Annotated in this window: 49 protein-coding genes (2 of these 49 only partly in view); all 49 read left to right on the top strand. The window is 66.6% G+C overall.

Annotation, left to right across the window (positions count from 1 at the left end):
* On the top strand, positions 1-1,018 hold the 3' portion of the coding sequence (gene flgE / locus H7A87_RS10090) for a flagellar hook protein FlgE (protein WP_104582676.1). The gene continues 206 nt to the left of window position 1, outside the view; 1,018 of the gene's 1,224 nt are visible here — the last part of the coding sequence; the start codon falls outside the window, past its left edge; it ends in the stop codon at positions 1,016-1,018.
* Positions 1,019-1,162: 144 nt separating this feature from the next.
* Positions 1,163-1,918 carry a flagellar basal-body rod protein FlgF gene (gene flgF, locus H7A87_RS10085; RefSeq protein WP_005921307.1) on the top strand — a complete coding sequence of 252 codons (756 nt, stop codon included), beginning with the start codon at positions 1,163-1,165 and terminating at the stop codon, positions 1,916-1,918.
* A 787-nt stretch (positions 1,919-2,705) separates the two neighbouring features.
* Positions 2,706-3,491: a flagellar basal-body rod protein FlgG gene (gene flgG / locus H7A87_RS10080; protein ID WP_016901723.1), complete on the top strand. Its 786-nt coding sequence runs from the start codon at positions 2,706-2,708 to the stop codon at positions 3,489-3,491.
* A gap of 38 nt (positions 3,492-3,529) precedes the next feature.
* A complete protein-coding gene (flgH, locus tag H7A87_RS10075) occupies positions 3,530-4,222 on the top strand; it encodes a flagellar basal body L-ring protein FlgH (protein ID WP_104582678.1) in 693 nt (230 codons plus the stop codon).
* A gap of 10 nt (positions 4,223-4,232) precedes the next feature.
* The gene (locus tag H7A87_RS10070) at positions 4,233-5,351 is read left to right on the top strand and encodes a flagellar basal body P-ring protein FlgI (protein WP_104582679.1); all 1,119 of its coding nucleotides are present in this window, start codon (positions 4,233-4,235) and stop codon (positions 5,349-5,351) included.
* Position 5,352: 1 nt separating this feature from the next.
* Positions 5,353-6,531, top strand: a complete 1,179-nt coding sequence (gene flgJ / locus H7A87_RS10065; RefSeq protein ID WP_119128781.1) for a flagellar assembly peptidoglycan hydrolase FlgJ — start codon at positions 5,353-5,355, stop codon at positions 6,529-6,531.
* Between the two features lie 11 nt (positions 6,532-6,542).
* Entirely contained in the window at positions 6,543-8,417 is a 1,875-nt protein-coding gene (gene flgK / locus H7A87_RS10060) for a flagellar hook-associated protein FlgK (RefSeq protein WP_119128782.1), read from the top strand.
* Positions 8,417-9,622, top strand: a complete 1,206-nt coding sequence (flgL, locus tag H7A87_RS10055; RefSeq protein ID WP_115677162.1) for a flagellar hook-associated protein FlgL — start codon at positions 8,417-8,419, stop codon at positions 9,620-9,622. The genes flgK and flgL overlap by 1 nt, the downstream gene beginning before the upstream one ends.
* A 317-nt stretch (positions 9,623-9,939) precedes the next feature.
* Positions 9,940-11,139 carry a flagellin gene (locus H7A87_RS10050; RefSeq protein WP_104582683.1) on the top strand — a complete coding sequence of 400 codons (1,200 nt, stop codon included), beginning with the start codon at positions 9,940-9,942 and terminating at the stop codon, positions 11,137-11,139.
* 270 nt (positions 11,140-11,409) lie between these two features.
* Complete coding sequence (gene fliD / locus H7A87_RS10045; protein WP_104582684.1) at positions 11,410-12,735, top strand: flagellar filament capping protein FliD; 1,326 nt, start codon at positions 11,410-11,412, stop codon at positions 12,733-12,735.
* 150 nt (positions 12,736-12,885) lie between these two features.
* Positions 12,886-13,299, top strand: a complete 414-nt coding sequence (gene fliS / locus H7A87_RS10040) for a flagellar export chaperone FliS (protein ID WP_104537438.1) — start codon at positions 12,886-12,888, stop codon at positions 13,297-13,299.
* Positions 13,300-13,307: 8 nt separating this feature from the next.
* Positions 13,308-13,601 carry a hypothetical protein gene (locus H7A87_RS10035; protein WP_115677197.1) on the top strand — a complete coding sequence of 98 codons (294 nt, stop codon included), beginning with the start codon at positions 13,308-13,310 and terminating at the stop codon, positions 13,599-13,601.
* On the top strand, positions 13,601-14,167 hold the full coding sequence (locus H7A87_RS10030; protein WP_115677163.1) for a PilZ domain-containing protein: 567 nt from the start codon (positions 13,601-13,603) through the stop codon (positions 14,165-14,167). The genes H7A87_RS10035 and H7A87_RS10030 overlap by 1 nt, the downstream gene beginning before the upstream one ends.
* A 69-nt stretch (positions 14,168-14,236) precedes the next feature.
* Positions 14,237-14,869 (top strand): response regulator transcription factor, encoded by a 633-nt coding sequence (locus H7A87_RS10025; protein ID WP_003482986.1) that lies wholly within the window; start codon positions 14,237-14,239, stop codon positions 14,867-14,869.
* A 224-nt stretch (positions 14,870-15,093) separates the two neighbouring features.
* On the top strand, positions 15,094-16,494 hold the full coding sequence (gene rpoN, locus H7A87_RS10020) for an RNA polymerase factor sigma-54 (protein WP_119128783.1): 1,401 nt from the start codon (positions 15,094-15,096) through the stop codon (positions 16,492-16,494).
* A gap of 8 nt (positions 16,495-16,502) precedes the next feature.
* On the top strand, positions 16,503-16,883 hold the full coding sequence (locus H7A87_RS10015; RefSeq protein WP_104582687.1) for a response regulator transcription factor: 381 nt from the start codon (positions 16,503-16,505) through the stop codon (positions 16,881-16,883).
* Positions 16,880-18,364: a sigma-54 dependent transcriptional regulator gene (locus tag H7A87_RS10010; RefSeq protein WP_119128784.1), complete on the top strand. Its 1,485-nt coding sequence runs from the start codon at positions 16,880-16,882 to the stop codon at positions 18,362-18,364. The genes H7A87_RS10015 and H7A87_RS10010 overlap by 4 nt, the downstream gene beginning before the upstream one ends.
* A gap of 119 nt (positions 18,365-18,483) precedes the next feature.
* Complete coding sequence (locus tag H7A87_RS10005; protein WP_104582689.1) at positions 18,484-19,593, top strand: DegT/DnrJ/EryC1/StrS family aminotransferase; 1,110 nt, start codon at positions 18,484-18,486, stop codon at positions 19,591-19,593.
* A 64-nt stretch (positions 19,594-19,657) separates the two neighbouring features.
* Positions 19,658-19,882: an acyl carrier protein gene (locus H7A87_RS10000; protein WP_104582690.1), complete on the top strand. Its 225-nt coding sequence runs from the start codon at positions 19,658-19,660 to the stop codon at positions 19,880-19,882.
* Between the two features lie 5 nt (positions 19,883-19,887).
* Positions 19,888-20,928: a ketoacyl-ACP synthase III gene (locus H7A87_RS09995; protein WP_104582691.1), complete on the top strand. Its 1,041-nt coding sequence runs from the start codon at positions 19,888-19,890 to the stop codon at positions 20,926-20,928.
* Positions 20,925-21,689: an SDR family oxidoreductase gene (locus H7A87_RS09990; protein WP_104648702.1), complete on the top strand. Its 765-nt coding sequence runs from the start codon at positions 20,925-20,927 to the stop codon at positions 21,687-21,689. The genes H7A87_RS09995 and H7A87_RS09990 overlap by 4 nt, the downstream gene beginning before the upstream one ends.
* On the top strand, positions 21,686-22,423 hold the full coding sequence (locus tag H7A87_RS09985; protein ID WP_119128785.1) for an SDR family oxidoreductase: 738 nt from the start codon (positions 21,686-21,688) through the stop codon (positions 22,421-22,423). Before H7A87_RS09990 ends, H7A87_RS09985 begins: the two co-directional genes overlap by 4 nt.
* On the top strand, positions 22,420-23,064 hold the full coding sequence (locus H7A87_RS09980; RefSeq protein ID WP_104648700.1) for a NeuD/PglB/VioB family sugar acetyltransferase: 645 nt from the start codon (positions 22,420-22,422) through the stop codon (positions 23,062-23,064). Before H7A87_RS09985 ends, H7A87_RS09980 begins: the two co-directional genes overlap by 4 nt.
* Positions 23,065-23,077: 13 nt before the next feature.
* On the top strand, positions 23,078-24,223 hold the full coding sequence (locus H7A87_RS09975) for an aromatic ring-hydroxylating dioxygenase subunit alpha (protein WP_104582695.1): 1,146 nt from the start codon (positions 23,078-23,080) through the stop codon (positions 24,221-24,223).
* Positions 24,213-24,836, top strand: a complete 624-nt coding sequence (locus H7A87_RS09970; RefSeq protein WP_119128786.1) for a UDP-3-O-(3-hydroxymyristoyl)glucosamine N-acyltransferase — start codon at positions 24,213-24,215, stop codon at positions 24,834-24,836. The genes H7A87_RS09975 and H7A87_RS09970 overlap by 11 nt, the downstream gene beginning before the upstream one ends.
* On the top strand, positions 24,833-26,356 hold the full coding sequence (locus H7A87_RS09965; protein WP_119128787.1) for an FkbM family methyltransferase: 1,524 nt from the start codon (positions 24,833-24,835) through the stop codon (positions 26,354-26,356). Before H7A87_RS09970 ends, H7A87_RS09965 begins: the two co-directional genes overlap by 4 nt.
* A gap of 277 nt (positions 26,357-26,633) precedes the next feature.
* On the top strand, positions 26,634-27,908 hold the full coding sequence (locus H7A87_RS09960) for a hypothetical protein (RefSeq protein WP_119128788.1): 1,275 nt from the start codon (positions 26,634-26,636) through the stop codon (positions 27,906-27,908).
* The gene (locus H7A87_RS09955; RefSeq protein ID WP_232087959.1) at positions 27,838-28,701 is read left to right on the top strand and encodes a 3-deoxy-manno-octulosonate cytidylyltransferase; all 864 of its coding nucleotides are present in this window, start codon (positions 27,838-27,840) and stop codon (positions 28,699-28,701) included. Before H7A87_RS09960 ends, H7A87_RS09955 begins: the two co-directional genes overlap by 71 nt.
* Entirely contained in the window at positions 28,698-29,465 is a 768-nt protein-coding gene (locus H7A87_RS09950) for an FkbM family methyltransferase (protein ID WP_119128790.1), read from the top strand. The genes H7A87_RS09955 and H7A87_RS09950 overlap by 4 nt, the downstream gene beginning before the upstream one ends.
* 211 nt (positions 29,466-29,676) lie before the next feature.
* Entirely contained in the window at positions 29,677-33,186 is a 3,510-nt protein-coding gene (locus H7A87_RS09945; RefSeq protein WP_119128879.1) for a glycosyltransferase, read from the top strand.
* A 504-nt stretch (positions 33,187-33,690) separates the two neighbouring features.
* Positions 33,691-34,062, top strand: a complete 372-nt coding sequence (gene fliE / locus H7A87_RS09940; protein WP_006449786.1) for a flagellar hook-basal body complex protein FliE — start codon at positions 33,691-33,693, stop codon at positions 34,060-34,062.
* Between the two features lie 13 nt (positions 34,063-34,075).
* The gene (fliF, locus tag H7A87_RS09935; protein WP_119128791.1) at positions 34,076-35,806 is read left to right on the top strand and encodes a flagellar basal-body MS-ring/collar protein FliF; all 1,731 of its coding nucleotides are present in this window, start codon (positions 34,076-34,078) and stop codon (positions 35,804-35,806) included.
* Positions 35,807-35,816: 10 nt separating this feature from the next.
* Complete coding sequence (fliG, locus tag H7A87_RS09930) at positions 35,817-36,806, top strand: flagellar motor switch protein FliG (RefSeq protein ID WP_016904678.1); 990 nt, start codon at positions 35,817-35,819, stop codon at positions 36,804-36,806.
* The gene (locus tag H7A87_RS09925) at positions 36,803-37,423 is read left to right on the top strand and encodes a FliH/SctL family protein (protein WP_104582702.1); all 621 of its coding nucleotides are present in this window, start codon (positions 36,803-36,805) and stop codon (positions 37,421-37,423) included. Before fliG ends, H7A87_RS09925 begins: the two co-directional genes overlap by 4 nt.
* The gene (fliI, locus tag H7A87_RS09920; protein WP_104648693.1) at positions 37,420-38,802 is read left to right on the top strand and encodes a flagellar protein export ATPase FliI; all 1,383 of its coding nucleotides are present in this window, start codon (positions 37,420-37,422) and stop codon (positions 38,800-38,802) included. The genes H7A87_RS09925 and fliI overlap by 4 nt, the downstream gene beginning before the upstream one ends.
* A 3-nt stretch (positions 38,803-38,805) precedes the next feature.
* Positions 38,806-39,261, top strand: coding sequence for a flagellar export protein FliJ (gene fliJ, locus H7A87_RS09915; RefSeq protein WP_104582704.1), 456 nt, complete (start codon positions 38,806-38,808; stop codon positions 39,259-39,261).
* Positions 39,258-40,544: a flagellar hook-length control protein FliK gene (locus H7A87_RS09910; RefSeq protein ID WP_119128792.1), complete on the top strand. Its 1,287-nt coding sequence runs from the start codon at positions 39,258-39,260 to the stop codon at positions 40,542-40,544. Before fliJ ends, H7A87_RS09910 begins: the two co-directional genes overlap by 4 nt.
* 165 nt (positions 40,545-40,709) lie before the next feature.
* Positions 40,710-41,258: a flagellar basal body-associated FliL family protein gene (locus tag H7A87_RS09905; RefSeq protein WP_180496968.1), complete on the top strand. Its 549-nt coding sequence runs from the start codon at positions 40,710-40,712 to the stop codon at positions 41,256-41,258.
* 10 nt (positions 41,259-41,268) lie between these two features.
* On the top strand, positions 41,269-42,282 hold the full coding sequence (gene fliM, locus H7A87_RS09900) for a flagellar motor switch protein FliM (protein WP_104582707.1): 1,014 nt from the start codon (positions 41,269-41,271) through the stop codon (positions 42,280-42,282).
* On the top strand, positions 42,279-42,617 hold the full coding sequence (gene fliN / locus H7A87_RS09895; protein ID WP_104582708.1) for a flagellar motor switch protein FliN: 339 nt from the start codon (positions 42,279-42,281) through the stop codon (positions 42,615-42,617). The genes fliM and fliN overlap by 4 nt, the downstream gene beginning before the upstream one ends.
* Positions 42,614-43,021: a flagellar biosynthetic protein FliO gene (gene fliO, locus H7A87_RS09890; RefSeq protein ID WP_119128793.1), complete on the top strand. Its 408-nt coding sequence runs from the start codon at positions 42,614-42,616 to the stop codon at positions 43,019-43,021. Before fliN ends, fliO begins: the two co-directional genes overlap by 4 nt.
* Before the next feature lies 1 nt (position 43,022).
* Positions 43,023-43,868, top strand: a complete 846-nt coding sequence (gene fliP, locus H7A87_RS09885) for a flagellar type III secretion system pore protein FliP (RefSeq protein ID WP_119128794.1) — start codon at positions 43,023-43,025, stop codon at positions 43,866-43,868.
* A gap of 430 nt (positions 43,869-44,298) precedes the next feature.
* A complete protein-coding gene (locus tag H7A87_RS09880) occupies positions 44,299-44,568 on the top strand; it encodes a flagellar biosynthetic protein FliQ (protein ID WP_005917968.1) in 270 nt (89 codons plus the stop codon).
* Between the two features lie 13 nt (positions 44,569-44,581).
* Positions 44,582-45,373 carry a flagellar biosynthetic protein FliR gene (fliR, locus tag H7A87_RS09875; protein ID WP_053051291.1) on the top strand — a complete coding sequence of 264 codons (792 nt, stop codon included), beginning with the start codon at positions 44,582-44,584 and terminating at the stop codon, positions 45,371-45,373.
* A gap of 119 nt (positions 45,374-45,492) precedes the next feature.
* Complete coding sequence (locus tag H7A87_RS09870; RefSeq protein ID WP_180496967.1) at positions 45,493-48,444, top strand: diguanylate cyclase; 2,952 nt, start codon at positions 45,493-45,495, stop codon at positions 48,442-48,444.
* A 404-nt stretch (positions 48,445-48,848) separates the two neighbouring features.
* Positions 48,849-51,770 (top strand): ligand-binding sensor domain-containing diguanylate cyclase, encoded by a 2,922-nt coding sequence (locus H7A87_RS09865; protein WP_180496966.1) that lies wholly within the window; start codon positions 48,849-48,851, stop codon positions 51,768-51,770.
* Between the two features lie 306 nt (positions 51,771-52,076).
* Entirely contained in the window at positions 52,077-54,164 is a 2,088-nt protein-coding gene (locus H7A87_RS09860; RefSeq protein ID WP_119128797.1) for an EAL domain-containing protein, read from the top strand.
* Positions 54,165-54,559: 395 nt separating this feature from the next.
* Positions 54,560-55,690, top strand: coding sequence for a flagellar biosynthesis protein FlhB (gene flhB / locus H7A87_RS09855; protein WP_104585136.1), 1,131 nt, complete (start codon positions 54,560-54,562; stop codon positions 55,688-55,690).
* Between the two features lie 17 nt (positions 55,691-55,707).
* Positions 55,708-57,671: the 5' portion of a flagellar biosynthesis protein FlhA gene (gene flhA, locus H7A87_RS09850; protein ID WP_024937671.1), read on the top strand. It continues 109 nt past the right edge of the window; only the first 1,964 of its 2,073 coding nucleotides appear in the window; it begins with the start codon at positions 55,708-55,710; its stop codon lies off the right edge, out of view.

Here is a 57,671-nt window from a genome sequence, read left to right as displayed (position 1 = left end):
GCAGGGCAACATCGATCCGACCGGGCGCAGCCTGGATCTGGCGGTCTCCGGCGAAGGCTTTTTCACCGTGTCCTCCAACGGCGCCAAGATGTATACCCGTGCCGGCAACTTCCAGACCGATGCCAACGGCTATGTGATCAATCCACAGGGCGCGCGCCTGCAGGTCTTCGCCCCCAACCCGAGCGGCAACGGCTTCGACGTCGGTCGCCTGTCGGACCTGCAGCTGCTGACCACCGACAGCCCGCCCAAGTCGACCTCCACGGTCAACCTGGCCTTCACCCTGCCCGGCAACGCCACCGCGCCGGTGGTGACTCCGTTCAGCCCGGCCGACGACAAGACCTACAGCCACTCCACCGGCGGCATCAACGTCTACGATTCGCTGGGCGTCAGCCATGTGCAGACCTCCTACTTCGTCAAGACCGCCAACCCGAACGAATGGCAGGTGCACAACTACGTGGACGGCGCTGCAGTCGGCGCGCCGACCACGCTGCAGTTCTCCGATACCGGCGCACTGACCACCCCGGCCAACGGCATCATCACGATGGACCCGTTCACCCCGAGCACCGGCGCCGGCGTGCTGAGCATGCAGCTCAACGTCAGCGGCTCGACCCAGTACGGCGAGGCCTTCGCGCTGCGCGACACCCGCCAGGACGGCTATGCCAGCGGCAAGCTCAACGAGATCAGCATCGACACCAGTGGTGTGGTGTTCGCCCGTTATTCCAACGGTGCCGACAAGCCGCTGGGCCAGGTCGCGCTGAGCAGCTTCGTCAATCCGCAGGGCCTGCAGTCGCAGGGCAACAACATGTGGGCCGAAAGCTACACCTCCGGCGCCGCCCGCACCGGCGCACCGGACACCTCGGACCTGGGCCAGATCGAATCCGGCTCGCTGGAATCCTCCACGGTGGACCTGACCGAGCAGCTGGTGAACATGATCGTGGCCCAGCGCAACTTCCAGGCCAACTCGCAGATGATCTCGACCCAGGATCAGGTCACCCAGACGATCATCAATATTCGTTAACGGCTGGGAATGGGGATTGGGGAATAGGGAATCGTAAGAGCTGGCATTGCGTGTATCGGATGCCCGCCTTGCCCCCTACTCCCCAGCCCCCCGCAATCCCGCTTTTGCGATTCCCGATTCTCCATTCCCGATTCCCGGTGCCTCATGGACAAAGCTCTCTACGTTGCGATGACCGGCGCCCGCGCCTCCCTGCAGGCGCAGGGCACCGTGTCGCACAATCTCGCTAACGTCGATACGGTGGGGTTCAAGGCTGCGCTGGCCAATACCGAGGCGTTCAAGATCCAGGGCAAGGGTTATCCGTCGCGGATCGATGCGCTGCATGTGGACCAGGGCTTCGACCGCAGCCAGGGCCACCAGAAGGTCACCGGCAACCCGCTGGACGTGTCGCTGCAGCAGGACCGCTGGCTGGCGGTGCAGTCGCCCGACGGCAGCGAGGCCTACACCCGCAACGGCGAGCTGGCGCTCACTGCCAATGGCCAGCTGGTCACCGCCAATGGCCATGCGGTGCTGGATGAGGGCGGCAATCCGATGACGATCCCGCCGCACCAGGCGATGGAGATCGGCAGCGACGGCAGCATCTCGATCATTCCACAGGGCGAAGGCCCGCAGACCATGGCCATCGTCGGCAAGATGAAGGTGGTCGACGCCCCCGCCGACCGTTTGACGCGGCGCCCGGACGGGCTGATGCGCAACACCAGCACCGATCCGGCGCAGGCGTTTGCGGTGGCCACCGGCAAGACCATCAACAGCGGCATGCTGGAGGGCAGCAACGTGGATGCCGCCGGCGCACTGGTGGAGATGATCCAGCTGCAGCGCCAGTTCGAAATGCAGGTCAAGATCATCAAGAACGGCGACGACAACGCGCAATCGGCCAATTCGCTGCTGCGGGTCAGCGGCTAAGCGCCACTGACGCCCACTGCCGCAGCGCCGGTCGGTTTGCCGCGCTGGCGAGCACCTGGATGGCGGCCGCCTGGGTTCGCTGCAGAGCGGCTGGTTTGTGACTTGGCTGCAGGGCCCTTGCCCGCCCACCCTCGCAGGACACGCCGCAAGTACATCCCTGTAGGCTCTTGCGCGGCATCCATGCCGCGTAAGGTCCCGCGACGGTGGGCGGGCAAGGACCAGGCGAGATAGTCGGTACGCAGGATTGCGAGCAGAGCATGCGGTGTGTTGCTTGGATCGCATCGCTTCCGATCCGCTTCCCGATTCAACCCGAGCAACAAGCAGCTTTTCACACGACCACCGACTCACTCTCTGGGGCGGTGGCCTCGCCGATTGCGGGACCGTGTGGCGGCATGGATGCCGCCACCGAGCCCCCAGGGATGGGTTCACGGCGTGTCCCGCGAGCGGTGAGGCCACCGCGCGCTCGACCAACCAGCCTGTTGACTGCGTCGCAATGCAAGCCGGCAAATCCCGAGAACCCTTCCGCACGCAGCGCCAAGGGTTCACACGTCGCCGAGCACATCGCTGACCGGCGACCGATCTAGCGCGCCTGATCTGCCGCGCAGGCTTCCACCGCTTCGGCCTAGCCGCTGCCTGTCCGCCGCCAGCCTGCCCCGCGCAGGCCGTCGCGCCCGCTTCGCGTGATCCAGCGCACAGCCGGCAAAAATCCGGCGCGGGTTTGGCACGCCTCGTGCATCTACCCAGCCGTACCCGGAACACATCCCCGGGTCTAACGAGGAATCGGGTCATGAATCAGGCTTTGTGGGTCGCCAAAACCGGACTGGATGCGCAGCAGACGCGCATGTCGGTCATTTCCAACAACCTGGCCAATACCAATACCACCGGCTTCAAGCGCGATCGTGCGGCGTTCGAAGACCTGTTGTATCAACAGGTGCGTGCGCCGGGCGGCTCCACCTCCGCGCAGACGCAGCTGCCGACCGGCCTGCAGCTGGGTACCGGCGTGCGGGTGGTCTCCACCTTCAAGGGCTTCGACCAGGGCAGCCAGCAGCAGACCGGCCGCGCGCTCGACGTGATGGTCAACGGCCGCGGCTTCTTCGAAGTGCAGATGCCTGACGGCACCTCGGCCTATACCCGCGACGGCACCTTCCAGATCAATGCGCAGGGCGAGCTGGTCACCAACAGCGGCTACCCGCTGCAGCCGGGCATCCAGATCCCCGAAGGCGCGCAGTCGCTGACCATCGGCAACGACGGCACCATCAGCGTGACGCTGGCCGGCCAGGCCGCCGCGCAGGAAATCGGTGCGTTGACGCTGACAGACTTCATCAATCCCTCGGGCCTGCAGTCCAAGGGCGAGAACCTGTTCGTCGAGACCACCGCCTCCGGCCCCGCGCAGAACGGCACCCCTGGCCTCAACGGCCTGGGCAACACCGTGCAGGGCGCGCTGGAAGGCAGCAACGTCAATACGGTGGAAGAGCTGGTGAGCATGATCGAGACCCAGCGCGCCTATGAAATGAATGCCAAGGCGATCTCCACCACCGACTCGATGCTCGGCTACTTGAACAACAACGTCTGATCGGCCCGCCGGTCGCTGCCCTCTCAGGAATCCACGCCATGTCACGCCTGCCTTCCCTTTCCTCCCTGTGCCTCGCCATCGCCTGCAGCGCGCTGCTGGGCGGCTGCGTGGCGGCCGGCGATGTGCGGCCGTTCGCCGAACTGGCGCCGATCGTGCCGGTGGTCGCGCCGGTGGCGCAGCCCACCGCCGGAGCGATCTATGCCGCCGGCCCGAGCCTGAATCTGTACGGTGACCGCCGCGCCCGCGATGTCGGCGATCTGCTGACGGTGAACCTGGTGGAAAGCACCACTGCCTCGTCCACCGCCAACACCAGCGTCAGCAAGGCCGACACCGTGGACATGAGCACGCCCACGCTGCTCGGCGTTCCGCTCACCGTCAACGGCACCGATGTGCTGCGCAACTCCACCAGCGGCGACCGCACGTTTGCCGGCAAGGGCAACACCGCGCAGAGCAACCGCATGCAGGGCAGCGTGACCGTCACCGTGATGCAGCGCCTGCCCAACGGCAATCTGGTGATCCAGGGGCAGAAGAACCTGCGCCTGACCCAGGGCGACGAACTGGTGCAGGTACAGGGCATCGTGCGCGCCGCCGACATCGGCCCGGACAACACCGTGCCTTCGAGCAAGGTGGCCGACGCCCGCATCGCCTACGGCGGCCGCGGCGCGATCGCGCAGTCCAACGCGATGGGCTGGCTGAGCCGCTTCTTCAATTCCCGTCTGTCGCCCTACTGAGCCTGCGACCATGAATCTGTCTTCCCTGCCCTTCCGTCTGCTGGCTGCCGCTGTGGCGGTCTGCGCGATCGCCGCGCCGGCCTCGGCCGAGCGCATCAAGGATCTTGCCCAGGTCGGCGGCGTGCGCGGCAACGCGCTGGTCGGTTACGGCCTGGTGGTCGGCCTGGACGGCAGCGGCGACCGCACCAGCCAGGCGCCCTTCACCGTGCAGAGCCTGAAGAACCTGCTCGGCGAGCTGGGCGTCAATGTTCCGGCGAACGTCAATCCGCAGCTGAAGAACGTCGCCGCCGTGGCCATCCATGCCGAACTGCCGCCGTTCGCCAAGCCCGGCCAGCCGATCGACATCACCGTGTCCTCGATCGCCAACGCGGTGTCGCTGCGTGGCGGCTCGCTGCTGATGGCACCGCTGAAAGGCGCCGACGGCCAGGTCTACGCGATGGCGCAGGGCAACCTGGTGGTCGGTGGCTTCGGCGCGCAGGGCAAGGACGGCTCGCGGGTGTCGGTCAACATTCCCAGCGTCGGTCGCATCCCCAACGGCGCCACCGTCGAACGCGCCTTGCCGGATGTGTTTGCCGGCAGCGGCGAGATCACCCTCAACCTGCACCAGAACGATTTCACCACCGTCTCGCGCATGGTCGCGGCGATCGACAGCAGCTTCGGTGCCGGGACCGCACGTGCGGTGGACGGCGTGACCGTGGCAGTGCGCTCGCCGACCGATCCCGGCGCGCGTATCGGCCTGCTGGCGCGGCTGGAAAATGTCGAACTCTCTCCGGGCGATGCACCAGCCAAGGTGGTGGTCAACGCACGCACCGGCACGGTGGTGATCGGCCAGCTGGTGCGGGTGATGCCGGCGGCGATCGCGCATGGCTCGCTCACCGTGACCATCAGCGAGAACACCAATGTCAGCCAGCCGGGCGCCTTCAGCGGCGGCCGCACCGCGGTGACCCCGCAATCGACGATCACGGCCACCTCCGAAGGCAGCCGCATGTTCAAGTTCGAAGGCGGCACCACGCTCGATCAGATCGTACGCGCGGTCAACGAAGTGGGCGCCGCTCCCGGCGACCTGGTGGCCATCCTGGAAGCGCTCAAGCAAGCCGGTGCGCTCACGGCGGAGCTGGAGGTGATCTGACATGCGTATCGCAGCCTCGCCCATTGATCTCAACCCGAGCACCAAGGCCGATCCCGCCAAGATCGACAAGGTCTCACGTCAGCTCGAAGGACAGTTCGCGCAGATGCTGGTCAAGAGCATGCGCGATGCGAGCTCCGGCGACCCGATGTTTCCGGGCGAAAACCAGATGTTCCGCGAGATGTACGACCAGCAGATGGCCAAGTCGCTGACCGACGGCAAGGGGCTGGGCCTGTCGGCGATGATCTCCAAGCAGCTGAGCGGCGACACCGGTGGCCCGGCGTTGAATACCTCGCTCAGCACCGCCGATGCCGCCAAGGCCTATGCGCTGGTGGCCGGCAAGCGCGACGCCTCGTTGCCGCTGCCGGCCCGTGATGGGGCTGCGGGCAGCGTCGGTGCAGGCATTGGCAGCGCGGCAGGCATCGGCGCAGGCGGCCTGGGCGGCATCGGCATGAGCCAGGTGCTGGATCTGATCGCCGGGCGTACCGGCAGCAGCGAAGCCGGCAGCGACGATGCGGCCGCACTGAGCTGGCCCTCGGCCAACGATCGCTGGGCCGACGTGGCCGCCAGCGACGCCGCCGATGCCAACGCCGCGGTCAATGCGAGCGCGGCGAGCAGCGCCGCTGCCAGCCTGGGCGAGCGCACCCCGGAAGGCTTCGTGGCCAAGATCTGGACGCATGCGCAGAAGGCCGCGCGCGAACTAGGCGTGGATCCGCGTGCACTGGTGGCGCAGGCAGCGCTGGAAACCGGCTGGGGCCGGCGCGGTATCGGCAATGCCGGCAGCTCCAACAACCTGTTCGGCATCAAGGCCACCGGCTGGAGCGGCGACAAGGTCACCACCGGCACCCACGAATACGTCAATGGCGTCAAAACCACCGAAACCGCCGATTTCCGTGCCTACGGCTCGGCCGAGGAAAGCTTTGCCGACTACGTGCGGCTGCTGAAGAACAACAGTCGTTACCAGCCCGCGCTGCAGGCTGGCACCGATATCAAGGGTTTTGCACGCGGCTTGCAACAGGCTGGATACGCCACCGATCCGGGCTACGCAGCCAAGATCGCGGCGATCGCCAACGGTCCGACCATCGACCGTGCGGTAGCCGCGATCGGCAACGCGGCGGCCGACCTGTCCAACCGCTATGCCAGCACCGCCGAGCCTGCCGGGCTCGGCACCATCCGTCGTTGAGGTAAACGCCCATGTCCATCATGTCCACCGGGACCAGTGCGCTGATCGCCTTCCAACGGGCGTTGTCGACCGTTAGCCATAACGTCGCCAACATCAATACCGAAGGCTACAGCCGCCAACGTGTGGAATTTGCAACGCGCACGCCTACCGACATGGGCTACGCGTTCGTGGGCAATGGCGCCAAGATCACCGACGTCAGCCGGGTGGCCGACCAGCTGGCCACCTCGCGCCTGCTGGACAGCGGCGGCGAGCTCTCGCGGCTGCAGCAGCTGTCCTCGCTGTCCAACCGCGTCGACAGCCTGTACTCCAACACCGCCACCAATGTGGCCGGGCTGTGGTCGAACTTCTTCGATTCCACCAGCGCGGTGTCGTCCAATGCCTCGTCCACGGCCGAGCGGCAGAGCATGCTCGACAGCGGCAACTCACTGGCCACGCGTTTCAAGCAGCTCAACGGGCAGATGGACAGCCTCAGCAACGAGGTCAACAGCGGCCTGACCTCCTCGGTGGACGAAGTCAATCGCCTGACCCAGCAGATCGCCAAGATCAACGGCACCATCGGCAGCAGCATCGACAGCGCCTCGCCCGACATGCTCGACCAGCGCGATGCGCTGGTGTCCAAGCTGGTCGGCTACACCGGCGGCACCGCGGTGATGCAGGACGGCGGCTTCATGAACGTTTTCACCGCCGGCGGCCAGGCCCTGGTGGTGGGAACCACCTCGTCCAAGCTGACCACCGTCGCCGACCCGTATCAGCCGACCAAGCTGCAGGTGGCGATGCAGACCCAGGGCCAGAATGTCAGCCTCAGCACCAGCTCGCTGGGCGGGCAGATCGGCGGCCTGCTGGAGTTCCGGACCAGCGTGCTGGAACCGACCCAGGCCGAACTCGGTCGCCTGGCCGTGGGCATGGCCAGCACCTTCAACGCCGGTCACGCGCAAGGCATGGACCTGTACGGCGCGATGGGCGGCAACTTCTTCAACATCGGCACGCCCACCACTGCCGCCAATCCCAGCAATACCGGCAGCGCGTCGCTGAGCGCCAGCTTCAGCAACATGTCGGCGGTGGATGGGCAGAACGTCACGCTCAGCTTCGACGGCAGTGCATGGAAGGCCACCAATGCCAGCACCGGGTCGGCGGTGCCGATCAGCGGCGCCGGCACCCCGGCCAATCCGCTGGTGCTCAATGGCGTCAGCCTGGTGGTGGGCGGCACGCCGGCCAACGGCGACAAGTTCCTGCTGCAGCCCACCGCGGGGCTGGCCGGCAGCCTGTCGGTGGCCATCACCGACCCCTCGCGGATTGCCGCGGCCACCCCGGTCAAGGCGACCGCCACGCTCGCCAACCTGGGCACCGGCAAGATCAGCGACGTCAAGGTCACCAACGCGCAGAACCCGGCGCTGCTGACCCCGGCCTCGGTGGAGTTCATCGACGCCAACCAGTACACCATCGATGGCAGCGGCCCGTTCGCCTACACCGCCGGCCAGACCATCAGCGCCAATGGCTGGAGCTTTGCCCTGGACGGCGCGCCCAAGGCCGGCGACACCTTCGGGGTCGGCCCCACCGGCGCCGGTTCCAGCGACAACGGCAACGTCAAGCTGCTGGCCAAGATCGACGACGCCAAGGCGCTCAGCGGCGGCACGGTCACGCTCAACGGCGCGCTGTCGGGCCTGACCACCTCGGTCGGCTCGGCTGCGCGCGCGGCCAGCTACGCCTCGGATGCGCAGAAGGTCATCAACGACCAGGCGCAGGCCAGCCGCGACTCGATTTCCGGCGTCAACCTCGATGAGGAAGCCGCCAACATGCTGAAGCTGCAGCAGGCCTACCAGGCCGCCGCACAGATGATTTCCACCGCCGACACCATCTTCCAAGCCATCCTGGGCGCCGTACGCTGATGACCGACCGTATCTCCACCAGCATGATGTACAGCCAGTCGGTGTCGTCGATGACGGCCAAGCAGTCCCGGCTGAGCCAGATCCAGGCCCAGCTCGCCAGCGGGCAGCGCCTGGTCACCGCCAAGGACGACCCGGTCGCCGCCGGCACCGCGGTCGGCCTGGATCGCGCGCTGGCGGCGATCACGCGCTTTGGCGAAAACGCCAACAACGTGCAGAACCGGCTCGGCCTGCAGGAAAACGCCCTGTCGCAGGCCGGCGACAAAATGGCGCGCGTCACCGAATTGGCGGTGCAGGCCAACAATTCCTCGCTCAGCCCCGACGACCGCAAGGCGATCGCCTCGGAACTGACCGCGCTGCGCGACAGCATGGTCAGCCTGGCCAACAGCACCGACGGCACCGGGCGCTATCTGTTCGGCGGCAGCGCCGATGGCAGCGCACCGTTCATCAAGAGCAATGGCGGCGTCACCTACAACGGCGACCAGACCCAGAAACAGGTCGAGGTGGCGCCGGACACCTTTGTCAGCGACACCCTGCCCGGCAGCGAAATCTTCATGCGTATCCGCACCGGCGACGGCACCGTGGATGCGCACCCCGACAACGCCAATACCGGCACCGGCCTGCTGCTGGATTTCAGCCGTGATGCCAGCACCGGCAGCTGGAACGGCGGCAGCTACAGCGTGCAGTTCACCGCCGCAGACACCTACGAGGTGCGCGACAGCACCAATACGGTGGTCGGGACCGGCACCTACAAGGATGGCGAAGACATCAACGCGGCCGGTGTGCGCATGCGCATCAGCGGTGCACCGGCGGTGGGCGACAGTTTCCAGATCGGCGCCTCCACCACCAAGGACGTGTTCTCCACCATCGACGACCTGGTCGGCGCGCTCAATTCCGACACCCAGACCCCGCCGCAGAAGGCGGCGATGATCAACACGCTGCAGTCGTCGATGCGCGACATCGCACAGGCCTCGTCGAAGATGATCGATGCGCGCGCCTCCGGCGGCGCGCAGCTGTCGGCGATCGATAACGCCAACTCGCTGCTCGAATCCAACGAGGTCACCCTCAAGACCACCCTGTCGTCGATCCGCGACCTGGATTTCGCCTCGGCGCTCGGGCAATACGAACTGGAGAAGGCCTCGTTGCAGGCCGCCCAAACGATTTTTCAGCAGATGCAGTCGTCGTCGTTGTTTAACCTGATCCGCTGATTTTCCGCAGAAAACCCACATTTTCTGCACGCCTGCGCGCGCGCACCTGCGCAGGCCGACGGAGTTTATTCGTCAAAAGTTATACCAACGCTAAAGATCGACGGGGTGCTGCCGAATAAACCAAACCCCTTGCTACACAACGCTTCCGTATTTCGTCCTGCAGCAGAAAGACAGCAAAAAAACACTGGATTTCGCTAAAGGTTCCCGACGCAACGCCGTTATTCATCTCAGCAGCGGCAACGGCCAACTTGATGGCCCCCCTGCGGAGGCTCCGGGCAAGTCCCCCTTGCCGGAAAAATCGCTTAGGAGAAATCAAAATGGCACAGGTAATCAACACCAACGTAATGTCGCTGAACGCTCAGCGTAACCTCAACACCAGCAGCGCGAGCATGTCGACGAGCATCCAGCGTCTGTCCTCGGGTCTGCGCATCAACAGCGCCAAGGACGACGCCGCAGGTCTGGCGATCTCCGAGCGCTTCACCACGCAGATCCGCGGCCTAGACGTTGCCTCGCGCAACGCCAACGACGGTATCTCGCTGGCCCAGACCGCCGAAGGCGCGATGGTCGAAATCGGCAGCAACCTGCAGCGTATCCGCGAGCTGTCGGTGCAGTCGTCCAACGCCACCAACTCGCCGACCGACCGTGACGCGCTGAACTCCGAAGTCAAGCAGCTCACCGCCGAAATCGACCGCGTCGCCAACCAGACCAACTTCAACGGCACCAAGCTGTTGAACGGCGACTTCTCCGGCGCGCTGTTCCAGGTCGGCGCCGACGCCGGCCAGACCATCGGCATCAACAGCATCGTCGACGCCAACGTCGATTCGCTGGGCAAGGCCAACTTCGCTGCCGCCGTTTCCGGCGCTGGCGTGACCGGCACCTCCACCGCATCGGGCTCGATCAGCGGCATGAGCCTGTCGTTCAAGGACGCCAGCGGTGCAGCCAAGAGCGTCACCATCGCGGACGTCAAGGTCGGCGTCGGCGAGAGCGCTGCCGACGTCAACAAGAAGGTGGCTGCCGCGATCAACGACAAGCTCGACCAGACCGGCATGTACGCCTCGATCAAGACCGACGGTACGGTGCAGATCGAATCGCTGAAGGCTGGCCAGGACTTCACCTCGCTGACCGCCGGTACCTCCAGCGCCGCAGGCATCACCGTCGGCGCCGGCATCACCACCGCCTCGGCCGCTTCCGGCTCCACCGCTTCGACCCTGAGCACCCTGGACATCTCCACGTTCTCCGGCGCACAGAAGGCCCTGGAAATCGTCGACAAGGCGCTGACCGCGGTCAACTCCTCGCGCGCCGACATGGGTGCGGTGCAGAACCGCTTCACCTCCACCATCGCCAACCTGAGCGCAACCTCGGAAAACCTGTCGGCCTCGCGTAGCCGTATCCGCGACACCGACTACGCCAAGGAAACCGCCGAGCTGACCCGCACGCAGATCCTGCAGCAGGCCGGTACCGCGATGCTGGCCCAGGCCAAGTCGGTTCCGCAGAACGTGCTGAGCCTGCTGCAGTAATCGGCAGCGCGTCGCAGCAAGTCCAAAGCCCCTCTCCGGAGGGGCTTTTTTGTGGTCGCAGATATTTACAGCCGCAGGGATTCGACACGATCGCGCAGCACGGGTTTCTGGCGCGGGTTTCTTGACGCATCGCCGGCATGGAAATTGCATCACCCAACCTCGTGAGCGAGACGGGCTCGCCGCCGCTAAAGTCCTCGCCGAGGCGGCCGATACCCGTCTCGTAATCCCATGCGTCCATCCTTGCTTGGACGCCCAGACGAGGAATGCAACATGGCATCGGTGATCAGCACTTCCGGCTCCGGTCTGGACATCCCCACCGTGGTGTCCACCTTGGTTTCCCGGCAGAAAGACCCGGAGCAGGCGCGCATCAACAAGGCCGGAGCCGCTGCGACGACGCAGCTGTCGGCGATCAGCCAGATCAAGAGCAGCATGACCACGCTCAAGTCTGCGCTGGACAAGGTCATCAGCAGCGCCGACACCAATGCCTACAAGGCAACGGTGCCCACCGATGCCGGCTTCACCGCCACCACCACCAGCTCGGCCGCGCCGGGCAACTATTCGGTGGAAGTGGTCTCGCTGGCCAGCGCGCAGAAGCTCGCCTCTGGCGCGTTCGTCGCCGATGCCACTGTCGGCAGCGGCACGCTGACGATCGGGTATGGCGACAAGAAGATCACCGTTGACATCAGCGGCACCGACAAGCTCACCGACATCGCTGCGGCCATCAACAAGGCGGCCGGCGGCAAGGGCGTCAACGCCAGCGTGGTGACCGCCAACGACGGCCAGCACCTGGTGTTCAACGCGGTCGACTCCGGGACCAAGGGCGCGCTGACCGTCAGTGCCAGCGACCCGAGCCTGAGCAGCCTCACCTACGGCCCCGGCGTCAGCGGCGGCCTGACCCAGTCCGTGGCCGCAACCGATGCGCTGGTGCGCGTGGACGGCTTCGAACGCACCTCCAGCTCCAACACCGTCACCGACATCGTGCCGGGGGTGGTGCTCAACCTCACCAAGGCCGCCGAAGGCACCAAGGTCACGTTGGGCGTTGCGGCCGACACCAGCAGCCTCAAGGCCAATCTGACTGCGTACGCCGCCGCCTACAACACCGCCAACACCTTGCTGGCCAAGAGCAGCGCCTACGACGCCACCACCAAGACGGCCGCGGCACTCACCGGCGACTCGCTGGTGCGCGGCCTGCAGCAGCAGCTGCGCGGCCAGGTCAGCGGCAACCTCATCGAACTCAAGGGGCTCGGCCTGACCATCGACAAGGATGGCGTGATGAGCTTCGATGGCGGCAAGTTCGATACCGCCATCGCCGAGGACGGTGGTGCCGCCGCCGAGGTGTTCGGCAAGGACAGCAAGTTCGGCTCGGCCATGACCAAGCTGCTCGACAGCAACGTCAACGCCAACGACGGTACCCTGACCATGCGCTCGGACAGCCTGAACAAGCAGATCAAGGGCTACGAGTCTGACCTGGACGACCTCGACGCGCGCATGACCAAGCTCAGCGATCGCTACACCGCCCAGTTCACCGCGATGGAAACCATGATCAGCAAGCTGCAGAGCAGCACCAGTTCGCTCAGCAGCCTGCTGACAGGCTGATTTTCGTGATCACGATCCTCAAGTCCCGCAATGGTCTTGCCGATACAAGAAGGGCCTATCGTGATATCGGCCTTGCCTTCCGGCAGGAGCGTCGTCGCCCGAGCGCAGCGCTCCGGGACCCGCGAAGGTCAGCCCATTGAGGAGTCATCCATGTACGGTTCCAATCGTCAGTATGCCGAGCAATACCGCAAGGTCGGCGTGTCCACCAGCGTGACCGAAGCCGACCCGCACAAGCTGGTGTCGCTGCTGTTCGCCGGCGCCTGCCAGCGCATCCGCCTGGCCCAGGCCTGCCTGGCGCAGGGCGACCAGGCGCGCAAGGGCAAGGCCATCGGCGAAGCCTGCGCGATCGTCGGTCACTTGAACGGTTCGCTCGATCACGAAGCCGGTGGCGAGATCGCTGGTAACCTGTCGGCGCTCTACGACTACGTGATGCAGCGGCTGACTGCCGCCAACCTGCACAACGACGAAACCGCGTTGACCGAAGCGCTGGAGTTGCTCAGCGAAATCGACTCGGCGTGGAATTCCATCCCCCTCGATCAACGCGGCCTTTCTGCCGTTTCGTGAGCCAGACCATGCATAGCGCGCAGAGCCTTCAAGCCGAAATCGCCGACATCCGCCTGGCCATGGCGCAGGAGGAATTCGAGGTGATGCCGTTCATGCTGGACACCCACGATCTGCACCTGCGCGAGTACGCGCAACAGGCGGACCTAGACCAGGACCGCGAAGCACTGCAGGCGCTGCAGGCCATGCAGCAGGATCTGATGCGGATGATGCTCGAGCGCCGACGCAAGTTGCTGGACCTGATCCGCGCGCAGCGGACGTCCTCCTCGGCCAGCCGCGCCTACGCCCGGGTCGGGCGGATCTGATGCCCCCGCTCGGCACACTCGCGCCATCGGCCGATGCCGCGCTGTTCGCCGACACGCTCAGCTGCGAAGTGCGTCTGCCGGCCGGCTTCCGCGCCGGCAGCGATGCCGGCCCGCACGGCGCTGCGGAAACCCTGCTGCGCAGCCTGGGCCAGGTGGAAGACCTGCGCAGCGAAGACACCAGCGAAGACCGTGGCGAGCTGCCGCTGCTGGTGCAGCGCATGGACGCCAAGCTCGACCTGATGCTGGCCCTGATCGGCCGTCTGGTGCAGCAGGGCGACAGCGGACTGATCCAGGCGAACGTGCAGTGGTCGGTGCGCGGAATCCGCCTGAGCTGCGCAAGCAGCCATCCGCCGGGCACGTTGGGGAGTGTTTGCCTGCAACCGTCCGACTGGCTTCCTGAACTGGTACAGCTTCCTGCCGAGGTGCTGGCAAGCGCAAGTGATGGTCACGACCATTGGCTTTGGCTGCGGTTTGCGCCGCTTTCGCCAGGCTTGCAGGAGGCGCTGGAACGTCATCTGTTCCGTCTGCATCGCCGTCAGATCGCCGACGCCCGCCGCCAGCGCTGATACCACCTGTTGGCGCGGGGCGCCGGGTCGGCTAAGGTGCCCTTTACTGAAAAAGGTCTCTTCTGCGCCGTGCGAGTCATCATCGTCGACGATCACACCCTTGTCCGTGCCGGCTTGTCCAGGCTGCTGCAAACCTTCGCCGGCATCGATGTCGTGGGTGAGGCCAGCAACGCACAGCAAGCCCTGGACATGACATCCCTGCACCGGCCTGATCTGGTGTTGATGGATCTGTCCCTGCCCGGCCGCAGCGGCCTGGATGCCATGACCGATGTGTTGCGCGCTGCGCCGCGTACGCACGTGGTGATGATGTCGATGCACGACGACCCGGTGCACGTGCGCGATGCGCTGGATCGCGGCGCGGTCGGCTTCGTGGTCAAGGATGCCGCGCCACTGGAGCTGGAGCTGGCACTGCGTGCAGCGGCGGCCGGCCAGGTGTTCCTGAGCCCGCAGATTTCGTCCAAGATGATCGCGCCGATGCTGGGCCGCGAAAAACCGGTCGGCATTGCCGCCTTGTCGCCGCGCCAGCGCGAGATCCTGCGCGAGATCGGCCGCGGCCAGAGCAACAAGGAAATCGCCGCCGACCTCGGCATCAGCGTCAAGACGGTGGAGACCCACCGCGCGCGCATGATGGAATCGCTCGGTTGCCGGCGTGCCAACGATCTGGTGTTGCTGGCGGCCAAGCATCACAACGAACTGGTCTGAGGGCCGGCAGCCGGGCGATGACCGGAAACGGCCGCCAGCGACCAAAACAGTGACGGGATTCCGGCGAGCACGCTTGAGTCCGTCTTGTACGTCGGGGAATTCCCCACGCGCTGTCAGGAAAATCACGAATTGCCTCACGCGATTCCCTGATTAGAAACCCGTCACCTTGTCCTGCAAGATGCGTTCCATCGCTGCCACGTGCGGCGCCTTCCGGAAGCGCTTCGATGAAGACGACCATTTCCGCCCAGCTTGGCCAGCAACTGCACCTGACCCCGCAGTTGCTGCAGTCGATCCGTCTGTTGCAGTTGGACGGCATGCAGTTGGAACTGGAAATCCGTCGCGCGCTGGAAACCAATCCACTGCTGGAGCTGGAAGAGCTGGCCGACAGCGACGCCGTCGCGAGCAGCGACGATGGCGCCTCCGATGTCGCCGCCTTCGACGAACTGCCGGAAAGCACGATGTGGGACGTGCCGAGCAGCAGCTGGAACGATGGCGACGACGACCGCATGCAGCGCGTGGCAGCCGGTGAATCCACCGACCCGCACGTGCGCATCCTGCGCGAGCTGGCGCTGGACCTGGACGAGGCCGCATTGGGGGCCGCCGCGTTCTGGCTGGAGCAGACCGACGACGCCGGCTACCTGACCGAAGCCCTGGCGACGCTGCAGCAGCTCGGCGCGACCCGTCTCGGTATGACCGTGCAGGCAGTGGAAGCGGTCCGCCAGCGCCTGCTGCACGGCGACCCGGCCGGCCTGGCCGCCTGCGACCTGCGCGAGTGCCTGCAGGCCCAGCTGACCGCCCTGCCCGGCCGTGTGCCGGCGCGTCATCTGGCCGCGCGCATCCTTGCCGGCGACCTGGACCTGCTGGCCAGCCACGACTATCCGCTGCTGGCGCGCGCGCACGATGCCGAAGTGGACGATGCACGCGAGGCGGTCCGGCTGATCCTGTCGCTGCAACCGCGCCCCGGCGATGACCTGCTGCAGGAAAGCAACGCCAGCGTGATTCCGGACGTGCTCGCCTGGCATGCCGACGGCAGCTGGCGGGTGGCATTGAACCCGGCCACCACCCATCGGGTGAGCATCAATCCCGTGCATGAGCGTGCACTGGCCGAGGCCGGAGACGCCGCCCAGCCGCTGCGCGACATGCTGCAGGAAGCGCGCTGGCTGACCCGCGGCCTGTCGATGCGCTACGAGACCCTGCTGCGTGCCACGCGCGCCATCGTCGAACGCCAGGCCACGTTCCTGGTGCGCGGCGAGGAAGCGATGGCACCGCTGACGCTGAAGGAAATCGCCGATGAGATCGGCATGCACGAATCGACGATTTCGCGCATTACCACCGGCAAATACATCCAGACCCCGCGCGGCACCTTCGAGCTCAAGCACTTCTTTGCGGTGCGCCTGGAAGGCGCCAGCGTTTCCGGCCAGGCGGTCAAGGCGATGGTGCGCCGACTGATCGAAAGCGAGCCGGCCGGCCGGCCGCTGGCCGACGAAGCCATCGCCGGGCTGTTGTCGCGCCAGGGCGTTAACATTGCCCGTCGCACTGTGGCCAAGTACCGCGAACAACTCGACATCGCCCCGGCACGCGAGCGCCGCCGCACCAACAAACCGCCGCTTGCCCGGGCAGGATAAGGATTACTATGAGCAAACTCACCGTGCTGCTGGTCGACGACCACGAGGGCTTCATCAACGCTGCGATGCGTCATTTTCGCAAAGTGGAGTGGCTCGATATCGTGGGCAGTGCCGCCAATGGACTGGAAGCGATCGAGCGCTCTGAGTCGCTGCGCCCCAATGTCGTGCTGATGGACCTGGCCATGCCGGAGATGGGCGGGCTGCAGGCAACGCGTCTGATCAAGACGCAGGACGATCCGCCGTATATTGTCATCGCGAGCCACTTCGACGATGCAGAGCATCGTGAACACGCTCTTCGCGCGGGTGCTGACAATTTTGTTAGCAAGCTGTCCTATATCCAGGAAGTCATGCCAATCCTGGAGGGCCTGACGGTAAGGAGCCAGGAATGAGTGAGTCCCGCATTCTGTTGATTGACAGCGATGCCGTGCGCGCCGAGCGCACCGTCTCGTTGCTCGAGTTCATGGACTTCAATCCACGCTGGGTCACCGACGGCGCCGACATCAATCCTGGCCGCCATCGCCATGACGAGTGGATGGCGGTGATGGTGGGCTCGGCGCAGGATGCCGCACAGGCCGACAAGTTCTTCGACTGGCTGGCCGATGCCAAGCTGCCGCCACCGGTGTTGCTGATGGAAGGCAGCCCGAGCGCGTTTGCGCAGGCCCACGGCCTGCACGAAGCCAATGTCTGGACGCTGGACACGCCGCTGCGGCATACACAGCTGGAAGCCTTGCTGCGCCGTGCCAGCCTCAAGCGCCTGGATGCCGAGCACCAGGCCGGCGTGCAGCAGGACACCGGCCCGACCGGCAACAGCGAGGCGGTGACCCGCTTGCGCCGCCTGATCGACCAGGTGGCCGCCTTCGACACCACGGTGTTGGTGCTGGGCGAATCGGGGACCGGCAAGGAGGTCGTGGCACGCGCCATCCACCAGCATTCGCCACGGCGCGACGGACCGTTCGTGGCGATCAACTGCGGTGCGATCCCGCCGGACCTGCTGGAAAGCGAGCTGTTCGGCCACGAAAAAGGCGCCTTCACCGGCGCGCTGAGCACCCGCAAGGGCCGCTTCGAAATGGCCGAGGGCGGCACCCTGCTGCTGGACGAGATCGGCGACATGAGCCTGCCGATGCAGGTCAAGCTGCTGCGCGTGCTGCAGGAGCGCAGCTTCGAGCGCGTCGGCGGGGGCCAGACCATCCGTTGCAACGTGCGCGTGATCGCCGCGACCCACCGCAACCTGGAAACCCGCATCAGCGACGGCCAGTTCCGCGAGGACCTGTTCTATCGCCTCAACGTGTTCCCGATCGAGATGCCGGCGCTGCGGGAACGCGTCGACGACCTGGCCATGCTGGTGCAGACCATCGCCGGGCAACTGGCACGCACCGGACGCGGCGAAGTGCGCTTTGCCGACGAGGCCCTGCAGGCGCTGCGCAGCTACGACTGGCCGGGCAACGTACGCGAGCTGACCAATCTGGTCGAGCGCCTGGCGGTGCTGCATCCAGGCGGTTTGGTACGCGTGCAGGATTTGCCGGCACGCTACCGCGGTGATTTTGCCTCGGCCGTTGCGGTCGAGCCCGTGCCGGAGCCGGCACTGGTTGCCGCCCCCGTCGAAGCCGTCGCGCTGCCGGGCAATGTCGTGACCCTGCAGCCTGCGACCGCCGATGCCGAGCCGGCGACCAGCTCCAGCCTGCCCGACGACGGCATCGACCTGCGGGGCCACATGGCCAACATCGAGCTGGCGCTGATCAACGAGGCGCTGGAACGCACCCAGGGCGTGGTGGCGCATGCAGCGCAGCTGCTCGGCCTGCGCCGCACCACGCTGGTGGAAAAGCTGCGCAAGTACGGCATCGATCGCGAGCAGACCGAGCTGGCGAACTGAGCGGGGGCGCATTCCTGGCCCCGCTTGCTGGCACGGCACTTGCTTCAGCAGGATCACACCGTCCGCAGCCGTCGGCTGCGGCGCAATCCCGACATTCACCAGCACCTGCCGAGGCATTGATGCCCATCCCCGTCACCAGTCCGCTGCTGCCGCCGCTGGAAGAATTTCTGCCCTACCTGGAGCAGATCTGGGACAGCCGCATTGTCAGCAATGGGGGTGACATGCATCGCGCCTTCGAACGCGCGTTGTGCGAGTACCTGGGCGTGCCGCACCTGGCCCTGCTGACCAACGGTACCACCGCGTTGATCACCGCCCTGCAGGCGCTGCGCATCACCGGGGAGGTGATCACCACGCCCTACTCGTTCGTGGCCACTGCGCATTCGCTGTTGTGGAAAGGCATCACGCCGGTGTTCGTGGATATCGACCCGGTGACGCTCAACATGGATCCGTCCAAGATCGAGGCGGCCATCACCCCCCAGACCACCGCCATCATGCCGGTGCACTGCTACGGCACTGCCTGCGACACCACCGCCATCACCCGCATCGCCGACATCTACAACCTCAAGGTGATCTACGACGCGGCGCATGCGTTCGGGGTGCGCGACGAGGGGGGCTCGATCCTGCGTCACGGCGACCTGAGCGCGTTGAGCTTCCACGCCACCAAGGTATTCAATACCTTCGAAGGTGGCGCCATCGTCTGCCCCGACGAACGCACCTACCAGCGCATCGGGCATCTGAAGAATTTCGGCTTCGTCGATGAAACCACGGTGGTGGCACCCGGCATCAACGGCAAGATGAATGAGATCAGCGCGGCCTTCGGCCTGCTGCAGCTCAAGCACATCGACCATGCCATTGCCCAGCGCAGCGCCATCGACGCGCAGTATCGGCAGCGCCTGAGCGATATCCGCGGCGTGCGCTGCGTGGCGCGGCCAGATCATGCCAGTGCCAACTACGCGTACTTTCCGATCCTGGTGCAGGACGACTACCCGTTGTCGCGCGATGCGCTGTATCAGTTGATGCGCGAGCACGGCATCCTGGTACGGCGCTATTTCTATCCGTTGATCAGCGATTTTCCGATGTATCGCGCCCTGCCCTCCTCGGCGCCGGCACGGCTGCCGGTCGCGCGCTCGGTGGCCGCACAGGTACTGTGCCTGCCGATCTTTCCTGGCCTGACCCGCGACCAGGTCGATACCATTGCCGATCTGATCGCCAGGCAACAGGCGACATGACGGCAACCCGCTGCACGCTTTTTTCAGACTCCCGCATCTTCAACAGGCAACCAGGCGAGATCGCATGACCCAGGCAACGTTTATCGAGAACTTCATCGCCGCCACCGACTTCCAGGAGCCGGTCGAGGTCACCGCCGACACCGTGCTACTCGAACTCCCGGAATGGGATTCGCTGGCCGCACTGGGCGTGATCGTGATGTTCGACATGGAGTACGGCAAGACCATCACCGGCGAGGACCTGACCGCCGCCGTCACCGTCGGCGATCTCTACAAACTGACCGAGGCGTAAGCAGCATGCCGACCTCCACGCTGCACAACGTCCGCTTCGCCGGCATGGCGACCTGCGTGCCGAAGCGGGTCGTGTCCAATCTCACCGATTGCCGGCCGCAGATCCGCTCCGAGCGCGAGCGGCTGGTGCGCAACATCGGCATCGAGACGCGCCGCATGGCGTCGGAGTGGCAGTGCTTTTCCGACATGGCCTTCGATGCGACGCAGGTGCTGCTGGAAAAGCTGCAGTGGAAGCGCGAAGAGATCGATGCGTTGATCGTGGTGACCCAGTCGCCGGATTATCCGATCCCGGCCACCGCGATCATCCTGCAGGACCGGCTGGGGCTGTCGCACGCCACGGTTGCCTTCGACGTCAACCTGGGCTGCTCGGCCTACCCGTTCGGCATCAACCTGCTCGGCTCGATGATCGCCGCCGGCGGCGTCAAGAAGGGCCTGCTGCTGGTCGGTGACCGCAGTGCCACGCTGGAAGATCCAATCTTCTCGGATTCCGGCACCGCCACCGCGCTGGAGTTCAGCGCCGACGCGCCGCCGATGCATTTCGACCTCAACAGCGATGGGAGCGGCTACAGGGCGATCATCCTGCCGGTGGGCGGCCACCGTGAACCGGTCGGCATCCAGCACTTGGTGCCGTACCGCGACGAGGCGGATGGTGCCTGGAAGCGTGGCGTGGACCTGATCCTGGACGGCGTGGCAGTGCTGAGCTTCTCCACCCAGCGCATCCCGCCGGCAGTGCAGAAGCTGCTTGAATATGCGGGCGTGTCCAAGGAGGAGATCGACTATTTCGTCTTCCACCAGGCCAACCGCATGATCAATGAGACCATCCGCAAGAAGCTCGGCCTGCCGGTGGAAAAGGTGCCCTCGACGTTGCGCGACTTCGGCAATACCAGTGGCGCCTCGCTGCCGGTGACCATGACCGCACGCATCAACAAGGACCTGGAATCAGGGCGCAAGCGCGTGCTGCTATGCGGCTTCGGCATCGGGCTGTCGTGGGGCACCTGCCTGCTCGACATCGAAGGGGCCACTTTTCCAGATCTCATCGAATCGTGAGCATTGCTCCCGACCCCTTCGCGCTTGCCGGCAAACGCATCCTCGTCACCGGCGCTTCCTCGGGTATCGGCCGCCAGATCGCGATTTCCTGCGCCGAGCTGGGTGCCCAGCTGGTGATCAGCGGACGTGACCGTGTGCGGTTGACGTCGACCCTGGAGGCGTTGCCAGGCGACGGCCACATGGCAATCGCGGCAGACCTGGACCGGCAGGAGGACATCGACCGTCTGGTCGCCGAGGTCGGCGTGTTGGACGGGATGGCACATGCGGCCGGGATCTCCCGGCTGGTGCCGCTGCGCCTGGTCAACCGGGCGCATCTGGACACCATCTTCTCCAGTAACACGTTCGCACCGATGCTGCTGACACGCGGCCTGCTGGCAAAGAAGCGCATCGCCGCAAATGGCTCGCTGGTGTTCGTCGCCTCGGTCGCTTCGCACATCGGGCCAATGGCGAGCAGCGCGTACGCGGCCAGCAAGAGTGCCCTGCTCGGCATGGTGAGATCGCTGGCGCAGGAAGTTGCCAAGAACGGAATCCGTGCCAACTGTATCGCCCCGGGCTACGTGCGCACACCGCTGCTGGACGGCCTGCAGGGCAGCGGCGGCAACATGGAAGGGCTGTTCGAACTGACACCGCTGGGTATGGGCGAGCCGGAGGATGTCGCTTACGCCGCCACGTTCCTGCTGGCCGATGCGAGCCGCTGGATCACGCGTACCTATTTCGTGGTGGACGGCGGCCTCACGGTGCCGATGGATATCTACGCATGACTACACCGGCACGCACTGCGTTCTCGCTCGAGGGCAAGACGGTCCTGGTGACGGGAGCGTCGTCGGGGCTCGGCCGGCAGATCGCCATTGCCTGCGCACAGCGAGGCGCCCGCATCATCCTGGCCGGCCGCGACACGGACCGCCTCGCGCAGACCCAGGCGCAGTTGCAGGGCACGGGCCATGTCGGCGTGCTCGGCGACCTGACCAGCGCCGCCGACCGCGAGGCGCTGGTTGTCTCGGCAGGCGCGGCGGTGCATGGCGTGGTGCACTGCGCGGGCATGCAGAAGCATTGCCCGATCCGGCAGCTGACCGAGGCGGCGATGACCGAGATGTACACGGTCAATTTCCTCGCTCCGGTAATGCTGACGCAGCGCCTGCTGCAGGCAAACGCCATCGCCCCGCAGGGCTCGATCGTGTTCATGCTGTCCACTGCCGCGCACCTTGGCACGCGCGGCGTGGGGCCGTATTCGGCGATGAAGGCCGGCCTGATCGGCATCATCAAGTGCCTGGCGCTCGAACAGGCAAAGCGCAGGATCCGGGTCAACGGCATTTCCCCCTCGGCCGTGGTCACGCCGATGTGGGGCGCCGCCCAACTCGAGGCGCAGAAGGCGCGGCATCCGCTGGGCCTGGGCGAGCCGCAGGACGTCGCCAACGCCGCGATCTACCTGCTGGCCGACGCCAGCCGCTGGGTCACCGGGACCAGTCTGGTCATGGACGGCGGCTCGATCCTATGACCCATCCGGTCTTGATCATCGGTGCCGGCGGATGGGGTCGCGAGGTCTTGGCGCAGATGCAGGGCGATCCGGCGTGCGGAACGCAGTGGCGTCCGGTGGGCTTTCTCGACACGCGCCCGCAGATGCTGGACGGCCACGGCTGCGATCTGGCCATCGTCGGCAGCCCGCTCGCGTACCAGCCGCGGGACGAAGAGCGCTTCGTCTGCGCGATCGGCGATCCGCATGCGCGCCAGCGCTATGCGCAGCCGCTGCTGGCGCAAGGTGCGCAATTCATTCCGATCCTCACCGGTGCGTTCCTGAGCCCGCGCGTGCGCATCGGCCAGGGCTGCTTCCTGTGCCATCGCGTACAGCTCAGCCCCGACGTGTGGCTGGGCGACTTCGCCAATGTGCACGCCAACACCATGCTTGGACACGACGTCCATGTCGGTGACTACGCGCAGATCGGTGCGATGACCTTCATCGGCGGCGGCGCGCGGATCGGTGAGCGCGCCATCGTGCACCCGCACGCCACCATCCTGCCCGGCATCCACATTGGCGTCGGCGCCGTGGTCGGTGCCGGCGCGGTCGTGGTCAAGGACGTGCCGGCCGGCGCCAGCGTGTTCGGCAACCCGGCCCGGATCATCTACCACAAGGATTCCTGAGGAAGCCGCGCCGATGCGATCGCGAATGCACCCAAGCTACTACCTGTCGACGGACATCTTCGCCCGCGAACAGCGCAAGATCTTTCGCAAGGCCTGGTTGTTTGCCGGGCTGAAGACGCTGCTGCCCGACAACAACTGCTTCATCACCCGCAGGCTCGCTGGCATTCCGGTGCTGATCCAGAACTTCCAGGGCCGCCTGCGCGCGTTCGAGAACGTCTGCCTGCACCGCAGCGCGCTGCTGCAGACCACTGCGGTGGGAAAGCGCCCGTTGGTCTGTCCCTACCATGCATGGAAGTACGACGCAGACGGTCGGGTTGAGAACATCCCCGAATGCGCGGCTGTGTATGGCTTCGACGAGGAAGAAAGACGCGGCCTGAAATTGCGGGAGTTCGCCCTGCGCGAGGTGGGCAACCTGCTGTTCGTCAACCTCGATCCCGACCCGATGCCGATCGAGGAACAGTTTTCGGCAGACTTCATCGCCTTGCTGGAAAGCAGTTCCAATGCCTATGACACCGAGGTCATGGTGACCACGTGGCGTGGCCGGTACAACTGGAAACTCGCTTACGAAAATCTTCGCGATGCCAATCACCCGCGCTTCGTCCACCCCAAGACACTGTCCAAGAGCGTCAGCTTCACTCCCGAGGTAAACGAGGAACAAGCCAGGGAGTCCATGGAAGCGTTGCGAGACAGCTCGCCCGCTGCCTTGAGGCGTGAGATGCGCCGCTTCAGTTTCGGCGGCCCGGAAGCCGCCATCCCCAGCCTTCAGCATTTTGGCTGGCACGAGAAAGTGGAACGCTGGGGCAAGCAGGACGCCTACTTCAACTGGCTTGCCTTCCCAAACCTGCATATCGCCAGTGCTAACGGCGGCTATTCCTTCACCCTGGAACACCACATTCCCGTCGCGCCGGACCAGACCGACCTGGAAATCTACTGGTTTAGCGCACGCAGGAAACAGCCTTACGGTTCCTCCAGCCAAGTGCTACTGGCACAGATGCACGGCAGCAAGGTGGTGGTAGGTGAAGACGTGGACATCATGGAGCGGGTGCAGGCGGCCTTGCACACAGACGCTCCGCTACCTACCCAGGGAGCCTATGAATCCATGAATCGCCTGGTCGAACGCTGGTACACGACGCTGATGGAGACCGAACATGAAATCTAGGTGGATCATCGGCAGCAGCGACTACCTCGACCTGGCCTTTCATGCCTGGAAGCAGACGCGGCAGGACGAGACGGTCATCAGGGTCGACGTGCCACAAGACGCGGGACACGAGTTCGATCTTGGCGTGCTGGATGGGCTGAATCCGACCGAAGGGGCCATGTTTGTGGCTTTCGACGAACGCTTCGGCAACTTCAAGCGCATGGAATTGATGCAGGCAGCAATGGAACGTGGCTTCAAGCTGGAGCCCTTCATCCACCCCAGCGCAACCATCGGCGCTGACACGGTCATCGGACTCAACGCATTCGTGGGTGCCCATGCCGTCGTCGGGCACGGGTGCAGGATCGACTACAACACCGTCATCCATGCCGGCGCGCACCTCGGACCGGCATGCCGCGTCAAATCGTCATGCTGGATAGAGAACGGTGTGCACGTCGGCGCGGGCGTCGAGATCGGCGGCAATAGCATCCTGCGGACTGGCGCCATCGTGCGCGGTGGCGTCAAGGTGGGACGAAGCTGCGAACTTGGCTGGCCGCGCGTCTACTGCGAGGACGTACCTGCCAAGACCTATTTCGACGCCCGCTACGACGCCCCTATTCACACCTACGAGAGATGACGTTCATGAGCTCAAGAAATGAGCAGCTTCGCCAACAGATTCTCCGAATTGCGGAGCAGGAGCGCCCCGTACTCGAAGATGTCATCGCGCGCCTGCCCGCGATTGCCGGCCGCCCTGCATTCCTCATCGCTCCCGAGTCCTATGCTGGCGTGGTGCATGGCCCCAGCGTCGTTGCCGACCTGCGCCATGTGGTTGCCGCGATTGATGACCAAAGCATCCACCTGGACCGCATTCACGGCGCACCGCGCTGGAGTAGTCAGGAATTCCTTGCCAAGGCAGGGCAGTACGCCGATGCGATCGCTATCGATTTCTCTTGCAGCCCGCGCGGTCGGGCGTTTGCAAATGACCTCTGTACCAGCGCGGGCATCGAGCAACTGAGCATTGCGCCTTGCCTGGATCCGCTGATCCCACGCTTCGAGCAACGCCCCCTCTTTCTGCTCCATCCGCGCTCGGGCATTGGCGAGATTTATGGCCCAAAAATCGTCCAGCGCTCCAGCCATGTCATTGCCGCCGTCGATGACCAGCCAAGCGACAGCGACACCGTTCATGGCGTGCCGCGTTGGAGCTCGCGCCAGTTCATTGAACAAGCGGCCCAGCATCCCCAGGCATTGGCCATCGACTTTTCCTACAGCCCTGCAGAATCGGGCCTTGCCCGCAAGCTCTGCGAACAAGCAGGCATTGAAAGGGTGGATGCCTGCCTGGCCGTTGCGCACTGTGGGCTGCCCGCCGTATACGAGCCTGCCCGGGTATACCGTCAGCGGACGCTTGCGCGCCTGGACGAATTCCTGCGTCTTGCCGATCGACTGGACGACGATCTCAGCGTCTTTACCCTCTACAGCAACCTGTTGTTCCGCCTGACCTACAACTCCAGCCTCCTGTTGGATTGCTGGGCGACACCGATCAACGAGTACTTTTCAACATACGCCGATAGCAGCACATTCCAGCTGGGTCGGCGTGAACATTTCTGCGATGGCGGTGCCTTCCAGGGCCCTATCGTGCACAAGTTTCTAGAAGCATCCCGCCATCATTATGAAAGCATCACCGCCTTTGAACCCGATAGCATCAACTTCCAGAAATTGGAGGGCATCGCCAGCGCCCTCCCCCTTCCCCCGCACAACTTCAGGGCCATAAAAAAAGCCATCTCCAACGAACATACGACGCTGCGCTTCGAGCAGACCGGCACCGTTTCCAGCCATGTATCGCCAAATGGCGGAATCTCCGTGGCTACGACACGCCTGGACGACGAGCTGGAAAAGCTGACGCTACTGAAGTTGGACATCGAAGGGTTCGAGGCCAGGGCACTGGAAGGCGCATCTCACCTCATCCGTACCCAGCGCCCCCGCATGGCCATTTGTGTATACCACTACGCCCAGGATCTGCTGGATATCGTGGAGCAACTGGACAAACTGGTCGATGGCTATCACTTCCGTCTACGCCAGCACTCTCCCGGCCACTACTACGACCTCGTTTTGTATGCATCGCCCGTGGCCGGTGCCGCACCGCCGCCCTGGGCGGAGTAAGCCGGGGAAACTCACGACTTGAGAGATGGAGCGATGACTGACGCCCGCAACGCGGGGGGCTTAAAAAATCGTCGCGATGTGCGCGGCCCGCTTTGTCCGACGATGACCGCCTACGCCGCATCCGTCAGGCGCCCAGCGCCATGTCGCCGACTCGATCGTGACATGGCGCTGGATAATCGCAATCGCAATCGGCGCGATGCTGCTCGACGAAGAACAACAGCATCTCCGAATTCAATGACACTGATAAGACCAGCAAAGTACATAAGGAAGCCCTGTCATGGCGTTAGCAGTCGGCTCGATCGAGCGAGCCACGATCAAATATCCAGGACTGAATCTGCGCAACACCAAGTTGATCGGCTGGGGGGCAGGACAGTTCTTCCGTGATTTCTATCCAGCCATCGCCCAGCAGTTGAACTTGCAGTACACCATCTGTCCGCGGCCGGAGAATCAGGGCACAACTGTCCATGGCCTGCCGGTCAGACCACCTTCGGCACTGGAGGAGGAATCGGTCGACGATGTGCTGATCGTCATCTTCTCCAATCACGCCGCAGAGGTGATGAACCAGATTGCAAAGGCACATGGCCGTTTCCGCACGGTACGTGCCGTCGAATACGGCCAGGGCAGCGTTGCACTGTTGCAGGAATTGCAGGATTTCTCGCGCCTGTTGCCCGAGCTGCAACTGTCCCGACAACTGACCAAGCCGGATACCGGCATCTTCGTGCAGGGGCTAGCGTTCGACTTTACGCCCCTGGTGCTGGCCTGGAATCGTCTGCGTTTCCCTTGGGCGTACCAGTGCATGGTGACCTGGGACCACCAACCAAGTGCGCTACTGGACCGCTGCAGGCCCTGGCTGGATAAGCTGATTCTGGTGCCTCAGCCGGACAATCTGGGCCTGCACTACCGCAATGCGGTGCTGCGTTCCGCACGTCTGGGCGTGGAGCATTTGGCCGAGCAAGGCATCGCGTTTGCGGTGCGTTGCCGTAGCGACAACGTGCTGACCGGCTCAACGCACGACGCCATCAATGTCCATTTCAGAGGCAAACGCAATCAAGGAAAAATCGCAATTTCTTTGGGAGCAGGGTTTCGAAACATCCCGTTCCTTTTCACCGAGAAAGCCATGCTTGGCAGGACGCAGGACATGCTGGCATTGTGGTCGACGCCAGAGGATCCGCGACCGGCGAATTATGCGGACGACGAATTTTCTCCAATGAACGAACTTGCACCCGATCGGCATTTTCAACAGCTGAGCCAATACGCCTTCGAATCGTCGTTGTGGAAGAGCTACGCACGCCAGCTCGGATTTCCGGCCGAGACCCTGGTCGATAGCTACCGTTTTGCAAAGTCCCGTCTGCTGGCATTGGAGCCACAGATGAGCTGGACGTCATTGAAGCTCGTGTCGTTGTTCAATGTAGCGCGCGACAATAGCTACGGTTTCTCGACGGACTTGTGGAACCGGCTGTTCACTGACACCGATGCGGTACTTGAGGCTGCCGAGGCAGTCAGCCGGCTGGAGCTCAACTCCACCGATTTTTGGCAAGGCAGAGTTGGCTGAGCCGCCCTCGCCACTCAACGCCATCGGTTGCCAGGAGGCTTCTATGACTTACGCCATCATCATCCCCGCGCGACGCGACTCTTCGCGCCTGCCCGGAAAACCGTTGATCGAGCTGGGCGGTGTGCCCATGATCGTGCGCACCTATCAACAGTGCGCCAAGGCGGCGCCGGCCGAGCAGATTCTGGTCGCCACCGACTGCGATGTGATTCAACGTACCTGCGAGCAGGCCGGCATCCGCACCCTGCTGACCTCCAGTGCCTGCCTGACCGGCACCGATCGCGTTGCCGAAGTTGCACAACAGCTCGACGTGGACACCTACATCAATGTGCAGGGTGACGATCCGCTATTCAATCCACAAGACCTACGCCTGCTGATAGACGCTGCGGCAGCAGCGCCGAGTGATGTGATCAACGGTTACTGCCCGGTCGCCAACATCGACGAGTTCCGCAATCCGAGCGTGCCCAAAGTGGTCGTTCGCCCGGATGGGCGTTTGCTGTACATGTCGCGCGCGGCAATCCCGGTCACCAAGCAAGGCGAGTTCCGGCACGCCTGGCGGCAGGTCTGCGCCTATGCGTTTCCCAGGCAGGCATTGCAGGCGTTTGCATCGGTGCCTTGCAAGACCCCCCTGGAAGAAATCGAGGATATCGAGATCCTGCGCTTTCTCGAACTCGGCTTCGAAGTGCGCATGGTGCAGATGAGCAACCAGTCGATCGCGGTGGATACGCCGGCTGATGTAGTGCGGGTGGAAGCGGCACTGCGCATGATGCAGCTCGGCGAGCAGAACGCGCCATGAGCCAGGATGAGACGTCCGACACGCAGCCCGGCATGCATTCGCCCATCTGCGGCACATCCGATCTCAGAAACCAGGCGCATGCCCAGGCGTATTCCCCACGTCGCTTCTTCGACCAGTTACTGAAGACCGACGCGCCGGTGGTGCTGGACGTGGGTGCGCATCGCGGCGAGTCGATCCAGCACTTCAAGTCGATCTATCCGGATTGCCAGATGTATTCGTTCGAGCCAGATCCGCAGAATTTTGCCGAGCTGGAAAAAGTGGCTGCACAGTTCGGCACGACCACCAGGTGCGTTGCATTGGGCGAGAAGGAAGAAGTCGGTCATTACTACCGGCAGAGCATCTCGCACCTGGGCGGGTTGCTGCCGATCAACGCGGATTCCACCGACTCGCTCGGCTATGCGCGGCAGGCGACGAATGAGGAAATTGTGGTCAGCAAAACCACCCTCGACAATGCCTGCCTCTTGCTGGGGATCGCCCAGGTACACATTCTCAAGATCGATGTGCAGGGGTTCGAGCGACAGGTGCTGGAGGGTGCAACTGCGATCCTGCAGCACACCGACTGCGCAGTGATCGAGATCGGCCTTTACGATTTCTACGGCAAGACCAACAGCTTCGTCGAGGTGGTCAACCTGATGCAGGCGGCCGGCTTTTCGTTGTGGGACATCGCCAAACTGTCGAAGAACCCAAAGAGCTTGCGTACCGATTGGATCGAGGCGGTGTATCGCAAAGACTCAGCACAACCGCGAGATCGTCCTCAGCCCTAAGGGCGACTGCGTGCCGCTGCCGGTCAGGTTGCCATCGCACCACCGACGGCACGCTTATTGCATGACCGGCCAGGTTGAATCCCACCCAGGTGCGCTATCTACTGGCGCACGATGGGGCGCTCCGCCCTCCCCGTTCCACGCCTTGGATCCACCTGTGACTGTTCAAGCCAATCGATCGCCGATGACGCCCAACGCCCTGGTGAGCATCGTCATGCCCGCCTACAAGCCGCGCTATGTCGCGCAGGCGCTGGACAGCGTGCTGGCGCAGACCTACACGGCGTTGGAGCTGGTGATCTGCGACGACAATGGCGATGGCGCGATTGAGGCTGTGCTGGCGCCGCGCCTGGCGAGCGCTCCCTTCCCGATCCGCTACCACCGCAATCCGGCGCGACTGGGCGAACTCGGCAGCACCATCAAGGGCATTGGCCTGGCGCAAGGCGAGTACGTCAAGTTCCTGCATGACGACGATGTGCTGCAGCCGGACTGCATTGCGCAATTGGTGTCGGCGATGGAACGCAACCCCGGCACCGCGCTGGCATCCTCGCGCCGGCTGCGGATCGACGATGACGGCGCCCCGTTGCCCGACATCCTGGCCACCAGCTTTTCGTTCGGCGAGGACGTGCTGATCGACGGGCCGGAGCTGGTGTCGCTCCTGGCCGACCATGCCATCAACTTCATCGGCGAGCCGAGTTGCGTGCTTGCACGGCGCGCCGACCTGGTGGCGCTGGGCAATGAGCTGATGATGTTGAACGGCAAGGCCATCCACTGGGTCGGCGACCTGGCGATCTACGTCAAGCTGCTGCGTCACGGTAACCTGGCCTTGCTGTCCAGCCCGCTCACGCACTTTCGCGTGTCCAGCGTGCAGTTCAGTCAGGCCGGCCGCGATCAGGTCGGGGTCGGCGACCAGGGTCACGAAGACCTGCGCCAGGGCATCCGCCAGTTGGGCTGGCGGCGCGAGAGCGGAGACAACCGCCAGGTGCGCGTCGCCCCGCTCAGCCCGCACAAGGCACGCGTGTTCAAGTCGGTGGATCTGGTCAACGCGTTGATGCAGAGCGCAGGAATGGCCGAGCGCGTGTCGCCGGCCACCTGGTTGGGGGTGCGTCATCCCAGCACCGTGCAGCGCGCCTTGATCGATGCGCGTTTGCAGGCGCATGCGGGCGGCCCGCAGATCGCAGTGATCGTGGTCGACAGCGACGGCGACGCGGCAGCGGTGGCCGCAACCCAGGCCAGCCTGGCAGCGGTGGCGTGTTATCCGAATCAGCAGACCTGGGTGCTCAGCAGCTCCCCGCAGCAGGCCGCCGAGCACGGCGAGCGCGGTGTGCTGGTCGGCCCGGACGGGCTGGTGTCCACGCTCAACCGGACCATCGCCGCACAACAGTCCATCGACTGGGTACTGCTGGTCGAGGCCGGCAGCCTGTTCACCGCCAGCGGCCTGCTGGTCGTGGCGCTGGAGATGCTTGCGCTGCCGGACGCGTGTCAGGCCATCTACGCCGATGAAGTGGTCGCGCTGGACGGTGGCCAGCTGGGGCTGGCGATGCGGCCGGCGCTGTATCTGGACATGTTGCTGAGTGCGCCGTCGACGATGTCGCGGCACTGGCTGTTCCGGCACCCCACGCTGGTTGCCGATGGCGGTTTTCCGGCTGGAGCGGGCGACGCCTTCGAACTGGATTACCAGCTGGGGCTGGTCGAACGCTACGGCCTGGCCTGCGTCCAGCACATCGCCGAACCCTTGCTGGTGGCATCGGCCAGCACGCGGCATGGCGACGAAGACCAGCAGCGCGCCATCAGCCGCCATCTTGCCGCGCGCGGATACGTGGACGCGGTGGTGAGCAGCAATGGCCCCGGCCGGCACGCGGTGGATTACCGCCATGCACAGCAGCCGCTGGTCAGCATTCTGGTGCTGGTGGATGGCCGCCTGGCGCAGCTGCAACGCTGCCTGGAAAGCGTGCTCGCCAACACCGGCTACCCGCATTACGAGCTGCTGTTGCTGGATCGCGGCGACAGCGCCGGGCCGGCGCTGCGCGACTGGCTGGCGGGCATCGACAACCTTGGCCTGCAGCAGATCCGCGTGCTGCGCTTCGACGGTGCGCCCTCGCGCGAGGCGGCCTGCAATGCGGCGGCCGGGCAGGCGCGCGGGGAGCTGCTGGTGTGGCTGGCAGCGGGCGCCGCGGCGATCAAGTCCGATTGGCTGGCGCAGCTGCTCAACCACGCGCTGCGCCCGGAGGTCGGCGCGGTGGCCGGCAAGCTGCTGCGCGGTGACGGCACCGTGCATCACGCCGGCTTGCTGCTGGGCCTGGGGGCACCGGCAGCACGCGCGTTCGAAGGTGCCGCGTTCGACGACTCCGGCTATCTGCAACGCCTGCAGCTGGATCAGAACTACAGCGCGCTCAGTGGCGAATGCCTGATGCTGCCGCGCCAGCTGTTCCTGGACGCCGGCGGCTTTGCGCAGGAGCCGGCGCTGGCGCAATGGAGCGATGTCGATCTGTGCCTGCGCCTGCAGCAGGCCGGCTATCTCAATGTCTACGCCGCGCGCGCGCAGCTGCTGATCGATCCTCCCGACGCAACGCCCGCCACCGCACTCGAAGAAGAAGCGATGTATGCGCGCTGGCTACCGGTGATGGCCAACGACCCGGCCTACAACCCGGGCTTCTCGCTGGATCCCGGCGCCGGCTTCCAGCTGGCCGACCCGCGCGCCAGTTGGCGGCCATTGCAGTCGTGGCGACCGCTGCCGACGATGATCGCGCTGCCCGCCGATGTCGAAGGCTGCGGCCACTACCGGGTGATCCAGCCGCTGCGCGCCCTGCGCGAGGCCGGCATGGTCGAAGGCGTGCTGTTCAACGGCTATCTGGAGATCAGCGAGCTGGCGCGTCAGGATCCCGACGTGGTGATCCTGCAACGCCAGGTCGGCGAGCCGCGACTGGAAGCGATGCGGCGGATGCAGGCGCTGTCGCGCGCGTTCAAGGTCTATGAGCTGGACGACTATCTGCCCAACCTGCCGCTGAAGAATGCGCATCGCGAGCACATGCCCAAGGACATCCTCAAGACAGTGCGGCGTGGGCTGGGCATGGTGGACCGCTTCGTGGTGTCCACCCAGGCGCTGGCCGAGGCATTCGCCGGGTTGCACAGCGACATCCGCGTGGCCGAGAACCGCCTGCCGCCGCATTGGTGGGAACACCTGCCCGCGCGGTCCGACCGTAAGGAACGCCAGGGCGGCAAGCCGCGCATCGGCTGGGCCGGCGGCGCCAGCCACACCGGCGACCTGGAACTGATCGCCGATGTGGTGCGCGAGCTGGCCGACGAGGTCGAATGGGTGTTCATGGGGATGTACCCGTTCGCGCTGCGCCAGCACATCCATCAGTTCCAGCCCGGCGTGCCGATCGACCACTACCCGGCCGCACTGGCGGCGCTGGATCTGGACCTGGCGCTGGCGCCGGTGGAACAAAACCTGTTCAACGAGTGCAAGAGCAATCTGCGCCTGCTGGAGTACGGCGCCTGCGGCTACCCGGTCATCGCCAGCGACGTGCGCTGCTACCAGGGCAGCCTGCCGGTGACCCTGGTAAAGAACCGCTACCGCGACTGGATCGGCGCGATCCGTGAGCATTTGGCCGACCCGGCCGCTTCGGCGGCAAAAGGCGCGGCATTGCGTGACGTGGTGCGCCGCGACTGGATGTTGCGCGGCAGCAACCTGGATACCTGGCGGGCGGCTTGGTTGCCCGACTAGCCTGGCACGCCGCTTCAGCGTTCTCCCGCTTGCGGTAGAACGGATGCCTGGCTGCGCGTAACCTCTCGGTCGCCCTGCCGCTGGTCGCCTGCCGGCTCCCTTTCCCCGCGTGCGGGGGAAGGTGCCCGAAGGGCGGATGGGGCATGCGACCACACGCCAGTCCGCGCGTTGCCATGCATGCAGCGGCGTGGCAATTGACAGTGCCGCCCTCATCCGGCGCTACGCGCCACCTTCTCCCGCCCGCGGGAGAAGGGAAAGCATTGGCTGCGCGCGACGGGGGAAGGGAAAACCTTGGCTGCGCGTGATCTGTGGGTGCACTGCAGCTGACCACCATCGGCTCCCTTCCCCCGCGTGCGGGGGAAGGTGCCCGAAGGGCGGATGGGGGCCGGAATCGCTGCGACGTGCTCGTGACAGGCGCCCCAGGAACGTCCCGCGCCGGAATCCCGGCGCAGTTTCGGCACGCCGCTTGCATTGGTGTGGATGCCTCCCTGGCTGACCGCACCCATGAGCGACTCCGTTACCTCCATCCTCTCGCAGATCCGCAGCTACCAGACGCAGATGGGCCAAGGCCCGATGGGCGCGGTGGGCGATGCGGCGCGCGGCAATCAGATCCAGGGGCTGGCCGGCACGCAGGGAACACCGGCCACCCAGGCACCGAGCTTCAGCGAGACCTTGCGCGGCGCCATCGGCGGCGTCAACGAGGCCCAGCAGAAGTCCGGCGCGCTGGCCAAGGCCTTTGAAATGGGCGACCCCAGTGCCGATCTGGCACGGGTCATGGTCGCCTCCCAGCAGTCCCAGGTGGCTTTCCGCGCCACCGTGGAAGTCCGCAACCGTCTCGTCCAGGCTTATCAGGACGTCATGAACATGCCGCTGTAAGGGTTGACGACACATGGCTCTCGCGATCACCAAAGAAAACATGAACCAGAACGCCGAAAAGGCGGGGCAATGGTTCGACCGTGTCCGCAGCCTGCAGATCACCCGCAAGCTGACCATGATGGCGATGATCGCCGTGGCGGTGGCGGCCGGTCTGGCAGTGTTCTTCTGGTCGCAGAAGCCCGGTTACCAGTCGCTGTACACCGGCCTGGACGACAAGGGCAATGCCGAAGCGGCCGACCTGCTGCGCACCGCGCAGATCCCGTTCAAGATCGACCAGGACACCGGCGCCATCTCGGTGCCGCAGGACCGTCTGTACGACGCCCGCCTGAAGCTGGCCGGCTCCGGCCTGACCGGCAAGGAAACCGGCGGCGGCTTCGAGCTGATGGAAAAGGACCCCGGCTTCGGCGTCAGCCAGTTTGTCGAAAACGCCCGCTACCAGCACGCCCTGGAGACCGAGTTGTCGCGCACCATCGGCACCCTGCGCCCGGTGCGCGAAGCCCGCGTGCACCTGGCCATTCCCAAGCCCAGCGCCTTCACCCGCCAGCGTGATGTGGCCAGCGCCTCGGTGGTGCTGGAGCTGCGCGGCGGCCAGGGCCTGGAACGCAACCAGGTCGACGCCATCGTCAATCTGGTCGCCTCCAGCATCCCGGACATGACCCCCGAGCGCGTCACCGTGGTCGACCAGAGCGGCCGCATGCTCTCCATCGCCGATCCCAACAGCGACGCCGCCCAGCACGCCGCCCAGTTCGAACAGGTGCGTCGCCAGGAAAGCTCCTACAATCAGCGTATCCGCGAGCTGCTCGAGCCGATGACCGGCCCGGGCCGGGTCAACCCGGAAGTCAGCGTGGACATGGACTTCTCGGTGGTCGAGGAAGCCCGCGAACTCTACAACGGCGAGCCGGCCAAGCTGCGCAGCGAGCAGGTCAGCGACACCAGCACCAGCGCCACCGGCCCGCAAGGCCCGCCGGGCGCCACCAGCAACAGCCCCGGCCAGCCACCGGCGCCGGCCGCAAACGCCACTGCCGGCGCACCCGGCACCCCGGCCGCTGCCAATGGCCAGGCCGCCGCACCGGCCGCGCCGACCGAAAGTTCCAAGAGCGCCACCCGCAATTACGAATTGGACCGGACCTTGCAACACACCCGTCAGCCGGCCGGCCGCATCAAGCGGGTGTCGGTGGCGGTGCTGCTGGACAACGTCCCGCGCCCCGGTGCCAAGGGCAAGATGGTCGAGCAGCCGCTGACGGCCGCCGAGCTCACCCGCATCGAGGGCCTGGTCAAGCAGGCGGTGGGCTTCGACGCGGCCCGTGGCGACACGGTGTCGGTGATGAACGCCCCGTTCGTGCGCGAAGCGGTGGCCGGCGAGGAAGGTCCGAAGTGGTGGGAAGACCCGCGCGTGCAGAACGGTCTGCGCCTGCTGGTCGGTGCGGTGGTGGTGCTGGCGCTGCTGTTCGGCGTGGTGCGCCCCACCCTGCGCCAGCTCACCGGCGTGACCGCGATCAAGGAAAAGCAGGCCAAGGGCGGCAACGATGGCACTCCGCAGAGCGCCGACGTGCGGATGGTCGACGATGACGACCTGATGCCGCGCCTGGAAGAGGACACCGCCCAGCTCGGTCAGGACCGCAAGACCCCGATCGCGCTGCCGGACGCCTACGAAGAACGCATGCGCCTCGCACGCGAAGCAGTCAAAGCCGATTCAAAACGTGTCGCACAAGTCGTGAAGGGATGGGTCGCCAGTGAAGCCTGATACACCACCGATGACCGGCGTACAGCGCGCCGCCGTGCTGTTGCTGTCGCTTGGGGAAAGCGACGCCGCCGAAGTGCTCAAGCACATGGACCCCAAGGAGGTGCAGAAGATCGGCATCGCCATGGCCACCATGACCGGCATCTCGCGCGACCAGGTCGAGAAGGTCATGGACGAGTTCAACGGCGAACTGGCCGGCAAGACCTCGCTGGGCGTGGGCGCCGACGACTACATCCGCAACGTGCTGATCCAGGCACTGGGCGCCGACAAGGCCGGTGGCCTGATCGACCGCATCCTGCTCGGCCGCAACACCACCGGCCTGGACACCCTGAAGTGGATGGACCCGCGCGCGGTGGCCGACCTGGTGCGCAACGAGCACCCGCAGATCATCGCCATCGTCATGGCGCATCTGGACAGCGACCAGGCCGCCGAGGCCCTGAAGCTGCTGCCCGAGCGCACCCGCGCCGACGTGCTGCTGCGCATCGCCACCCTGGACGGCATCCCGCCCAATGCGCTGAGCGAGCTCAACGACATCATGGAACGCCAGTTTTCCGGCAACCAGAACCTCAAGTCGTCCAACGTGGGCGGCATCAAGGTGGCCGCCAACATCCTCAACTTCCTGGACACCGGCGCCGACCAGGGCGTGCTGGGCGAGATCGGCAAGATCGACGCCGACCTGGCCGGCAAGATCCAGGACCTGATGTTCGTGTTCGACAACCTGGTGGACCTGGACGACCGCGGCCTGCAGACGCTGCTGCGCGAAGTCTCCGGCGAGCGCCTGGGGCTGGCCCTGCGCGGCGCCGACGTCAAGGTGCGCGAGAAGATCACCCGCAACATGTCCCAGCGCGCGGCCGAGATCCTGCTCGAGGACATGGAAGCGCGCGGCCCGGTGCGCCTGGCCGACGTGGAAGCGGCGCAGAAGGAAATCCTCACCATCGTCCGCCGCCTGGCTGACGAAGGCGCCATCAGCCTGGGCGGCGCCGGCGCGGAGGCGATGGTATGACCGACATCGTCACCCGCTGGCTGGCCCCCGACCTGCACCTGGAGCCGGCCCCGCCGGAGCCGGAATTCGACGAACCAGCGGTGTACGAGCCGGTGCTGCGTCCGCCGACCCTGGAAGAGATCCAGGCCATCGAAGACGCCGCCCAGCAGGAAGGCTTTGCGCGTGGACATGCCGACGGCTTTGCCCAGGGCCAGTCGGAGGTGCGCCGCCTGACCGCGCAGATCGACGGCATCCTGGACAACTTCACCCGCCCGCTGGCGCGGCTGGAGAACGAAGTGGTCGGCGCGCTCGGCGAGCTGGCCGTGCGCATCGCCGGTTCGCTGGTCGGGCGTGCCTATCAGGCCGACCCGCAGTTGCTGGCCGAGCTGGTGCACGAGGCCATCGACGCAGTCGGCGGGGCCGGCCGCGAGGTGGAAGTGCGCCTGCACCCGGACGACATCACCGCGCTGCTGCCGCATCTGGCGCCCAGCAGCACCACCCGCGTGGCCCCGGACCTGAGCCTGAGCCGCGGCGACCTGCGCGTGCACGCCGAGAGCGTGCGCGTGGACGGCACCTTGGATGCGCGCCTGCGGGCCGCGCTGGAGACGGTCATGCGCAAATCCGGAGCGGGCCTGTGAGCGACCTGTTGGGCACCACCCCGGCCCCGGCCGACTGGCTGGACGCGCGCAACCTGCGCCTGGCCACCCGCCTGGGCGGCCTCGGGCTGGAACCCACGGCCGGGCGCACCCTGATCCGCGAAGGCATCCTGCGTCGCGCGGTCGGCCTGACCCTGGAAGCCACCGGCTGCGAGGCGCCGATGGGTGCCACCTGCAAGGTCGAGGTCGACGGCGGCTGGGTCGATGCCGAAGTGGTCGGCTTTGCCGGCGAACGCACCTACCTGATGCCCAGCGCCGAACTGCATGGCCTGCTGCCGAACGCCCGCGTGGTGCCCTCGCGGCGCCGCGGCGGCGTGGAAGTGGGCGAAGGCCTGCTCGGCCGCGTCATCGACAGCGACGGCACCCCGCTGGACGGCAAGGGCCCGATCCGCGGCGAAGGCAGCGTCAGCATGGCCGGCGTGTCGATCAACCCGCTGGCGCGCGAGCCGATCACCACCTCGCTGGATGTCGGCGTGCGCGCGATCAACGCACTGCTGCCGATCGGCCGTGGCCAGCGTGTGGGCCTGTTCGCCGGCTCCGGCGTCGGTAAATCGACGCTGCTCGGCATGATGACCCGCTTTACCTCGGCCGACGTCATCGTGGTCGGGCTGATCGGCGAACGTGGCCGCGAAGTGCGCGACTTCGTCGAAACCACGCTGGGCGAAGAAGGCCTGCGCCGCGCCGTGGTCGTGGCCGCCCCGGCCGACCGCCCGCCGTTGGCGCGCCTGCATGGCGCCTACCGCGCCACCGCCATCGCCGAATGGTTCCGCGACCAGGGCCTGAACGTGCTGCTGCTGATGGACTCGCTGACCCGTTTCGCCCAGGCGCAGCGCGAGATCGGCCTGTCAGTCGGCGAGCCGCCGACCACCCGCGGCTACCCGCCGTCGGTGTTCGCCAAATTGCCGGCGCTGGTCGAACGGGCCGGCAACGGCGCCAAGGGGCGCGGCTCGATCACCGCCTTCTACACCGTGCTGACCGAAGGCGACGACCCGCAGGACCCGATCGCCGACGCCGCGCGCGCCATTCTCGACGGCCACATTCTGCTCTCGCGCCGGGTTGCCGACAGCGGCCTGTACCCGGCCATCGACGTCGAATCCTCGGTCAGCCGTGTGGTGCAGGACATCGCCGACGACACCTGGCGCCTGCGCATCCGCAAGCTCAAGCGCCTGCTGTCGGCCTACACCGCCAACCGCGACCTGATCGCCATTGGCGCCTACCAGCGCGGCAGCGATCCGGCCACCGACGAAGCATTGGCGCGCTGGCCGGAGATCGTCGAATTCCTCGGCCAGGACGTCCACCGGGCCGCCGACCTGCCCGACAGCCTGTCCGCGTTGCAGCGGCTGGTCGAACCCGAGAACTAATCCATGATGCAATCCAAACGGATCGACCCGCTGCTGCGCCGCGCCCAGGAACAGGAAGACAAGGTGGCGCGCGACCTGGCCGAGCGTCAGCGCGCCCTGGACACCCACCAGTCGCGCCTGGAAGAGCTGCGCCGCTATGCCGAGGAATACGCCAACAGCCACATGGCCGGCACCAGCGCCGCTGCACTGAGCAACCGCCGCGCCTTCCTGGACCGGCTCGACAGCGCCGTGCTGCAACAGGCGCAGACGGTGGAAAACAACCGCAACAAGGTGGAAGCCGAGCGCACCCGGCTGCTGCTGGCCAGCCGCGAGAAGCAGGTGCTGGAACAGCTGGCCGCCAGCTACCGCGCGCAGGAGAACAAGGTGATCGAACGCCGCGACCAGCGTGAGATGGACGACCTCGGCGCGCGTCGTTCGCGCCTGGCCCGCAGCGAAGATACCCACGGAGAATCCGCATGAACCCCTTGTCCGCCTTTGCAGCCGGCCTCGGCGCCCTCGCTAGCACCGGTAAGAAATCCAGCTACAGCGATCCCTCGTCCGAGCCGGACGCCGGCCAGGACCAGTTCGCGCGCATGCTCAACCCGGCCAACACGCCGAACCAGGCCCCGCCGCAGGCGCCCGAGCGCGTGCCGGCCAAGCAGGCCGCGCCCAAGCCCAACCAGCCCGACAGGCAACGCAGCGACGACGACCACGGCGACGATGCGCCCGGCGATGCCACCGCACGCCCGCGCGCGCAGGATGGCGATGCCAAGGCCGCCAAGGCCGGCGCCAAGGAACCGGCTGCCGCCGACGGCAGCAGCGCCGCCGGCTCCGCCAAGACCGGCAAGCCCACAACCAACGACGAAGACGCGCCGGCCGACGCGGCCACCGCCACCGACCCCAGCTGGCCACCGCCGGGCCTGGGCGGTTTCGGCATGGGCCTGCTGACGCAGGCGCTGCCCGGTGGCGATGTACTCGCCGCCGCGGCCGCGGCACTGGCGGCCGGCGTGACCGCTGCCGCCGGCACCACGCCGACCGCAACCGCGCTGCCGACCGACGCGGCCGCCCCCGCTGCACCCTCGACCGCCGGCACCGCCCTGCCCGCGTTGGGCGCGCTGGCACCGGCTGCCGCCACCGGGGCCAAGCCCACGTCCGTCACCGCCTTGAGCGGCGACGCCCAGGCGGCTGCGCTGATGAGCATGGCGTCCAAGGCCCTGGAGCCGGGCACCGACGACAGCGCCGGCCCGGCAGCGCCGGACGCCCCGGCGTTCGTGCTGCAGACCACCACCGCGACCGCGCTCGGCCGCCTGCAGGACCCGGCGCCGGTGTTCAGCGCCTCGCCCACCCCGACCCCGACCCCGGACATGGGCAGCGACAGCTTCGACGACGCCATCGGCGCGCGCATGAGCTGGCTGGCCGACCAGAAGATCGGCCATGCGCATATCAAGGTGACCCCGAACGAGATGGGCCCGGTCGAGGTGCGGCTGCATCTGGACGGCGACAAGGTCAATGCCAGCTTCAGCTCCGCCAATGCCGACGTGCGCCAGGCGCTGGAGCAGAGCCTGCCGCGCCTGCGCGAAATGCTCGGGCAGAACGGTTTCCAGCTCGGCCAGGCCGATGTCGGCCAGCAACAGCAGAGCCAGTCCGGCAACCGCAACGGTGGCGGCAGCGACGGCAACGGCCTCAGCCTGGACGACAGCCCGCCCGTCGGAATTCCGTCGGTGGTGCTACGCCAGCGTGGATTGCTGGACGCCTACGCCTGAGCCCGCGCGCCGGGAACGTCCCGGCGCGGCCGAAAACCGCGTGTCGGCACGTGCCGGCACCGCCCACCCACCCTCGCAGCGCAAGGCTTGCGGGGGTTTTGCCGTTGAACCTGCACGTGCGCCAGGAAACCGTCGCGCAATTGGCATGCCAATTGCATCCATTGGGTGAGCATTCCCCTGGAGCAGACTGTGGCAGCCGCTGAAAAACCCAAGAAGACCGAAGACAAAGACGACAAGGGCGACAAGAAGAAGGGCGGCAAGAAACTTCTCCTGATCGCCGTCGGGGTCGTGGTGCTGGCCGCGGCCGGCGGCGGCGCCTGGTTCTTCTTCGGCCACAAGGGCGAGGAGAAAGGCGGCAAGCACGACGCGCCCAAGGTGGCCGAGGTGCCCAAGCCGGCGCAGTACTTCCCGATGGACCCGGCGATCGTGGTCAACCTGGCCGACCCCGGCGACGGCCCGCAGTACCTGCAGGTCGAAGTGCAGCTGGTCACCCGCGATCCGGAAGACCTCAAGCTGATCACCGAAAACGCCCCGGCCATCCGCGCGCATCTGCTGATGCTGCTGTCGCAGGTCAAGGCCGCCGATGTGGCCGACCTGGTCGGCAAGCAGAAGCTGCAGAAGGCGGCCCTGGCCGAAGCGCAGAAGGTCATGACCGGCGAGACCGGCAAGAAGTGCGTCGAAGAACTGCTGTTCACCAGTTTCGTCACCCAGTAAGGCCTGCCCCATGAGCGTCAGCGATCTGCTTTCCCAGGACGAAATCGATGCCCTGCTGCATGGCGTGGATTCGGGTGCGGTCAACACCGAGCCGGAGCCGCTGCCCGGCGAGGCGCGCCAGTACGACCTGTCCAGCCAGGACCGCATCATCCGTGGCCGCATGCCGACCCTGGAGATGGTCAACGAGCGCTTCGCTCGGCTGTGGCGCATCGGCCTGTTCAACCTGATCCGGCGCTCGGCCGACCTGTCGGTGCGCGGCATCGACCTGGTCAAGTTCAACGAGTACATGCACTCGCTGTATGTGCCCACCAACCTCAACCTGATCCGCTTCAAGCCGCTGCGCGGCACCGGCCTGATCGTGTTCGAACCCACGCTGGTGTTCACCGTGGTGGACAACTTCTTCGGCGGCGACGGCCGTTACCACACCCGTATCGAAGGCCGTGAATTCACCGCCACCGAGATGCGCGTGGTGCAGCTGATGCTCAAGCAGACCTTCGCCGACCTGAAGGAAGCCTGGGCGCCGGTGATGGAAGTGGACTTCGAGTACATCAACTCGGAGATCAACCCGCATTTCGCCAACATCGTCACCCCGCGCGAGTACGTGGTGGTGTGCCGTTTCCATGTCGAACTGGAAGGCGGCGGCGGCGAGATCCACATCACCCTGCCGTATTCGATGCTGGAGCCGATCCGCGAACTGCTCGATGCCGGCATCCAGAGCGACCGCAACGACCGCGACGACTCCTGGAACGTGATGCTGCGCGAGCAGCTGGACACCGCCGAGGTGACCCTGTCCAGCGTGCTGGCCAGCAAGCGCATGAGCCTGCGCCAGCTCACCGGCCTGAAGGTCGGCGACATCCTGCCGATCGACCTGCCCGCACAGGTGCCGCTGTGCGTGGAAGACATCCCGTTGTTCACCGGCGAATTCGGCGTTTCCAATGGCAACAACGCCGTCAAGATCACCGCCGTACGCCCGCCCGGCGTGCAAGCCCCACGCGCCGTTCCCTCCCAGGACTCCAGCAAATGATCAACTCCGACACCCTCGACGCCGCGCCCGCCACCTTCGACAGCCTGCAGGCGGAGCACGACCAGAACGCCACCGACCTCAACCTGGACGTCATCCTGGACGTGCCGGTGACGCTGTCGCTGGAAGTGGGCCGCGCGCGCATCCCGATCCGCAACCTGCTGCAGCTCAACCAGGGCTCGGTGGTGGAACTGGAGCGCGGCGCCGGCGAGCCGCTGGACGTGTACGTCAACGGCACCCTGATCGCGCATGGCGAAGTGGTGGTCATCAACGACCGCTTCGGCATCCGCCTGACCGACGTGGTCAGCCCCAGCGAACGGATCCGGAGGCTGCGGTGATCGGCCTGCTGGCCGCTGCCGCGCCGGTCGCGGCCAAGGCCACCCAGGTCGGCGCGCAGGCGCCGTCCTCGCCCAGCCTGTTTGGCGCGGTCTTTGCATTGCTGCTGGTGCTCGCGCTGATCGTCGGCCTGGGCTGGTTGCTCAAGCGCATGCCCGGCAGCGGTTTCCGCAATACCGAGGGCCTGCGGTTGGTGACCAGCCTGGCGGTGGGTGCCAAGGAACGCGTGGTGGTGGTGGAGGTCAACGGCCAGCAATTGCTGCTGGGCGTCACCGCCGGCGGCATCAACACCTTGCACACCCTGTCCGAACCGCTGCCGTCCGCGCCCGCCCCCACCCTGCCCAACTTCAAGCAACTTCCCAATTTCGCCCAGCTGCTGGCACAGAAGCTGCGCAAGGACCCGTGACATGTTGAGTCGTTGGAATCGCTGGGGGCGTAGCCTCCGCCTGGTGCTGATCCTGCTGGTGATGAGCTGCCCGCTGCTGGCCGCTGCCGCGCCTGCCGCATTGCCGGCCATGGCCCAGGCCGCCGCTCCCGCCGCAGCGCCGGCGGCCGCGCCCGCCGGTGCCAATCAGCTGCCGTCGTTGCCCAATGTCAGCGTCGGCCGCATCGGCGACCAGCCGGTGAGCCTGCCGCTGCAGACCTTGCTGCTGATGACGGCAATCACCCTGCTGCCGTCGATGCTGCTGGTGCTGACCGCCTTCACCCGCATCACCATCGTGCTGGGCCTGCTGCGCCAGGCGCTGGGTACCGGCCAGACCCCGTCCAACCAGGTGCTGCTGGGGCTGTCGATGTTCCTGACCGCGCTGGTGATGATGCCGGTGTGGCAGAAGATGTGGGGTGCAGGCTTGTCGCCGTACCTCAACAACCAGATCGATTTCCAGACCGCCTGGACGCTGACCACCCAGCCGCTGCGCGCCTTCATGCTGGCGCAGATCCGCGAGACCGACCTGATGACCTTCGCCGGCATGGCCGGCGACGGCAAGTACGCCGGCCCGGACGCGGTGCCGTTCCCGGTGCTGGTGGCCTCGTTCGTGACCAGCGAGCTGAAGACCGCGTTCGAGATCGGCTTTCTGATCTTCATTCCGTTCGTGATCATCGATCTGGTGGTCGCCAGCGTGCTGATGTCGATGGGCATGATGATGCTGTCGCCGATGCTGATCTCGGCACCGTTCAAGATCCTGCTGTTCATCCTGGTCGACGGCTGGGTGCTGGTGGTCGGCACGTTGGCGGCGAGCTTCAACGCGTCGTAGCCGCGCGGTTGCACACGCGCCGCCTGCCGGCGTGTCCACCCGGTTTGCCGGCGTCGGTGTGCGGTCCCGAGGCCGAGCAGCAAACGCCGACGCTACCGCAGAGCAAACAACGACCGCGGTAGCCAGTGCAGCGGCCGAAGCGCACAGCTGCGCAATGCGCCAGCCGAACCACCCAACACGCGTGGCTTCGCCTCGCACCCTCACTCCCCCCCTCTCCCGCTGGAGAGGGGCGAGCTTCTGCAGACCGCACCTTCGTCAGCCCATACCCGTCGCACAGCTCAAATCTCCTCCCGCCTCCCGCCTCCCGCCTCCCGATTCCCGATTCCCGATTCCCGATTCCCGATTCCCGATTCCCGACTCCCGACTCCCGACTCCCCAATCCCCAATCCCCAATCCCATCCTTTGGCACCCCACTTGCATCACCACACCCATGAGCCCTGAAATCGCCCTGACCGAATTGCGTGGTGGCCTGGTCACCGTCCTGTGGATTGCCGGACCGATGTTGCTGGCGGTGCTGGTCGTCGGTGTCGTGATCGGTGTGGTGCAGGCCGCCACCCAGTTGAACGAGCCGACCATCGCCTTCGTGGCCAAGGCGGTCGCGCTGACGGCCACCTTGTTCGCCACCGGCAGCATGCTGCTGGGGCATCTGGTGGAGTTCACCATTGCGCTGTTCCAGCGCATTCCGCATCTGATCGGTTAGCGGACCGGCGCGGATGGATGCTGCCACCCAGATGGTGATCGACGGCCAGCGCGCGTTCGCGATGGTCGGGGCGATCATGTGGACGATGCTGCGCACCGGTGCGTTGCTGACCGCGATGCCGCTGATCGGCACGCGCGCGGTACCGGGACGGGTGCGGGTGATGCTGGCCGGCACCTTGTCGATGGTGCTGGCGCCGCTGCTGCCGCCGGTGCCGGACTGGGACGGATTCACCGCGCAGGCGGTGCTCAGCGTCGCCCGTGAGCTGGCGGTGGGCGCCAGCATGGGCTTCATGCTCAAGCTGATCTTCGAGGCCGGCGCGATGGCCGGCGAGCTGGTGTCGCAGTCCACCGGCCTGTCGTTCGCGCAGATGTCCGACCCGCTGCGCGGGGTGACCTCCGGGGTGATCGCGCAGTGGTTCTACCTGGGATTCGGCTTGCTGTTCTTCGCGGCCAACGGCCATCTTGCGGTGATCGCGCTGCTGGTGGACAGCTACAAGGCCCTGCCGATCGGCACCGCCATCCCCGACGCCGCCGCATTCGCGGAAGTGGCGCCCACCCTGTTCCTGCAGATCCTGCGCGGCGGGCTCACCCTGGCATTGCCGATGATGGTGGCGATGCTGGCGGTCAACCTGGCCTTCGGGGCGCTGGCCAAGGCCGCGCCGGCGTTGAACCCGATGCAGCTGGGCCTGCCGTTGACGGTGTTGCTGGGGCTGTTCCTGCTGTCCAGCTTCGCCAGCGAATTTGCCCCGCCCGTGCAGCGCATGTTCGATACCGCCTTCGACGCCGCCAGGGAATTGACCGCCTAGCGGGCACATCCGTAACTGTGAACTGCCTCAAGTTTCGCCCTGGCCAGCCGTCAACGCCACAGGACGATTGATACCGCCAGTCGCCATCACTCACCCCACGCCAACGCCCGCGGGAACCGATGCCCAACGTGTCTGCGCTGTTCGCTCCGATTGCGCCACGAGGCGGCCACTGGTGGGCCCGGGCCTGCGTCTGGATGCTGGGGATCGTGGTGTGCGGGCACGCCCAGGCACAGACCTACAGCTTCCGCGACTACGCCCAGGCCGATGGCCTGCAGGGCATGACCGTCAACAGCCTGCTCGAAGACCGCCAGGGCGTGGTCTGGGTGGGCACCGAGCTGGCCCTGCACCGCTTCGAGCGTGAGAGCTTCATACCGGTCGGCCAGGAAAGCGGCCTGGATGCGCGCTACATCCGTGCACTGGCGCTGGATGCGGCAGGACGGCTCTGGGTGGCCAGTGCCAACGGCGTGTTCGTCCGCGACGGTGGCGCATTCGTGCAACTCCTGCATGACGGCAAACCGATCCGCGCCGACAGCGGCAACGTGCTGGCCGCCTACGCCGACGGCATGGTGGTGGTCAGCGAGAACGCCTTGCTGCGCCTGTCGCCGGAGCGCACGGGCGGCTGGTCGGTGCGCCCGCTGCCGTTGCAGCTGGCCGATGGCACCTCCCTGCCCGCCGGCAAGGCACTGCTGGCCGATGGCACGGCGCTATGGACCAGCTGCGGACAGCACGTCTGCCGGATCGACGCGAACGGGCGCAGCGAGCTGCTCGGGCAAGCCGACGGTGTGCCGGAGCGGCAGTGGCGGGCGATCTTCCGCGACCACCAGGGCACCGTGTGGCTGCGTGGCGGTGGGCTGGTGCTGGCGCGCGCGCCGGGCGAGCGCGTATTCCGCAGTCATGCGCCGCCGGCAGGCACCAGCTTCGACACGCTCTCGGCGGCCACCACCCTGTCCGAAGACGCACAGGGCCGCCTGCTGACGCGGTCCGATCGCGGCCTGGTGCGCTGGGAAGGCGATCACTGGCGTTATTTCGGCCATGACCAGGGGCTGCCGATCAGCCCGATGGTCGGCCCGCTGATGATGCAAAGCACCGGCCAGCTGTGGATCGGCACCCGCGGCCTGGGCGTACAGCGCTGGCTGGGCTACGGCAACATCGAGCACTGGGACGAGCAGCAGGGGCTGGCAGAAGCGCCGACCTGGATGATCCAGCGCCTGCCCAGCGGGGAACTGCTGGTCGGCGGCGATGCCGGCTCCAACGTGCTGGATCCGCGCAGCGGCCGCATGCAACCCTGGACGCTGGACGACGGGCAGCCGCTGCTGCAGTCGATCTCCATGGCGCTCTCGCCGGCAGACGGCGCGGCCTGGGTGGCGCGCTCGTCCGGCGCACTGGCGCGGCGCGATCCGCACAGCGGCAGGACCGTCGACGTGCTGCAGCTGGGCCTGCCGATCAACAAGCTGCTGTTCGACGCCACCGGCACCTTGTGGATCACCACGCCGCGCGGCCTGTATCACATGCCGCCGGGCGCGCCGTATCAGGCCACCCGCGATGCGGGCGTGCCGGCCGCGTTCATAGGCGATGTCGATCTCGATCCCCGGGGCCGGCTCTGGGCCAGTACCCGCGAGGGGCTGTACAACCGGCGGGCGGACGGCACCTGGCAACGCGTGCAGGTGCGTGGCGCGCTGCCCAGCCAGGATTTCTTCCTGATCGATTTTGCCCCCGATGGCGAGCTGTGGATCTCGCTGCGCGATACCGGGCTGTGGCATGGCCGCCTGCAGGCCGATGGCGTGCTGGCGCTGCGCGCGGTCGACGACCCGCTGGTGGCGCGGGTGATGCCGTTCATCCTGCGCCACGACCGCAAGGGCCGGCTGTGGCTGGGCAGCAGCCAGGGCCTGGACATGCTGGAAAACGGCCACTGGTCGCGGGCTACGCGCACCGAGGGCCTGTTGTGGGACGACATGTCGGCCAATGCATTCTTCGAGGACGTGGATGGCAGCATCTGGCTCGGCAGCAGTCGCGGCGCCACCCATCTGATCGATCCGTTGCGCGTGTTCGCCGCACCGCCATTGCGCGCGGACATCCTGCGCGTGCGGCGTGGCAACCAGGCGATCACCGCAGGGACACAGGTCGATTGGTCGCAGGTGCCGCTGGATGTGGACATCAGCGCACCCGGCGCCGAAGGCGGCCCGGACCGCATCGGCTTCCGCTACCGGGTGGAGGGCCACCAGGCGCGCTGGACCACGACCTCGCTCAGCCACCTCACCTATCCCCTGTTGCCACCCGGCACCTACACGCTGGAAGTACAGGCGCTGGACGCCTACCAGCGCAGCGCCAGCCCGGTGGCGCGGCTGCCTTTCGTGCTGCGCCCACCGTGGTGGCGCGGCGCCCCGGCAATGGCCGGCTACGTGCTGCTGGGCATTGCGGCGGTGATTGCGTTGCTGCGCTGGCGCACGCGCAAGCTGCTGCGACGCAAGCGCGAGCTGGAGCAGCTGGTGGCCGAGCGCACCGCCGAGCTGGAGCAGGACAAGCGCGAGCTGGAAGCGGCGCGCGCCGAACTCGCGCTCAAGGCCACCCATGACGAATTGACCGGCCTGCTCAACCGCGCCGGCATCCTGCACGCGCTGCGCGGCATGCTGGCCCATGCCGATACCAGCGCGCAGCCGCTGGCGGTGGCGCTGATCGACCTGGACCACTTCAAGCTGGTCAACGACCTGCATGGCCATCTGGCCGGGGATGCGGTGCTGGCCGAGGTCGGCCGGCGCCTGGATACGCTGGTGCGCGGCGACGACCGCATCGGCCGCTACGGCGGCGAGGAATTGCTGGCGCTGCTGCCGGGGCTCGGTGCCGAGGCCAGCCATCGCCTGCAGGCGCTGCATCGCGGCATCTGCGGCGACTACCCCATCGATGGTGGCGTCTTGCCGGTGACCTGTTCGGTGGGCGTGGCCTGGTTCCAGCCGGGCGAAACCCTGGAACAACTGCTGGCCCGGGCCGACGCCGCGCTCTATCGCGCCAAGCGCAGTGGACGCAACCGCATCGATTACGACCAGGTGACCTACCACGCGGCGGCCAACGGCTGAACCTGCATTGCCACGCAAGCTGAAAAGCAGTGCCAATGCTGGGATCTGCAAACCGGCCGGGGCACGCAGCGCGCCTTACCGACGCATCGCCGACAACGCCATGTCTGCTGCCGAATGGAGGCCTGGGCGCGAGCAGCACGCAGCCGTTGCGCAACCGGCATCAAGCAATCTGCGTGATGGCGCCTGCAGCGACAGTGCGCGGTTCGGGAACAACAGGCCACTTATATGGCGGTGCCCGCTGCGCAATCACGCCACCATGCCTGCTCACGCATTAAAGAAACACACGTGAACAGCCGCTAGTCGGTTTACTGCGGCCTACGATGGGGGCCGCCCATGGCAAGCGTGAGACACCCGCGCGAAGGGCGCGGAGCACGCAGGCCGACGCGTGGGAGAGTGCAACGCCCGTGGGGTCTGAGTACCGCCAATGCAGGTCGTCACACCGGTGTGCACCGTTGCTGGCGGTGCTGCTGCTGGGATTGCTGTTGCTGGCCGATCTGGCTGCCGCGCAGAGCGCGAGCATTCGTCGCTATGCCCACGACCAGGGCCTGCTCGGGCTTGCCGGCACCTGTCTGCTGCAGACCCGCACCACGCTGTTGTGGGTGTGCACCGAAAGCGGCCTGTATCGCTACAACGGGCGCAGCTTCCAGCAGGTCGAGCTGGATGGCCTGCGCAACGAACCGATTGCCTCGATGAGCGAAGCCGCCGACGGGCGGCTGTGGGTGGCCGGCTTCCAGGCGCTGTTTGTCGGCGACGAGCACGGCTTCCGCAAGCTGGCCCCCGATGAGGCCGAACATCTGCAGGAAGACATGCTGCTGGCCAGTCCCTCCTGGGGCACGGTGCTGGCCAATGGCGGCACGCTGGAGCGGTTGAGCGCACGCGGCAATGGCCGCTGGCATAGCGAACCGTTGCTGGACACCGCCACCCGGGTGCGCGTGCCCGAACTGGCCAAGGTGCTGAGCCTGTCGGTGGAGGGCGACACCTTGTGGGCCGGCTGCGCCAGGCGGCTGTGCGCCATCGATGCGCAGCGCAAGGTGCAGGTCTACGGGCCGGACCAGGGCGTGCCGGAAGATCGCTGGTACAGCGTGTTGCGCGACCATGACGGCGCACTGTGGGTGCGTGGCACCGGCAACCTGCTGTATCGCGCGCCGGGCGCAAGCAGATTCAGTGTGCGGCCGCTGCCATTGCTCGATGGCAGCACCATCGGGCGACAGGCGCCGTTGGTGCTGGACCGCGAAGGGCGCGTGCTGGTCCGCCGCAACGACGGTCTGGCGCGCTGGGAAAACGGCCGCTGGCGCAGCTTCGGTGCCGGCAACGGGCTGCCGCCCGGCAGCAGCGATGCGATCCTGGTGGACCGCGATGGCGATGTCTGGATGACCGTCGATGGCGAAGGCCTGGTGCGCTGGGCCGGCTACGAATGGATCGAGAACTGGGACGCCTCGCAAGGCATGCCGGCCGCCCCCACCTGGTCGATCGCCCGCGACGCGCAGGGGGCGCTGCTGGTGGGCAACGAACACGGTGCCGGCCGCCAGGCCGATCCCGGGGGGCGGTTCGTTCCGGCCTTGCCTGCCTCCGGGATCCAGATCATTGGCATGCAACGCAGTGCCGACGGCAGCCTGTGGACGCTTAATTCGGCCGGTTTCCTGCGCCGCACCTGGCCGGATGGCCGCAGTGCCCAGGTCGCCAAGCTGCCGCGTACCGCGCGCCGCCTGCTGATCGACCGGCAGGGGCGGATGTGGATGCTCAGCGCGGGCGGGCTGTTCGTGATCCGGCGCCCGCTGGAAGGCGGCACGATGGAAGCGGTCGCCGACATGCCCACGATCGCCTATACCGACATCCAGCAGACCGCCAACGGCACGCTGTGGGTATCCACCGCCAACGGCCTGTTCCGCCTGCAGGGCGCGCGCTGGTCCAGGGTCGAGGTGCTGGTCAACGGCGGCACGTCCGACCCGTGGATCAGCAAGTTCCACATCAGCGATGGCGGCGAGGTGTGGCTGGCGTTCTATCGGCCCGGTCTCTGGCACGGCATGCTGCTGGGCGACCGGCTGGACCTGCAGGCGATCAGCGACGAAGCGCTGCGCGAGGTCGGCGTCTACCTGATGCGTGGCGACAGCATCGGCAGGGTCTGGGTGGGACACGCACGCGGCGTGGAGGTCTACGACGGGGAGCGTTGGGCGCATCTGTCGCAGTCGCAGGGCCTGCTGTGGGACGACATCTCCGAAGCGGCCTTCGCCGAGGATCCGGATGGATCGGTCTGGATCGGCACCTCGCGCGGCGTGAGTCATCTGCTGGATCCGGCGCAGCTGTTCGATGCGCGCCAGCCCAGCGTGCGCATCGACAGCGTCAGCCGCGGCGGCGTACCGGTGCAGCAAGGCCAGTTGCTGGGCTGGAGCGACAAGCCGCTGCATATCGAGCTGTCCACGATGGAGGTGTACGACGACCCGAGCCGCCTGACGGTGCGTTACCGCCTGCGCGGCCTGCACGACGCATGGATCCAGAGCGAGGACCTGTCGATCGACCAACCGCCGCTGCCCTCCGGGCATTTCCGCCTGCAGGTGCAGGTCCTGGACCGCTACCGCCGCACGGCCTCGCCGATCGCCGAGCTGGCGTTTGCGGTGGCGCCGCTGTGGTGGCGTAGCCCGCCGGCGATCGCGTTGTACGTGCTGATCGGCAGCGCATTGCTGGCCGGCCTGTGGCGCTGGCGGCATCGCCATCTGGTTGCACGCGAGCGCATGCTCGCCGAACTGGTGGCCGAGCGCACCTACCAGCTGGAACACGAAAAACGCGACCTGGAAAGCGCGCGCGCAGCGCTGGCCCTGAAGGCCAGCCACGATGCCCTGACCGGCCTGCTCAACCGCTCCGGCGTGCTCGACGCCATGGCCGAAGAACTGCAGGCCTGCGCGCACGGCGGCCATCCGCTGGCGGTGGTGCTGATCGATCTGGACCACTTCAAGCTGGTCAACGACCAGCACGGGCACCTGGTCGGTGATGCGGTGCTGGCCAAGGTGGGTGCGCGCCTGAGCGGCTGCCTGCGTGACTCGGACAGGGTGGGCCGTTATGGCGGCGAGGAACTGCTGTTGCTGCTGCCGGGCATGTCGCGGCACAGCCAGCACCGGCTGCGCGCCATCCACGAAAAGCTCAGCCTGGCACCGTACGAGGTCGGCACCACCCGGCCGCTGCAGGTGACCTGTTCGGTGGGCGTGGCCTGGTTCCGGAGCGGCGACAACGCCGCCACGCTGCTGGCGCGTGCCGACGAAGCGCTGTACCGAGCCAAGCGGCATGGCCGCAATCGCATCGAACCGGAAGAGCCCGAATCGTCGGTGGCATGAGCATGCGCGTTGCCGCTCGGGCGTAGGTCGGTTCGACACCCACGTACGGATCCTGCTTCCGATATACGGCACCCACGCGTGCGGTGACGCCGGCCCGCCTGCCGATCCCAGGTGCGGCAGCATCGTCGCCTTGCGCAGAAACTGCATGGCTGACGCGCCACATCACCGCATCGCCTGCCGCCCGCTCCAGGCCGATCAGCGCATGCGCGTTGGATCGCCGCTGGCTGCCCGCAGGCGCTCAAGAACTGGCGCCCGGGGTCGCTACGTGCTTGAGCAAGCGCGTCCTTCGGCGCTGGAAGTGGATGGGTGGTCGGAACCTACAACCCTGGCATGGTGATGCTGTCGCTGGTGGTGGCCGTGCTGGCCTCCTATACCGCGCTGCATCTGGCCGCACGTGTGACGGCCAGTCGTGGCAGCGATGCCGTGGCCTGGCTGATGGGCGGCGCGGTGGCGATGGGCATCGGCATCTGGTCGATGCACTTCGTCGGCATGCTGGCGTTTCGCCTGCCGATTCCGCTGGGCTACGACCTGGCGCTGACCACCTGGTCGATGCTGGCGGCGATTCTGGCCGCGGCCCTGGCGCTGTGGTTGACCTCGCGTGCGAACCTGCCGTGGCCGCGGCTGGGCCTGGGTGCGGTGCTGATGGGGCTGGGCATTGCGTTGATGCACTACATGGGCATGGGCGCGCTGCGCATGTCCCCGGCCATCAGCTACGACCCGCTGCTGTTCGGGCTGTCCATCCTCATCGCCATCGGCGCCTCGGCAGCGGCGTTGTGGATCGCCTTCCGGCTGCGCCACGGCGGCCGCCGCTACAGCCTGCGGCTGATCGCGGCGATGATCATGGGCGTGGCGATCGTGGGCATGCATTACACCGGCATGGCGGCCGCGCGGTTCGCGCCCGGCAGCCTCTGCGGTGCGGCGGCCGGTGCGCACCTGCCGCTGCCCTGGCTGGCGGCCGTGGTGGTGCTGGTCACGCTGGCGCTGCTGGCGCTGGCGTTGGTGATCTCGGTACTGTCGCGGCGGTTCCAGCAACGCACCGACGTGCTCTCTGCATCGTTGGCACAGGCCAATGCCGAGCTGGTGCAGGCGGCCCTGTACGACCCGCTCACCCGCCTGCCCAACCGCGTGCTGCTGCACGAGCACGTGCTGCAGGGCATCGACCGCGCACAACGCGACGGGCAACGCTTTGCGGTGATGCTGATCAACCTGGATGGATTCAAGGCGATCAACGATGGCTACGGCCACCCGTTCGGCGACCAGTTGCTGGTGGCGGTGGCCGAGCGCATGCGTGCACACCGGCGCGCCCATGGCAGCCTGGCGCGGCTGGGTGCCGACGAGTTCGTGCTGGTGTCGGCCATCGCCGACCCCGAGGATGCCGCCGCGATCGCCGCGCATCTGCTGCAGGCACTGGCGGTGCCGTTCCTGGTCGCCAACCAGGAATTGCGCCTCAGCAGCAGTGTCGGCATTGCGCTGTATCCGGAGGATGCCGGCAGCGAGCATCAGTTGATGACCCATGCCGATGCGGCGATGCGTCACGCCAAGCAGGCCGGCCGCAACCGTTACAGCTTTTTCGAGCGCTCGATGACCGGCACCACCCGCGAACGCCTGCAGCTGCTGCAGGATCTGCCGCGTGCGCTGGAACTGGGCCAGTTCGTGCTGCATTACCAGCCCAAGTACTGCGCCGACGACGGCCGCCCGATCGGTGCCGAGGCGCTGATCCGCTGGCAGCACCCCGAGCGCGGCCTGGTGCCGCCGGACAGCTTCATCCCGCTGGCCGAGCGCAGCGGCATGATCGGCCCGCTCGGCAGCTGGGTCCTGCAGCAGGCCTGCCGGCAGATGCGTGACTGGCGCGAGGCCGGACATGGGCACTGGCGCGTGGCGGTCAACCTGTCGGCCACGCAACTGGCCTCGCCCAGCCTGCTGGACGAGGTGGCCACGACCCTGGCCGACTACGCGATCCCGCCGGCCCAGCTCACCCTGGAAATCACCGAGAGCATGGCCATGCGCGATGCCGAAGCCTGCCTGCGCACGCTCGGCCAGCTCAACACGCTGGGCGTGCGCATCGCCATCGACGACTTCGGCACCGGCTATTCCAACCTGATGTACCTGCGCAAGCTGCCCGCGCACGAACTCAAGATCGACCGCAGCTTCGTGCAGGCCCTGGACAACGGCCCGGAAGACATCGCCATCGTCGCCGCGGTGGTGGCGCTGGCCCACACCATGCGCCTGCAGGTGGTGGCCGAGGGCGTGGAGACCGCCGCCCAGCGCAACACCCTGGAACGGCTGGGCTGCGACCAGCTGCAGGGCTATCTGCTGGGCCGGCCGATGGACGCCGAGCACTTCATCGCGGTGGTGGTCGCCCAACGCGACGGCGCAATTCGCCCGACCGGTTAAGCGAAAGGCGTCAAAACGATCGCTGCCCCGGCATCTGCCATCAATCTCTGAACCGCCAACCAAGCCAAGCACCAGCCTGCACTTGGTCCGCCGCCCCCATTTCCTGCCTGCGGCCCTCCCCCGCGCACGCGGCGACCTGCGCGCCTTCCAACTGCAACAGCCGTCGCAGGCGCGCAGGCGGGGCGATCTATCGCGATAGCAGCGCCATCCACAGAGCCCGGCGTGCGCTTGCTCACCACCAGCCACAACACCCCGCCAGCGGCTCCACGCGATCACCGCTCTCCGATTCCCCAACCCGATTCCCCAACCCGATTCCCCAATCCCGATTCCCGATTCCCGGTCCCAACTGGAACGCAGCTTGCATGAGACCAGGCTGATCCCCCACCGGCATCTCCATGTCCGAGTCCGAAGACGGCGGCGAACGCACAGAGCTTCCCACCGAAAAACGCCTGCGCGAAGCCCGCGAGCAGGGCAACATCCCGCAATCGCGCGAGTTGTCCACCGCTGCGGTGTTCGGCGCCGGCGTGTTCGCGCTGATGGCCCTGGCCCGCGGCATCGGCGATGGCGCCAGCGTGTGGATGAAGACCGCGCTCAGCCCGGACCCGAAGATGCGTGAAAACCCGATGGCGCTGTTCGGCCATTTCGGCGACCTGCTGCTGCAACTGCTGTGGGTGATGCTGCCGCTGATCGGCATCTGCCTGGCCGCCGGCCTGGCCGGCCCGTTGCTGATGAGCGGGCTGCGGTTTTCCGGCAAGGCGATCATGCCCGACCTCACCAAGCTCAACCCGGCCAACGGGATCAAGCGCATGTGGGGCAGCAACAGCCTGGCCGAGCTGGTCAAGTCGGTGCTGCGGCTGCTGTTCGTCGGCCTGGCCGCCAGCCTGTGCATCTCCAAGGGCCTGCACGGCCTGCGCTCGCTGGTGAACCAGCCGCTGGAACAGGCCGTGGGCAACGGCCTGGACTTCACCAAGAGCCTGCTGTTCTACACCGCAGGCGCGCTGGTGCTGCTGGCCGCCATCGACGCGCCGTACCAGAAGTGGAACTGGCTGCGGAAGCTCAAGATGACCCGCGAAGAGATCAAGCGCGAGATGAAGGAAAGCGAGGGCAGCCCGGAGGTCAAGGGCCGCATCCGCCAGATGCAGATGCAGATGTCGCAGCGCCAGATGATGGAAGCGGTGCCCAAGGCCGACGTGGTGCTGATGAATCCGACCCACTATGCGGTGGCGCTCAAGTACGAAGGCGGCAAGATGCGCGCCCCGATCGTGGTGGCCAAGGGCGTGGACGAAATGGCCTTCCGCATCCGCGAAGCCTGCGAACAGCACCGGGTGGCGATCGTCACCGCCCCGCCTTTGGCACGCGCCTTGTATAGAGAAGCGCAAATTGGCAAGGAAATTCCCGTGAGACTCTATTCGGTCGTGGCCCAGGTGCTGTCCTACGTCTACCAGCTGCGTGGCTGGAACGGCGGCCCGATGCCGGAATTGCCGTCGCTGGACGTGGATGAGTTCGGCAAGGGAGCCAGCGCATGAGCGCCCAACCCGCCCCGATGAACGCCCGGCGCATCATGGAGTTGCTGCGCAACGGCCTGGGCGCGCCACTGGCCCTGATGGCCATGCTGGCCATGCTGATGGTGCCGCTGGCCGCACCGGTGCTGGATGCCCTGTTCACCTTCAACATCGCCATCTCGCTGATGGTGCTGCTGGCGGTGGTGTACGTGCAGCGCCCGCTGGAATTCACCATTTTCCCGATCGTGTTGTTGATGACCACGATGCTGCGGCTGGCGCTGAATGTGGCCTCCAGCCGCGTGATCCTGATCAACGGCCAGGACGGCCATGCCGCGGCCGGCAAGGTGATCGAGGCGTTCGGCCAGTTCGTCATCGGCGGCAACTACGCCGTGGGCATCGTGGTGTTCGCGATCCTGACCATCATCAACTTCGTGGTCATCACCAAGGGTGCCGGGCGCGTGTCGGAAGTGACCGCCCGCTTCATCCTGGACGCCATGCCCGGCAAGCAGATGGCCATCGACGCCGACCTCAACGCCGGTTTGCTGACGCGCGAGGAAGCCAAGGCCCGCCGCGAGGAAGTCCGCGAGGAAGCCGACTTCTACGGTGCGATGGACGGTGCCAACAAGTTCATCCGCGGCGACGCCATCGCCGCCATCCTGATCCTGTTCATCAACCTGGTCGGCGGCATGGCGGTGGGCATGTTCCAGCACGGCATGAGCTTTGTGGATGCCGCCTCCACCTACACCCTGCTGTCGATCGGCGACGGCCTGGTGGCACAGCTGCCGGCCCTGCTGGTGTCGTCCTCGGTGGCCCTGCTGGTGACCCGCGCCTCGCGCGCGCAGGACATGCGCGGCGCCATGATCAGCCAGGTGTTCGGCCAGCACCGCGCCCTCGCGGTGGCCGCGGCCATCCTGGGCCTGGTCGGCCTGGTGCCCGGCATGCCCAACGTCGCGTTTTTGACGCTGGGCCTGATCCTGGGCGTGATCGCCTGGAAAATGTACAAGCGCAGCCTGGTCATCCCGCCGACCGGCGACCCGGCCACCGACCCCAAGGCCGCCGCGGCGGCCACCGCCGCCCAGGCCAGCTCCGAGCTGAGCTGGGACGAGCTGCGCCCGATCGACCCGCTGGGCCTGGAAGTGGGCTACCGGCTGATTCCGCTGGTGGACAAGAACCAGGGCGGCGAACTGATGGCGCGCATCAAGGGCGTGCGCCGCAAGCTCACCCAGGACATCGGCTTCCTGGTGCCGCCAGTGCATATCCGCGACAACCTGGAGCTGTCGGCCAACGCGTATCGGCTGCTGGTGCACGGCGTGCCGGTGGCCACCGCGGAAATCTATCCCGATCGCGAACTGGCGCTGGACCCGGGCGGTGCGCTCGGCCAGCTCGACGGCATTCCCGGCAAGGACCCGGCGTTCGGCCTGGATGCCACCTGGATCCAGCCGCATCAACGCGCCTATGCCGAATCGATGGGCTACACCGTGGTCGACCCGGCCACCGTGGTCGCCACCCATCTGTCGCACCTGATCCGCGAACACGCCCCGGAACTGCTCGGCCACGAGGAAGTGCAGCAGTTGCTGGCGACCCTGGCCAAGACCGCGCCGAAGATGGTCGAGGACCTCACGCCGAAGGCGCTGCCGCTGTCGGTGGTGGTGCGCGTGCTGCAGAACCTGCTGATCGAGCGCATCCCGGTGCGCCAGCTGCGCAAGATCGTCGAAGCCCTGGTCGAACACGCCCCGCACAGCCAGGACCCCACCACCCTCACCGCCGCGGTGCGCACCTCGCTGGGCCGCTTCATCGTGCAGGAGATCGCCGGCATGTCGGCCGAGCTGCCGGTCTACACGCTGGCCCCGCAGCTGGAGCGCGTGCTGCAGGAATCCACCCACGGCAACGGCGTGGCGCTGGAACCCGGCCTGGCCGAGCGCCTGCACCAGAGCCTGGCCGACTGCGTCGGCAAGCAGGAAGCCCGCAACGAACCGGCGGTGGTGCTGGTGCCCGGCCAGGTCCG

It is taken from the genome of Xanthomonas sp. CPBF 426 (genome assembly GCF_903989465.1).
GTDB classification, from domain to species: domain Bacteria; phylum Pseudomonadota; class Gammaproteobacteria; order Xanthomonadales; family Xanthomonadaceae; genus Xanthomonas; species Xanthomonas euroxanthea.
The sequence above is the reverse complement of the archived record's forward strand: the minus strand, read 5'-3'. Positions and strand labels throughout refer to the sequence as shown.

Bases quoted from the DNA above. Each gene is read 5' to 3' on its own strand.
- flgJ (WP_119128781.1), top strand. From the start codon at position 5,353: ATGCGTATCGCAGCCTCGCCCATTGATCTCAACCCGAGCACCAAGGCC.
- fliJ (WP_104582704.1), top strand. From the start codon at position 38,806: ATGATGCAATCCAAACGGATCGACCCGCTGCTGCGCCGCGCCCAGGAA.
- H7A87_RS10030 (WP_115677163.1), top strand. From the start codon at position 13,601: ATGCCCCCGCTCGGCACACTCGCGCCATCGGCCGATGCCGCGCTGTTC.
- fliE (WP_006449786.1), top strand. From the start codon at position 33,691: ATGAGCGACTCCGTTACCTCCATCCTCTCGCAGATCCGCAGCTACCAG.
- fliS (WP_104537438.1), top strand. From the start codon at position 12,886: ATGTACGGTTCCAATCGTCAGTATGCCGAGCAATACCGCAAGGTCGGC.
- flgK (WP_119128782.1), top strand. From the start codon at position 6,543: ATGTCCATCATGTCCACCGGGACCAGTGCGCTGATCGCCTTCCAACGG.
- H7A87_RS09985 (WP_119128785.1), top strand. From the start codon at position 21,686: ATGACTACACCGGCACGCACTGCGTTCTCGCTCGAGGGCAAGACGGTC.
- H7A87_RS09870 (WP_180496967.1), top strand. From the start codon at position 45,493: ATGCCCAACGTGTCTGCGCTGTTCGCTCCGATTGCGCCACGAGGCGGC.
- flgF (WP_005921307.1), top strand. From the start codon at position 1,163: ATGGACAAAGCTCTCTACGTTGCGATGACCGGCGCCCGCGCCTCCCTG.
- H7A87_RS09975 (WP_104582695.1), top strand. From the start codon at position 23,078: ATGCGATCGCGAATGCACCCAAGCTACTACCTGTCGACGGACATCTTC.
- H7A87_RS10005 (WP_104582689.1), top strand. From the start codon at position 18,484: ATGCCCATCCCCGTCACCAGTCCGCTGCTGCCGCCGCTGGAAGAATTT.
- H7A87_RS09970 (WP_119128786.1), top strand. From the start codon at position 24,213: ATGAAATCTAGGTGGATCATCGGCAGCAGCGACTACCTCGACCTGGCC.
- fliP (WP_119128794.1), top strand. From the start codon at position 43,023: ATGTTGAGTCGTTGGAATCGCTGGGGGCGTAGCCTCCGCCTGGTGCTG.
- fliG (WP_016904678.1), top strand. From the start codon at position 35,817: ATGACCGGCGTACAGCGCGCCGCCGTGCTGTTGCTGTCGCTTGGGGAA.
- H7A87_RS10015 (WP_104582687.1), top strand. From the start codon at position 16,503: ATGAGCAAACTCACCGTGCTGCTGGTCGACGACCACGAGGGCTTCATC.
- H7A87_RS10070 (WP_104582679.1), top strand. From the start codon at position 4,233: ATGAATCTGTCTTCCCTGCCCTTCCGTCTGCTGGCTGCCGCTGTGGCG.
- H7A87_RS09950 (WP_119128790.1), top strand. From the start codon at position 28,698: ATGAGCCAGGATGAGACGTCCGACACGCAGCCCGGCATGCATTCGCCC.
- flhB (WP_104585136.1), top strand. From the start codon at position 54,560: ATGTCCGAGTCCGAAGACGGCGGCGAACGCACAGAGCTTCCCACCGAA.
- flgL (WP_115677162.1), top strand. From the start codon at position 8,417: ATGACCGACCGTATCTCCACCAGCATGATGTACAGCCAGTCGGTGTCG.
- fliM (WP_104582707.1), top strand. From the start codon at position 41,269: ATGAGCGTCAGCGATCTGCTTTCCCAGGACGAAATCGATGCCCTGCTG.
- H7A87_RS10010 (WP_119128784.1), top strand. From the start codon at position 16,880: ATGAGTGAGTCCCGCATTCTGTTGATTGACAGCGATGCCGTGCGCGCC.
- fliN (WP_104582708.1), top strand. From the start codon at position 42,279: ATGATCAACTCCGACACCCTCGACGCCGCGCCCGCCACCTTCGACAGC.
- H7A87_RS09995 (WP_104582691.1), top strand. From the start codon at position 19,888: ATGCCGACCTCCACGCTGCACAACGTCCGCTTCGCCGGCATGGCGACC.
- fliD (WP_104582684.1), top strand. From the start codon at position 11,410: ATGGCATCGGTGATCAGCACTTCCGGCTCCGGTCTGGACATCCCCACC.
- rpoN (WP_119128783.1), top strand. From the start codon at position 15,094: ATGAAGACGACCATTTCCGCCCAGCTTGGCCAGCAACTGCACCTGACC.
- flgH (WP_104582678.1), top strand. From the start codon at position 3,530: ATGTCACGCCTGCCTTCCCTTTCCTCCCTGTGCCTCGCCATCGCCTGC.
- fliF (WP_119128791.1), top strand. From the start codon at position 34,076: ATGGCTCTCGCGATCACCAAAGAAAACATGAACCAGAACGCCGAAAAG.
- fliR (WP_053051291.1), top strand. From the start codon at position 44,582: ATGGATGCTGCCACCCAGATGGTGATCGACGGCCAGCGCGCGTTCGCG.
- H7A87_RS09910 (WP_119128792.1), top strand. From the start codon at position 39,258: ATGAACCCCTTGTCCGCCTTTGCAGCCGGCCTCGGCGCCCTCGCTAGC.
- H7A87_RS09980 (WP_104648700.1), top strand. From the start codon at position 22,420: ATGACCCATCCGGTCTTGATCATCGGTGCCGGCGGATGGGGTCGCGAG.
- H7A87_RS10050 (WP_104582683.1), top strand. From the start codon at position 9,940: ATGGCACAGGTAATCAACACCAACGTAATGTCGCTGAACGCTCAGCGT.
- H7A87_RS09925 (WP_104582702.1), top strand. From the start codon at position 36,803: ATGACCGACATCGTCACCCGCTGGCTGGCCCCCGACCTGCACCTGGAG.
- H7A87_RS09945 (WP_119128879.1), top strand. From the start codon at position 29,677: ATGCCCGCCTACAAGCCGCGCTATGTCGCGCAGGCGCTGGACAGCGTG.
- H7A87_RS10000 (WP_104582690.1), top strand. From the start codon at position 19,658: ATGACCCAGGCAACGTTTATCGAGAACTTCATCGCCGCCACCGACTTC.
- H7A87_RS09960 (WP_119128788.1), top strand. From the start codon at position 26,634: ATGGCGTTAGCAGTCGGCTCGATCGAGCGAGCCACGATCAAATATCCA.
- H7A87_RS09965 (WP_119128787.1), top strand. From the start codon at position 24,833: ATGACGTTCATGAGCTCAAGAAATGAGCAGCTTCGCCAACAGATTCTC.
- H7A87_RS10035 (WP_115677197.1), top strand. From the start codon at position 13,308: ATGCATAGCGCGCAGAGCCTTCAAGCCGAAATCGCCGACATCCGCCTG.
- H7A87_RS09880 (WP_005917968.1), top strand. From the start codon at position 44,299: ATGAGCCCTGAAATCGCCCTGACCGAATTGCGTGGTGGCCTGGTCACC.
- flgG (WP_016901723.1), top strand. From the start codon at position 2,706: ATGAATCAGGCTTTGTGGGTCGCCAAAACCGGACTGGATGCGCAGCAG.